49 protein-coding genes and 2 tRNA genes (1 of these 51 cut by a window edge) are annotated in these 56875 nt (G+C 70.9%); 18 read left to right on the plus strand and 33 right to left on the minus strand.

Features of this window, described 5'->3' with window-relative positions; translation table 11 throughout:
* Nucleotides 1–132: 132 nt before the first annotated feature.
* From AB0230_RS13495 to AB0230_RS13505, 3 genes are read right to left on the minus strand one after another with little or no spacing between them, the layout of a single operon-like run.
* The gene (locus AB0230_RS13495; RefSeq protein WP_366376249.1) at nt 133–1467 is read right to left on the minus strand and encodes a glycosyltransferase; all 1335 of its coding nucleotides are present in this window, start codon (nt 1465–1467) and stop codon (nt 133–135) included.
* Complete coding sequence (locus AB0230_RS13500; protein ID WP_366376251.1) at nt 1464–2453, minus strand: hypothetical protein; 990 nt, start codon at nt 2451–2453, stop codon at nt 1464–1466. The genes AB0230_RS13495 and AB0230_RS13500 overlap by 4 nt, the downstream gene beginning before the upstream one ends.
* Entirely contained in the window at nt 2450–3391 is a 942-nt protein-coding gene (locus AB0230_RS13505; RefSeq protein ID WP_366376253.1) for a WcbI family polysaccharide biosynthesis putative acetyltransferase, read from the minus strand. The genes AB0230_RS13500 and AB0230_RS13505 overlap by 4 nt, the downstream gene beginning before the upstream one ends.
* A 67-nt stretch (nt 3392–3458) precedes the next feature.
* On the opposite strand from AB0230_RS13505, the gene AB0230_RS13510 reads away from it, so the two are divergent.
* From AB0230_RS13510 to AB0230_RS13525, 4 genes are read left to right on the plus strand one after another with little or no spacing between them, the layout of a single operon-like run.
* Nucleotides 3459–4598 carry a glycosyltransferase gene (locus AB0230_RS13510; protein ID WP_366376255.1) on the plus strand — a complete coding sequence of 380 codons (1140 nt, stop codon included), beginning with the start codon at nt 3459–3461 and terminating at the stop codon, nt 4596–4598.
* Complete coding sequence (locus AB0230_RS13515; protein ID WP_363389437.1) at nt 4598–5731, plus strand: glycosyltransferase; 1134 nt, start codon at nt 4598–4600, stop codon at nt 5729–5731. Before AB0230_RS13510 ends, AB0230_RS13515 begins: the two co-directional genes overlap by 1 nt.
* On the plus strand, nt 5728–6732 hold the full coding sequence (locus tag AB0230_RS13520) for a hypothetical protein (protein ID WP_366376257.1): 1005 nt from the start codon (nt 5728–5730) through the stop codon (nt 6730–6732). Before AB0230_RS13515 ends, AB0230_RS13520 begins: the two co-directional genes overlap by 4 nt.
* Nucleotides 6729–7544, plus strand: a complete 816-nt coding sequence (locus AB0230_RS13525; protein WP_366376259.1) for a galactosyltransferase-related protein — start codon at nt 6729–6731, stop codon at nt 7542–7544. Before AB0230_RS13520 ends, AB0230_RS13525 begins: the two co-directional genes overlap by 4 nt.
* Before the next feature lie 67 nt (nt 7545–7611).
* On the opposite strand, the gene AB0230_RS13530 is transcribed toward AB0230_RS13525, so the two are convergent.
* The 5 genes from AB0230_RS13530 to AB0230_RS13550 are packed head-to-tail and all read right to left on the minus strand — an operon-like array spanning nt 7612 to nt 12899.
* Nucleotides 7612–8769 carry a serine hydrolase domain-containing protein gene (locus AB0230_RS13530; RefSeq protein ID WP_366376261.1) on the minus strand — a complete coding sequence of 386 codons (1158 nt, stop codon included), beginning with the start codon at nt 8767–8769 and terminating at the stop codon, nt 7612–7614.
* Nucleotides 8766–9725: a glycosyl hydrolase family 32 gene (locus tag AB0230_RS13535; protein ID WP_363389372.1), complete on the minus strand. Its 960-nt coding sequence runs from the start codon at nt 9723–9725 to the stop codon at nt 8766–8768. The genes AB0230_RS13530 and AB0230_RS13535 overlap by 4 nt, the downstream gene beginning before the upstream one ends.
* 29 nt (nt 9726–9754) lie before the next feature.
* Nucleotides 9755–10579: a carbohydrate ABC transporter permease gene (locus AB0230_RS13540; RefSeq protein WP_315994559.1), complete on the minus strand. Its 825-nt coding sequence runs from the start codon at nt 10577–10579 to the stop codon at nt 9755–9757.
* Nucleotides 10576–11547 carry a sugar ABC transporter permease gene (locus AB0230_RS13545; protein WP_315994558.1) on the minus strand — a complete coding sequence of 324 codons (972 nt, stop codon included), beginning with the start codon at nt 11545–11547 and terminating at the stop codon, nt 10576–10578. Before AB0230_RS13545 ends, AB0230_RS13540 begins: the two co-directional genes overlap by 4 nt.
* Nucleotides 11547–12899: an ABC transporter substrate-binding protein gene (locus tag AB0230_RS13550; protein WP_366376264.1), complete on the minus strand. Its 1353-nt coding sequence runs from the start codon at nt 12897–12899 to the stop codon at nt 11547–11549. The genes AB0230_RS13545 and AB0230_RS13550 overlap by 1 nt, the downstream gene beginning before the upstream one ends.
* Before the next feature lie 177 nt (nt 12900–13076).
* On the opposite strand from AB0230_RS13550, the gene AB0230_RS13555 reads away from it, so the two are divergent.
* Nucleotides 13077–14099, plus strand: coding sequence for a LacI family DNA-binding transcriptional regulator (locus tag AB0230_RS13555; RefSeq protein WP_315994556.1), 1023 nt, complete (start codon nt 13077–13079; stop codon nt 14097–14099).
* Between the two features lie 148 nt (nt 14100–14247).
* On the opposite strand, the gene AB0230_RS13560 is transcribed toward AB0230_RS13555, so the two are convergent.
* From AB0230_RS13560 to AB0230_RS13575, 4 genes are read right to left on the minus strand one after another with little or no spacing between them, the layout of a single operon-like run.
* Complete coding sequence (locus AB0230_RS13560) at nt 14248–15930, minus strand: glycoside hydrolase family 13 protein (protein ID WP_366376266.1); 1683 nt, start codon at nt 15928–15930, stop codon at nt 14248–14250.
* A gap of 31 nt (nt 15931–15961) precedes the next feature.
* Nucleotides 15962–16897, minus strand: coding sequence for a carbohydrate ABC transporter permease (locus AB0230_RS13565; RefSeq protein ID WP_366376268.1), 936 nt, complete (start codon nt 16895–16897; stop codon nt 15962–15964).
* Nucleotides 16894–17808 carry a sugar ABC transporter permease gene (locus AB0230_RS13570; RefSeq protein WP_315994553.1) on the minus strand — a complete coding sequence of 305 codons (915 nt, stop codon included), beginning with the start codon at nt 17806–17808 and terminating at the stop codon, nt 16894–16896. Before AB0230_RS13570 ends, AB0230_RS13565 begins: the two co-directional genes overlap by 4 nt.
* On the minus strand, nt 17805–19124 hold the full coding sequence (locus AB0230_RS13575) for an extracellular solute-binding protein (protein WP_366376271.1): 1320 nt from the start codon (nt 19122–19124) through the stop codon (nt 17805–17807). Before AB0230_RS13575 ends, AB0230_RS13570 begins: the two co-directional genes overlap by 4 nt.
* Nucleotides 19125–19229: 105 nt before the next feature.
* Here AB0230_RS13575 and AB0230_RS13580 point away from each other — a divergent pair, with 105 nt between their 5' ends.
* Entirely contained in the window at nt 19230–20459 is a 1230-nt protein-coding gene (locus AB0230_RS13580; protein ID WP_366376273.1) for an ROK family protein, read from the plus strand.
* Nucleotides 20460–20525: 66 nt separating this feature from the next.
* Nucleotides 20526–21809 (plus strand): alpha-amylase family glycosyl hydrolase, encoded by a 1284-nt coding sequence (locus tag AB0230_RS13585; protein ID WP_366376275.1) that lies wholly within the window; start codon nt 20526–20528, stop codon nt 21807–21809.
* 152 nt (nt 21810–21961) lie between these two features.
* Here the strand turns inward: AB0230_RS13585 and AB0230_RS13590 are convergent, their stop codons facing one another.
* Both AB0230_RS13590 and AB0230_RS13595 read right to left on the minus strand, forming a co-directional pair.
* Nucleotides 21962–22612 (minus strand): response regulator, encoded by a 651-nt coding sequence (locus AB0230_RS13590; RefSeq protein ID WP_315994549.1) that lies wholly within the window; start codon nt 22610–22612, stop codon nt 21962–21964.
* On the minus strand, nt 22609–24252 hold the full coding sequence (locus AB0230_RS13595) for a sensor histidine kinase (RefSeq protein ID WP_366376277.1): 1644 nt from the start codon (nt 24250–24252) through the stop codon (nt 22609–22611). The genes AB0230_RS13590 and AB0230_RS13595 overlap by 4 nt, the downstream gene beginning before the upstream one ends.
* A 166-nt stretch (nt 24253–24418) precedes the next feature.
* On the opposite strand from AB0230_RS13595, the gene AB0230_RS13600 reads away from it, so the two are divergent.
* The gene (locus tag AB0230_RS13600) at nt 24419–25945 is read left to right on the plus strand and encodes a CitMHS family transporter (RefSeq protein ID WP_315994547.1); all 1527 of its coding nucleotides are present in this window, start codon (nt 24419–24421) and stop codon (nt 25943–25945) included.
* A 354-nt stretch (nt 25946–26299) separates the two neighbouring features.
* On the opposite strand, the gene AB0230_RS13605 is transcribed toward AB0230_RS13600, so the two are convergent.
* From AB0230_RS13605 to AB0230_RS13635, 7 genes are all read right to left on the minus strand, one after another.
* Complete coding sequence (locus AB0230_RS13605; protein WP_366376280.1) at nt 26300–29554, minus strand: LamG-like jellyroll fold domain-containing protein; 3255 nt, start codon at nt 29552–29554, stop codon at nt 26300–26302.
* A gap of 158 nt (nt 29555–29712) precedes the next feature.
* A complete protein-coding gene (locus AB0230_RS13610) occupies nt 29713–30726 on the minus strand; it encodes a LacI family DNA-binding transcriptional regulator (protein ID WP_315994545.1) in 1014 nt (337 codons plus the stop codon).
* Nucleotides 30719–32251 (minus strand): sugar ABC transporter ATP-binding protein, encoded by a 1533-nt coding sequence (locus AB0230_RS13615; RefSeq protein ID WP_366376282.1) that lies wholly within the window; start codon nt 32249–32251, stop codon nt 30719–30721. Before AB0230_RS13615 ends, AB0230_RS13610 begins: the two co-directional genes overlap by 8 nt.
* A gap of 52 nt (nt 32252–32303) precedes the next feature.
* Nucleotides 32304–33323 (minus strand): sugar ABC transporter permease YjfF, encoded by a 1020-nt coding sequence (locus AB0230_RS13620; RefSeq protein WP_363389336.1) that lies wholly within the window; start codon nt 33321–33323, stop codon nt 32304–32306.
* Complete coding sequence (locus AB0230_RS13625; protein ID WP_315994542.1) at nt 33323–34366, minus strand: ABC transporter permease; 1044 nt, start codon at nt 34364–34366, stop codon at nt 33323–33325. Before AB0230_RS13625 ends, AB0230_RS13620 begins: the two co-directional genes overlap by 1 nt.
* The gene (locus AB0230_RS13630; RefSeq protein WP_366376285.1) at nt 34363–35937 is read right to left on the minus strand and encodes a sugar ABC transporter ATP-binding protein; all 1575 of its coding nucleotides are present in this window, start codon (nt 35935–35937) and stop codon (nt 34363–34365) included. Before AB0230_RS13630 ends, AB0230_RS13625 begins: the two co-directional genes overlap by 4 nt.
* Nucleotides 35938–36058: 121 nt before the next feature.
* Entirely contained in the window at nt 36059–37036 is a 978-nt protein-coding gene (locus AB0230_RS13635) for an ABC transporter substrate-binding protein (protein ID WP_363576818.1), read from the minus strand.
* 248 nt (nt 37037–37284) lie between these two features.
* Between AB0230_RS13635 and AB0230_RS13640 the strand changes: the two genes are divergently transcribed.
* Nucleotides 37285–37845 carry a flavin reductase family protein gene (locus AB0230_RS13640; RefSeq protein WP_315994539.1) on the plus strand — a complete coding sequence of 187 codons (561 nt, stop codon included), beginning with the start codon at nt 37285–37287 and terminating at the stop codon, nt 37843–37845.
* Between the two features lie 33 nt (nt 37846–37878).
* Here the strand turns inward: AB0230_RS13640 and AB0230_RS13645 are convergent, their stop codons facing one another.
* Nucleotides 37879–38769 (minus strand): DUF808 domain-containing protein, encoded by an 891-nt coding sequence (locus AB0230_RS13645; protein ID WP_366376287.1) that lies wholly within the window; start codon nt 38767–38769, stop codon nt 37879–37881.
* Nucleotides 38770–38932: 163 nt separating this feature from the next.
* On the opposite strand from AB0230_RS13645, the gene AB0230_RS13650 reads away from it, so the two are divergent.
* Genes AB0230_RS13650 through AB0230_RS13660 form a run of 3 tightly spaced genes read left to right on the plus strand, consistent with a single transcriptional unit; the run spans nt 38933 to nt 40517 of the window.
* Nucleotides 38933–39523 (plus strand): molybdopterin-dependent oxidoreductase, encoded by a 591-nt coding sequence (locus AB0230_RS13650; RefSeq protein WP_315994515.1) that lies wholly within the window; start codon nt 38933–38935, stop codon nt 39521–39523.
* Nucleotides 39520–40257: a ferredoxin reductase gene (locus AB0230_RS13655; RefSeq protein WP_366376289.1), complete on the plus strand. Its 738-nt coding sequence runs from the start codon at nt 39520–39522 to the stop codon at nt 40255–40257. The genes AB0230_RS13650 and AB0230_RS13655 overlap by 4 nt, the downstream gene beginning before the upstream one ends.
* Nucleotides 40257–40517: a DUF6510 family protein gene (locus AB0230_RS13660; RefSeq protein ID WP_315994513.1), complete on the plus strand. Its 261-nt coding sequence runs from the start codon at nt 40257–40259 to the stop codon at nt 40515–40517. The genes AB0230_RS13655 and AB0230_RS13660 overlap by 1 nt, the downstream gene beginning before the upstream one ends.
* A 68-nt stretch (nt 40518–40585) precedes the next feature.
* Here the strand turns inward: AB0230_RS13660 and AB0230_RS13665 are convergent.
* From AB0230_RS13665 to AB0230_RS13675, 3 genes are all read right to left on the minus strand, one after another.
* Nucleotides 40586–40674 (minus strand) — tRNA-Ser (locus AB0230_RS13665).
* Nucleotides 40675–40775: 101 nt separating this feature from the next.
* The gene (locus AB0230_RS13670; RefSeq protein ID WP_366376291.1) at nt 40776–42077 is read right to left on the minus strand and encodes an LCP family protein; all 1302 of its coding nucleotides are present in this window, start codon (nt 42075–42077) and stop codon (nt 40776–40778) included.
* A gap of 328 nt (nt 42078–42405) precedes the next feature.
* Nucleotides 42406–42490, minus strand: a tRNA-Ser gene (locus tag AB0230_RS13675).
* A gap of 84 nt (nt 42491–42574) precedes the next feature.
* Between AB0230_RS13675 and AB0230_RS13680 the strand changes: the two genes are divergently transcribed.
* Nucleotides 42575–43855 (plus strand): DUF2254 domain-containing protein, encoded by a 1281-nt coding sequence (locus AB0230_RS13680; protein WP_366376293.1) that lies wholly within the window; start codon nt 42575–42577, stop codon nt 43853–43855.
* 123 nt (nt 43856–43978) lie between these two features.
* Nucleotides 43979–44212, plus strand: a complete 234-nt coding sequence (locus tag AB0230_RS13685; protein WP_315994510.1) for a PLDc N-terminal domain-containing protein — start codon at nt 43979–43981, stop codon at nt 44210–44212.
* Between the two features lie 130 nt (nt 44213–44342).
* Here the strand turns inward: AB0230_RS13685 and AB0230_RS13690 are convergent, their stop codons facing one another.
* Nucleotides 44343–45236 carry an HAD family hydrolase gene (locus tag AB0230_RS13690; protein ID WP_366376295.1) on the minus strand — a complete coding sequence of 298 codons (894 nt, stop codon included), beginning with the start codon at nt 45234–45236 and terminating at the stop codon, nt 44343–44345.
* The gene (gene serS, locus AB0230_RS13695; protein ID WP_363389257.1) at nt 45233–46501 is read right to left on the minus strand and encodes a serine--tRNA ligase; all 1269 of its coding nucleotides are present in this window, start codon (nt 46499–46501) and stop codon (nt 45233–45235) included. The genes AB0230_RS13690 and serS overlap by 4 nt, the downstream gene beginning before the upstream one ends.
* Nucleotides 46502–46712: 211 nt before the next feature.
* Here serS and AB0230_RS13700 point away from each other — a divergent pair, with 211 nt between their 5' ends.
* Together AB0230_RS13700 and AB0230_RS13705 are read left to right on the plus strand one after the other, a co-directional pair.
* Nucleotides 46713–48002 (plus strand): diacylglycerol kinase family protein, encoded by a 1290-nt coding sequence (locus AB0230_RS13700; protein ID WP_366376297.1) that lies wholly within the window; start codon nt 46713–46715, stop codon nt 48000–48002.
* A 176-nt stretch (nt 48003–48178) separates the two neighbouring features.
* Nucleotides 48179–49549, plus strand: coding sequence for a deoxyribodipyrimidine photo-lyase (locus AB0230_RS13705; RefSeq protein WP_366376299.1), 1371 nt, complete (start codon nt 48179–48181; stop codon nt 49547–49549).
* A gap of 210 nt (nt 49550–49759) precedes the next feature.
* Here the strand turns inward: AB0230_RS13705 and AB0230_RS13710 are convergent, their stop codons facing one another.
* Together AB0230_RS13710 and AB0230_RS13715 are read right to left on the minus strand one after the other, a co-directional pair.
* Nucleotides 49760–50185: an Asp23/Gls24 family envelope stress response protein gene (locus AB0230_RS13710; RefSeq protein WP_315994505.1), complete on the minus strand. Its 426-nt coding sequence runs from the start codon at nt 50183–50185 to the stop codon at nt 49760–49762.
* Nucleotides 50186–50306: 121 nt separating this feature from the next.
* Nucleotides 50307–50576 (minus strand): hypothetical protein, encoded by a 270-nt coding sequence (locus AB0230_RS13715; RefSeq protein WP_363389248.1) that lies wholly within the window; start codon nt 50574–50576, stop codon nt 50307–50309.
* A gap of 77 nt (nt 50577–50653) precedes the next feature.
* Here AB0230_RS13715 and AB0230_RS13720 point away from each other — a divergent pair, with 77 nt between their 5' ends.
* Nucleotides 50654–51721: an LLM class flavin-dependent oxidoreductase gene (locus AB0230_RS13720; RefSeq protein WP_315994503.1), complete on the plus strand. Its 1068-nt coding sequence runs from the start codon at nt 50654–50656 to the stop codon at nt 51719–51721.
* A 145-nt stretch (nt 51722–51866) separates the two neighbouring features.
* Here AB0230_RS13720 and pheA read toward each other — a convergent pair whose 3' ends face one another.
* Nucleotides 51867–52829, minus strand: coding sequence for a prephenate dehydratase (pheA, locus tag AB0230_RS13725; RefSeq protein ID WP_315994502.1), 963 nt, complete (start codon nt 52827–52829; stop codon nt 51867–51869).
* A 128-nt stretch (nt 52830–52957) separates the two neighbouring features.
* Here pheA and pgm point away from each other — a divergent pair, with 128 nt between their 5' ends.
* Nucleotides 52958–54604, plus strand: coding sequence for a phosphoglucomutase (alpha-D-glucose-1,6-bisphosphate-dependent) (gene pgm / locus AB0230_RS13730; protein ID WP_363389241.1), 1647 nt, complete (start codon nt 52958–52960; stop codon nt 54602–54604).
* A 361-nt stretch (nt 54605–54965) separates the two neighbouring features.
* Here pgm and AB0230_RS13735 read toward each other — a convergent pair whose 3' ends face one another.
* The 3 genes from AB0230_RS13735 to AB0230_RS13745 form a co-directional block, all read right to left on the minus strand.
* On the minus strand, nt 54966–56012 hold the full coding sequence (locus AB0230_RS13735) for an NAD(P)-dependent alcohol dehydrogenase (protein WP_315994500.1): 1047 nt from the start codon (nt 56010–56012) through the stop codon (nt 54966–54968).
* Nucleotides 56013–56165: 153 nt separating this feature from the next.
* Complete coding sequence (locus tag AB0230_RS13740; RefSeq protein WP_363389238.1) at nt 56166–56786, minus strand: bifunctional 4-hydroxy-2-oxoglutarate aldolase/2-dehydro-3-deoxy-phosphogluconate aldolase; 621 nt, start codon at nt 56784–56786, stop codon at nt 56166–56168.
* Nucleotides 56783–56875, minus strand: the 3' portion of a protein-coding gene (locus tag AB0230_RS13745) for a sugar kinase (protein ID WP_366376303.1). Its footprint extends 849 nt past the window's final position; 93 of the gene's 942 nt are visible here — the last part of the coding sequence; its start codon lies beyond the right edge, outside the window — the gene reads right to left on this strand; it ends in the stop codon at nt 56783–56785. Before AB0230_RS13745 ends, AB0230_RS13740 begins: the two co-directional genes overlap by 4 nt.

Here is a 56875-nt window from a genome sequence, read left to right on the forward strand (position 1 = left end):
GGCCGCTCCGCTCTCCCCTGTGGGGCGAACAAGTAATAAGTTACGCCCGAACGACCACCCCGTCGAATCGAGCACACACCCCGGGCGTGTCGCGACCGCATCCCGGCCTCGAGAGTCGCCGTGCGGCGGGCCTCACACGAACCGTCCGACGCTCCCCCATCCCCCGACCCACGCCTCCACGTGGGGCTGCGGACGGAGGACGTGCACCCCGTCCACCGTGACGGTCCGTCGGGCGAGCCCTTCGTCGTGGGCCCACCGCGCGACACGGCGACGAGCGCGTCTGCTGCGCGCACGGCCCACCGTCGCACCGTCCGTCGTCCTCAGGATGACGGTGCCGACGTCGCTCCCGCTCAGTGACGCCAAGGCGATGACGAGTTCGGCGTCGTCCACGATGACGAGGGGGACATCGAGCTCGAGGACGACGCGGGCGTCGAGCGGAGTACGGTCGGCCCGCACGCGCGGGTCGTTCGAGAGCGCGCTCCCCGGGGGGACGGCATCCATCGTCACCGTCGCCCGCGGGAAGGCGGACAGGATCGAGTCGGCGCAGACGAAAGCGGCCGCCGCGGTCAGGTCGCCGCGGACACGCACCTCGAGGTCGGGTGTGCGGGGAAGAAGACCACGGCCGGCGGATCCGTCGATGGGGATCAGCTGGGCGAGCTGAAGGCTCTGTCTGTTGCCCTCCTCCGCGCGGTCGCGGTCGTCGCGTCCGGCCCAGTCGGGTCCGTCGTGCCAGGCGACGGCGCTCGGGACATGGGCGAGTACCGCGCCGGCCTGCCAGGCGCGATGCGCCCACTCCCAGTCCTCTCCCCCGTAGGCGGAGAAGGCTTCGTCGAACCCTCCGACGTCGTCGAAGAGCGCACGGGAGCAGGCGAGCACCGCGCTGATCACGTATCGGTACGAACGGTCGTCGGCACGGAGCAGATCACCGCTGTCCGCGTAGGCCTCGCGCAGCCAGGCGGGCTCGTCCAGTTCGACGGCGGGCGCGACCTCGGCGATCGGCGCATCGACCGCCACGCCGGAGAGATCGGCGTGACGGCGGCGTCCGACCGTCACCGCCTCGGGCAGCAGAGCCGGCAAGCGGGTGAGTGTGCGCACGTACGCGGGCTCGGGCGTCGTGTCGGCGTCGAGGAAGCAGAGCACGTCGCCGGTGGCGACCGAGGCCCCCAGATTCCGCGCCGCCGCCGCGCGGAAGCCGCGGTCGTCCTGACGGACGAGCCGGACGCCGTCGGGGACGACGGGCGATTCGGGGGACCCGTCGTCGGCGACGACGATCTCGAGGCGATCGGCCGGGTGGTCCTGACGGGCGAGCGCGGTGAGCGTGCGCGCGAGCTCCCGGGGCTGCGCGTAGTGGGTGACGACCACGGTGACCCGCGGGGGCTCCGGCTCGCGGTGGGACACCAGGTCCCATCGGTTGCCCGGGACCCATGGCATCCGGTCGTTCCATCCCTCGGGGATGTCGGCGGTCACGGCGCAAGCCCTCCCCACCACCGCAGGTAGGCGCGGGCGGCGTCGGCGCGGCCGAAGGGCAACGGGGCGACGCCGTGCCAGGTCGACGAGGCGTCGGCGCGGGCCGCGGCGATGGCCCCGGCGAGCGCCTCGGACTCGACGACGGCGAGGGTGCCGGGGCGCAGCTGCGCCATCTCGTCGACGTAGCGGTTGCGCACGGCGAGGGGACGACGACCCCATCCGATCCACGAGGTCAGCGAGCCCGACGCCGACACGTGGCGGTGGGCGATCACCGGCACCGCGACGCGGGCCACGCGTGCGGCCATGTCGGCGTCGTCGAGCCATCCGGTCACCTCGACGGAGACGCCGACGGCATCCGCGCGGCGGACGAACGCGTCGAGGTCGGCCGCGTGCCCCTCCGAGGCGCGACCGAGCACGGTGAGCCGGGGGACGCCCGCCGCGACGGCGGCCGCGAGCGCTTCGTCGTGACCCTTGCCGGGGTAGAAGTAGCCGAGCACGCCGACGCCGTCGTCGGAGGAGGCGACGGACGCGGGACGCTCGTCGACCGGGAGCGGCACGACGGCGATGTCGCCGTGCCACACGTCCTCCTCGCGGAGGAGCTCGCGTTCGTGTGCGCTGTTGACCGCGACGGCGCGTGCCGCCTCGGTGACCGCGCGGTAGAAAGCGCGGCGACGGGGACGATTGCGTTCGCCGTCGGACTCCTGCGGCACGTCGTGCAACGTGACGGTGAGCGGATGCCGAGCGGCCAGCGCCACGACGGTGCGCGTCGCCTCTTCGGGCGAGGCACCCCAGAGACGGTCGGTGACGTGGGCGTGCACGGGCGAACCCGGAGCGAGCACGGCGAGCGCGTCGGGCGTGGCGATGCGGGCCCCGGGCGTCAGGCGGACCACCTCGGCGGCGATCTCCCGGGCGTACACCGCGACCCCGTGCGGCCCGGGGTGGACCAGGAGCACCGGGGGCGCGGCATCCGGGGTCTGCAGGCTCATGCGGCGGCCGCCCAGGTGGCGAGCAACGGTGCCATGCGGTCGACGACGGCGGCCAGCAGGGCGGGACGCTCGCGGTAGAAGGCGAGGTGGGCCTCGCGGACGACGTCGGCCGGAAGCGTCTCTCCGGCGACGATCCAGTCGGGCCGGGGCGCGGCATCCAGGTTCCAGGCGTCGACCACCCAGTCCTCGAGCGGCGCGCGCACCGAAGCGAGGATCGGGCGCCCGGGATCGACGGCCCCTCCAGGCGCGCCGAGGGCGGCGACGATCCGCTCGCCGAGCGGGAGGAACAGGGCGTTGCCGGGATGATTCACCGTGCGCGCCAGATCCTCGACGACGGGGGCGAACAGATCGGATGCCACGACGTCGAGCCCCCGCGCCTCGCGGCGACGCAGTTCGGCACGGGAGCCCTCGGCGATCTCGCGCACCGCGGGGGGTTCGAGGGCGGCGGGGATGTCGATGCGCGCCGCCTCGGCGACGGTTCGCACGTCGTGGTAGGCCACGAGCGGTGGATCTTCGGGGAAGTCGGGGAGCCGCAGCACCGCCTGGAACGGGTGGAGGCCCGCGAACCGGACGGCCGGGACGGTGACGACACGGGCTGACGGCGCGAGGGACGCCCGGAGCTGCGCCGTTCCCAGCGCGAGCCCCCGGTAGTCGTCGCGGATCGGCTGGGTGACGAGGAACGACGCGCCGCGGAGGAGGTCGTGCACCCTCGCGGTGTCGTCGGCCGACAGCTCGTGGACCGCGGGCATGCGTACCGTCGGGAGGGCTTCGGAGGAGATCACCAGGCGTAGGGACTCGGCCTGACAGTTGCCCACGACGAGGCCGTAGCCGGAGGGCAGCGGAGCGTCTCCGTAGAACCCGGCGTAGTGGGCCCGGCGCGCTATCACCGCTTCGCCGTGGTCCGCAAGGCTTCCCAGCCGCGCCATGTCGCCACCCATGATGTGAACGTATCCGTCGGTGTCATCGTCGTCCCAACCGCCCCGTTGCATTGCGATGTGCCTGGCGATGCGGTACACGCACCGTCACGCATGCCTGCACGAGGAGGAAGAGAAGATCGTCACCAGCACCGTCCCCCCGGTCCGGGTCGCCGCCGTCCCCTCGGCGCACCCCTACGTCACCGCCGTCGCGGATCCCGCGCATGTGCTCCTGCTCGCCGATCCGCCTCCCCCGGGCGCCCCGGCCGGACAGTGGTGGCCGCCGCAGATCCTCCTGCCGGAGTGGCTTCGGGCGAATGCGGCGGACTTCGACCTGGTGCACGTGCATTTCGGCATCGAGTCGTACACGCCCGAGGAACTCTCCGAGACCGTCGCCACGCTGCGGGCCCTGGGGCGGCCCCTGGTCTACACGGTGCACGACCTCGAGAACCCCCAACTGCTGTCGCAGGAGGCCCACCGCGCCTCGCTCGCCGTGCTGGCCGAGGCGGCCGACGAGCTCATCACCCTGACCGGGACGGCCGCCGACGAGGTCTTCGCGCTCACCCGTCGTCGCCCGACGGTGATCGTCCACCCGACCCTGCTCGCCGAGACGGACCGCCCCTTCGGCGCGGCGCACGCCGCGACGCGCGTCGGCGTGCACCTGCGCGATCTGCGCCCGAACATCGACGGGGTGGGCACCACCGCGACGCTGGTGCGCGCCGTGGCCGATCTGCGGGCCCAGGGCGCGCGGGTCGAGGCGGTCGTGCGGATGAACGAGAACGTCCGCGACGCCGAGGCGGCGGCATCCATCGACCTGCTCGCCCGCGATGCCGAAGGCGTCACCGTCGAGCGCGGTGCCCGCCTCGATGACCAGGCGCTCTCGCATTGGCTCGCGGACCTCGACGCGTGCCTGCTGCCCTACCGGCACGGCACCCAGTCGGGGTGGGCGGAGCTCTGCTACGACCTCGCCGTGCCCGTCATCGGCACGCGCGTCGGGCACATCGCCGCCCAGCACCCCGGCGACTTCCACAGCTTCGACGTCGGAGAGCCCGTGTCGCTCGCACGGGCGATCGTGGATGCCACCAACGCTGCGTGGTCGACACCCGGCTCGCCGAAACGGGCGGCGGAGATCGGACGTCGGCGCACCGAGCGCCTCGGCGAACGGGATGCCGTGCGCGCCGCGCATCTCGCGCTGTACCGACGCGCGATGGCGACGGAGGAGGCGGCGTGATGCGGATCGGGAAGGCCCTGCGGGTCCTGGTGGTGGCACCCTCGCGCTACGCCCTGCGCCAGCCGCACGCCGGCGGCCTCGAAGCGTGCGTGTGGGATCGCGTGCGATGGCTGCGCGAACGGGGCCACGAGGTGACGCTGTGCGCCGCGGACGGTTCGGACTTCCTCGGCGACGTGCCCGAGTTCCGGCTGCCGACCCCGGAGTGGAACCGCCCCGAGGAGTCGTCCGACACCGAGTACCCCGCGGGGTACGTCGACGCGGTCGAGGCCGCCTACGACGCGGCGCGGGAGCGCCTCATCGCGGATCGCCACCTCTACGACGTGGTCGACAATCACAGCCTGCACCCGGCACCCATCCGCTGGAGCCGGGAAGCCGGCATCCCGGTCGTGACCACGCTGCACACCCCGCCCTTGGAGCCCATGCTCGAGGCGGCCGCGGACGTGCGCGACAGCCCTCACCGCTTCGTCGCGGTGAGCCAGGCGACGGCGCGCGCGTGGTCGGTCGAGGGCGTGGACGCGTTCGTCTTCCCGAACGGCGTCGACACCGACCAGTGGACCCGCGGAACCGGCGGCTCCTCGTGGGTCTGGTCGGGGCGCGTGGTACCGGAGAAGGCCCCGCATCTCGCGATCGAGGCGGCACGGGAGGCGGGAGCGCACATCGTGCTGGCCGGGCGCATCGGCGACGTCGATTACTTCGAACAGGAGATCGCCCCGCGCCTGGGCGCCCACGCCCGCTACGTCGGTCCCCTGCGTCAGCCCGACCTGTGCCGACTCGTGGGGTCGTCGGCCGTCGCCCTGGTGACACCCATGTGGGAGGAGCCCTTCGGCCTCGTCATCGCGGAGGCGCTGGCCACGGGTACGCCCGTCGCCGCGTTCGACATCGGCGGCGTGTCGGAGGTTCTCAGCGGGATGCCGGGGTCGGCGACGGTCATGCCGGGCGACGTCGTCGCCCTCGCGAAGGCCGCCTCCCGCCTGGCGGCGGAGGGAGCGCAGGAGCCGCTCACCCGCGTGTGGACCCGCCGCGCGGCGGTGCGGCAGCACTCGCTGGCCCAGCGCTATCGCGAGGTGGAGCGCGTGCTCGCCCACACCGCGCAGCCGGTCCCGGTGCGGCGCGCGCCGGCGGTGGCGTGGTGATCGGCTGGTACGTCCACCATCACGGCTACGGCCACGTCGCGCGCTTCCTGGCGGTGCAGCCGCACCTGCGCTCGCCCGTCGTGGCGTTCTCGTCGATGCCGCGGCCCACGACGCTGCCCGCCGAGGTGGAATGGGTGGAGCTGCCCCCCGACGCCGATGAGTTCGAGGGCGCGGACGGGTCTTTCCACGACCCGCGCGACGCCGAGCCGACCGTCCGCGGACACCTGCACTGGGCCCCGCACGGCCACCCCGGTCATCGCGCCCGCCTCGCGACGATCGCCGCCGCATCCGTCACCCGGGATCTGCAGGCCTTCGTCGTCGACGTGAGCGCCGAAGTGGTCGCTTTCGCGCGCCTGCTGGGCCTGCGCACCGTCGCGGTGACCCAGCCGGGTGCCCGCACCGACGCCCCGCACGCGCTCGCGTACGCCCTGGCCGACCGCATCGTGGCCCCGTGGGCGCACGGCGCCGTGCCCACCGCGGGCCTGTCGGCGCACGGTGACCGAGTCGTGTGGACGGGCGGGATCTCGCGGTACGACGGGCGCTCCCCGGAGGGCGCCCGCGCCGAGCGCGCGGTTCTCGTGCTCGGTCGCGTGCTCGACGACGCCGTACGGGCGGAGGCCACCGCCCGCCTGCGGGAGCGCGGGTGGGACGTCTCGGCCGTCGGCCACGACGCGACCTCGCGCGTGGACGATCCGTGGCCGCTGCTCTCGCGCAGCACCGTGGTGATCAGCGCCGCCGGGCAGAACAGCGTCGCCGACCTCGCGACCGCGGGTGCGCGCGCCGTGGTCATCGCGCAGGAGCGCCCCTTCGACGAACAGATCCACACCGCCGACGCCCTCGACCGCTGGGGACTGGCTCATCGGGCTGACGCCACCGTCACGGCGGCCGAACTCGTCGCCCTCGTCGAGGCCGCGGCCGACGGCGAACCGGACTGGTCGCGCTGGCAGGTCGCCGGAGGCGCAGAGCGCATGGCCGCCGCCGTCGAGGCGGTGCTGCCGTGAAGACCGCGGTGATCACGGTCGCATCGAGGGCGCGCGCCGAGCACCTCGAGCGACAGCGCCGCGTGCTGGCCGAGGTGGCGACCGACATCGTGCGCGTGGAGGCGTGGCTCGACGCGTCGCCGCCGGACGGCATTCCGGATGCCGACACCCTCACGCTGCACGTGCCCCCGGGGCCCCACGGCATGCGCGTGGGAGAGGGCCGTAATCGGGCCGCCGCCGCGGCCGTCTCGGCCGGCGCCGAGCTGCTCGTCTTCCTCGACGTCGACTGCCTCCCGGGCGCGGACCTGCTGCCCGCCTACCGGGACGCGGCCCGCGCGCACCCGGATGCGATCCTCGCCGGAGCGGTCACCTACCTCGCGAGCGTGCAGCGCCCCGGATCCGCCTCCGACCTGCCGTTCCTCGTGCGCCCGCACCGCGCGCGCCCTGCGCTCGAGCCGGGCGCGACGCGCACGGCATCCCGCGAGGAGTACGACCTGTTCTGGTCGCTGTCGTTCGCCGTCACCCCCGCGACGTGGGACAGGATCGGCGGTTTCCACCCCGGCTACGAGGGCTACGGCGCCGAGGACACCGATCTCGCGTGGACGGCGCGCGCCGCCGACGTCGAGATGCGCTGGGTGGGCGGGGCGGATGCCTTCCACCAGTGGCATCCGGTGTCGTCTCCCCCGTGGCAGCATCTCGACGACATCCTCCGCAACGGCGCGACCTTTCACGCGCGGTGGGGGTCATGGCCGATGGGCGGATGGCTCGAGGCTTTCGCCGCGGCCGGCGCGATCGAGCAGCGCGACGACGCCTGGGTCCGCTCCCGCGCGTGAGGTGCAGGGATTTGTCGCTCCGGGATGCCCGGAAGCGACCAATCTCGGCACCTCGCGCAGGGAGGGGTCAGACCAGCGCGCGGAGGGCGTCGACGATCCTCGTGGCGCGGGAGTCGTCGGCCTCCATCCAGTTCGTGACGAAGGCGAAGCCGACGCGGGCTGCGCGGTCGGCGAACGCCACCTGACCGCCTGCCCCGTCGTGGCCGAAGCTCGTCGGGCCGAGGTAGCGGCGCGCGTCGGAGTCCAGCTGGAAGCCCGCCGCCCAGCGCGGCCACGGGGCGGGCGCGGCGAACACGGGTGCGCCTGCCGTGCGCTCTCGCGTGACCTCGTCGAGCGTGTCGTCACGGAGCAGACGGATGCCGTCGGTCTCGACGACCGTGGCCGACCACATCGCCGCGACCGCCCGGGCGGTGGCGACGGCGCCCGCCCCCGGGATCACGGCGGCCCGCACGTCGTCGGCGTTGAATCCGTCGTCGTCGGTCACGAGCGTGGCCGGCAGTGCGCCGCCGAGCGTCATCGCCCGGTCCAGCCAGTCGACGACGCCGGGGTCCCGCTCGGCCGCCTGCCGCGCGACGAGGGCGTCGAGCGTCGGCCCGACGCGCAGGTGAGCAGCGGATGCCGCGACCTCGGCCGGCATCCCGAGCCACGCTCCGCCGCCCACCGCCTCCGCCATCGCCGCGAACGCCTCGCCGGGGGCGACGCCGCCGGCCCGGCGCACGATCTCGCCCGACAGCCAGCCGTGGGTGAGAGCGTGATACGCCCAGCCGGCACCGGGCTCCCACAGCGCTTCCTGCGCGGCGACGATCCGGGTCATCGCGTCGAAATCGAGCAGCTGCGCGCGCGTGACGTCGACCCGCGGGGCCGAGACGCCCGCCCGATGCGCGAGGGCGTCGCCCACGCTCACCCGGTCTTTGCCGTGCACCGCGAACTCGGGCCAGAGCTCGGCCAACGGACGGTCGAGGTCGAGCATCCCGTCTTCGACGAGCCGCGCGGCGAGGATCGACATCAGACCCTTCGTGCACGAGAACACCACGGAGGGCGTGTCGCTCTCCCACGGCCGACCGTCGCGGCTGTCGGCTGTGCCGCCCCAGACGTCGACGACCGTGCGTCCGTCGACGCGGATCGCGAGGGCCGCGCCCATCTCGGGCAGCCCCGCGAATGCGGCGGCGAAGGCCTCCCCCGCCGGCTCGAATCCCGGGGCCACGACGCCCTGCACCGCGGTCACCGGACGACCTCCGCGACGATGAGACGGTCGCCGTCCCAGCGCAGCGGGAGCGGGTCGGACAGGGTGCCGACGAACGCGCCGTCGGTCGTGACGTTCTCGAAGGCCAGCATCACGGCCTGGCCGTCGGCGTCGTCGGCGACGACGCGACCGCTGTAGAGCCGCTCGTCGGCGACCAGCGTCGCACGCTCGACGGGGTACGGACCCCGCGGGTCGTCGAGGGCCACGGCCCAGATGCCTCCCGCCTGACCGACGCGGTCACCGGCCAGATGAGTCGCGTCGCAGGAGAAGACCAGAGCCCACCGCCCCGCGATCCGCACCACCTGCGGCACCTCGAGGTGAGCGAAACCGGCGCCCGGCGTGCTGCGCGGGGGGCGCACCTCCCACTGGTGCAGGTCGCGCGACCAGGCGTGCCCGATGACCCCACGGTCGCGGCCGCGGCCGTCCCGGGCGCGGGCGGTGACGAGCATGTGCCATCCCTCGCCGTCGGGATCGGCGAACACCCACGGATCGCGCCAGGCCTCCTCGTGCCAGGTGCCCGCGTCGAGCGTCTCGTACCAGCGCGCGTCGGCGGCCACGACCACCTCGGGATCCTTCACCCACGTCGCCAGATCGGTCGAGGATGCCGCGAGCACCGTCTCGACGTTCGTGATCTCGCCCTCGCGCAGGAACCGCGAGCCGGTGTAGAACATGCGCCAGTCGGCATCCGCCCCGACGATGCTGCCGGTCCAGGTGGCCGTGGCATCCGGAGCATCTCCCCCGGAGGGCTCCAGCACCGTTCCGTGGACGGTCCACGAGCGCAGGTCGTCGCTCGTGGCGTAGCCGACGCTGGCGTTGCGGTGACGCAGGTCGGGGTCGCCCAGGCTCGTCGGCGCCTGGAGGAACATCATGTGGTGGGTGTCGCCGTCGCGGGCGAGCCAGAAATCCCAGACCCAGTGGTCGGGCAGCGTGAACGTCATGAGGTCCGTTTCGGGGAAGAAGGGCGTGATCAGCCCTTGACCGCGCCCTGCACGAGGGCGCGGATGAACTGGCGCTGGAACACGAGGAACAGCAGGACGGCGGGCGTGATGATGATCAGCGCTCCCGCGTTGAGCAGCGGGATGCTGAGCGAGTACTGGCCCTGGAAGAAGGTCAGGGCGCCCGCGACCGTGCGCTGCAGGGGGTCGGCGATGAGGACGACCGGGAGCAGGAACTGGTTCCACGTCCAGATGAACAGCAGGATCGCCAGGGCCGAGAGCGCGGGAGCGGCGAGCGGGAGCTGGATGCTGCGGAACTCCCGCCAGATCGAGGCACCGTCGACACGGGCCGCCTCGGACAGCTCGCGGGGCACGTTGATGAAGTGCGCGCGCATCCAGAAGACGCCGAACGGCATGTAGAGCCCGATCAGCGGGAAGATCACCGCCCAGGGGGTGTTCACGGTGCCCATCGACTGCGCCTGGTAGTAGAGCGGGATGATGAGCGCCTCGAACGGGATGGTCAGGCCCAGGACGAAGAACACCAGGATGCCGCGGCCGAAGCGCACCTGGAGCGAGCCCAGCGCGAAGCCCGCCAGGGTGGCGGCGACGAGGCTCAGGGGGACGACGCCGAGGACGATCACCAGGCTCGACCCCATGAGCTGCCACACGTGGCCGGTCTCGAAGGCGGTGGCGAAGTTGCCCCACTGCGGATCGGTCGGCCAGGTGAGACCGGTCGGATTCTGGTCGGCGGGCTGGAGTGCCGCGGAGAACATGCTGATCAGCGGCAGGAGCGTCACGATCGCGGCGACGCTGAGCAGGAGGATGCCGAGCACGCGCTCGGTACGGCTGGCGATCACGAGTCGCTCGCTCTCGAGAGGCGTTGGATGGGGAGCACCACGATCAGCACCAGCACCATGAGCACGATGCCGAAGGCCGAGGCCAGGCCCACATCGCTCTGGGTGAAGCCGATGCGGAAGATCGACAGGCCGGGCACGAGGGTCGCGCGGCCGGGACCGCCCTGGGTCGAGGTGTAGATGATGTCGAAGCTCGACAGGGCGGCGATGACGGTGACGGTGACGAGCACCGCGATCTCCTGACGCAGGCCGGGGAGGGTGATGGTGAAGAACTCGCGCCACCACCCGGCACCGTCGAGGCGGATCGCCTCGTACAGCGAGACGTCGATCTTGCCGAGACCGGTGAGCAGCAGCACGGTGCACAGACCGGTGAGCACCCACGATCCGATCAGGCCCACGGCCGGCAGCGCCGTGCCGTAATCGGCGAGCCACGGGCGGGTGATCCAGCCGAGCCCGACCCAGCCGAGGATCTGGTTCACCGCACCGGTCTGGGCGTACATCCACGACCAGGCGATACCGGCGGCGGCGAGCGGGATGATCTGCGGCAGGAACAGCACCGTCTGCGCCGTGGCGGCGAAGGCCTTGTACCGGATGCCGCGGATGAGGGTCGCGAGGACGAGCCCGAGCCCCACCGGGATGAACGTGAAGAACGCGATCAGGATGAACGCGTTGCGGATCGCGCCGAGCAGGTCGGGGTCGGTGAACACCGTGAGGTAGTTCTCGAAGCCGACCCAGCGGGCGAGACCGATGCCGTTCCAGTCGTAGAACGAGTACTGCACCCCCTGGAGCAGGGGCCAGATGACGAATCCGACGTAGAACGCGAGGGCGGGCACGAGGAGCACCCAGCCGACGAGGGTCGCCCGCCGGGCCACTGCGCGTGCAGCGGCCCGGCGAACGGGTGCGGTCGCCGTCGCCGAGGAGGCATCGCCGTGTCGAGGGGCCGCCGCGACGGCGACCGCACGGTCGGTCATTACTTCCCGACCTCGCTGTCGTAGAACTTCTGCACGCGGTCGACGAACTCCTGGCCGGTGATCTGGCTGGTCACCAGCAGCTGCGACTCGGGGATGATCGAGCCCGCGTAGATGCCCGCGGTGGTGTTGGCCATGAAGTCGACCTGGCCGTTCTCAGCGCCGATCTGCGCGGACATCTTCAGCGCGTTCTCGATCAGCGAGCCGGACTCGACGCTCGGCAGCTCCTGGGCGGGGTCGCCGCCGGGCGACGCACCGGTGACGTCGACGATGATCTGGCGCGCGGTCGGATCGGTGTGCACCCAGTTCAGGAAGTACGCGACCTCGTTGATGTGCGGCGACTTGGCTGCGACCGAGAACGAGTTCGCCGCTCCCATGGCCACGTGATCGGCTTCGGCCTCGGCCGGCGGCACGAGGAAGAACTCGACGTTGGAGCCGAGCGCCTTCTGGTAGTTCGCCGCCTCCCAGTTGCCGTTGAAGGTGAACAGACCCTCGCCCGCCGAGAAGCGGCTGGTGAAGGTGAAGTAGTCGATCGCGTTGATGTCGGACGGGAAGTACCCGGCATCCGCCCATTCACGCACGAGCTCGGCACCCTGGACGTTGCCGGACTCGTCGTAGCGCGCACCCGGCTCGTTGAACATCCACGACAGGAACTGGTCCTTGTCGACGTACTGGTTCATCGCGGCCTGGACCACGAAGTTGACGACGCCGTCCTTGTCGCCGGCCATGATCGGCAGGATGCCGGCGGCCTTCGCCTTCGCCATGTCGTCCTCGAGCTCGGACAGGGTCTGCGGCGGGGCGTCGATGCCGAGCTGGTCGGCGAGCGTGGTGTTCATGTAAATGCCGGTGATGCTGTAGCCCAGGCCCAGCTGGTAGAGCGACCCGGATCCGCGGACGCCCTCGTGGTTCATGCGCAGCGGCGCGAGCTGCGACGCCGGCCAGGCGTCCCACCCGTAGGCGTCGAAGTAGGGGTCGAGGTTGGCCACGAGCCCGTCGCGCACCGTGTCGCCGAGGGTGGGGAGGCGGATGAGGTCGGGCGGGGTGGAGCTGGCGAGAAGCTTGGGGGCGTTCGCGGTGAGGTTCTGGAACGTGTCGCGGTTGATCGTGAAGGTGACGTTCGGGTGCTGCTTGGTGAACTCCTCGGTCAGCTTGTCGGTGACCGGGAAGCCCGTCTCGTCGGCGATCGTGAGCTGGACGGGGTCGCTGGTGAGCTCGGTGCTCACCTCGACGTCGTTCTGCGCGGCCGGGGCCGCGCTTCCGGGCGCGCACCCGGTCAGGGCGGCGCCGGTGAGGCCGGCGATGGCGAGCAGGGCGAGGGATGCCCCTCGGCGCCGGCGCGGGATGCGGGTGTTCATGTCGACTCCTTCGTCTGTGCTGCTGCCGGCGCTCGGGCTGTTCCGGCGGCGGACTGCTGGTGCGCTAACCTGTGCTGAAAGGATTTAGCAGCATCATTTACGCAGACGCACGGAGCGCTGTCAAGATCACTGCGAAGATCGTGACCGCGGCGCCGATGCCGCAGAACGGGAGCACCGATGGGCAAGAGGGTCACACTGGCCGACGTCGCCCGGCGAGCCGGCCTGTCCCCCGCGGCGGCCTCCATGATCTTGAACGGTCGTCCCGACACCCGCCTCTCGAAGGACGCCCACGAGCGCGTGCACGCCGCTGCCGCGGAGCTCGGCTACCGCCCCAACATGTCGGCGCGGGCGCTGCGCACCGACACGTCGCACACCGTCGGTTTCGTGTCGGACCTCGTCGCGACCACCCGCTTCGCGAGCGGGCTCATCAAGGGCGCGCTCGGCGCGGCGGAGGCCGCCGGCCAGGTCGTGCTCGTCGCGGAGACCGGAGGTGAGCCCGAACGCGAGGCCGAGGCGGTCTCGGCCCTGCTCGACCGTCAGGTCGACGGCATCATCTTCGCGTCGATGCGCGCGCGGGAGACGTTCGTCCCCCGCCTGCCGACGGGACTGCGCACGGTCATGCTGAACGCCACCAACGAGCTGCACCGCTGCAGCGTGCTTCCCGACGAGGAGACCGGAGGTCGACGGGCGGTCGAGCTCCTCCTCGATGCGGGGATCCGCGACGGCATCCTGCTCCTCGGATACGACGCGGAGGCGGAACGCGATCTGTTCCGCTCGGCCACGGTGGCGGCGCGCGTGCGCGGGATCTCCGCGGCCATGGCCGACGCGGGGGCGAGATTCCTGCACGAGGAGTCGATCTGGCTGTGGGAGCCCGCCCCCGGCTACGAGTTCACCGCGCGGCTGCTCGCCCAGGGGATGCGCCCGCGGGCCATCGTCTGCCTCAACGACCGGCTGGCCTTCGGCGCCCTCCAGGCCCTGGGGGATGCCGGGCTGCGGGTGCCCGACGACGTGTCGCTGGTGTCGTTCGACAACGACGAGCTCGCCGCCTACCTGCGTCCGGGGCTGACGACGATCGGTCTTCCGCACGAGGACATGGGCCGCCGCGCCGTCGAGCTCCTGCTCACGCCGGACGGCCCACCCGAGGGGCAGCACCTCGTCGAGATGCCGGTGGTGATCCGCGACTCGATCCGCCGTCCCTGAGCGCACGCGGGAAGGACTCCTCCCGTCGAGTGTCCAGGACATGCCGCGCGCGGCCGGCGAGCCCGGCGTGTTCTGGACGCTCGACGGGGTCGAGGCCTCCCCGCACGGAAGCCCCGGCGCACGAGGCGCCGGGGCTTCCGTGCGGGGGTCAGGCGCGTCGCATCCAGACCGTCGCCTCACCCGGCAGGACGTCTCCCGCGAGCAGGCCGCTCGACAGCAGTACCTCACCCGCGGGAAGCGCGGCGGGCTCAGTGCCGAAGTTCGTCACGACGGTCCACCCGCCGGGGCGGGAGAACGAGACCACGTCGGCGCGGTCGGTGTCCATCCACTCCAGCCGCTCCTCGGTCTGCAATCCGTGCCGCAGGGCGAGGGCCCGGCGGTACAGCGACAGCGTCGATGCGGGATCGCCGTCCTGCACATCGGCGGCGTAGGTCTCGAACCACTCCGGCTGCGGCAGGTGCGCGCCGCCCCGGCCGAATCCGAACGCCGACCCCGACGAGGTCCAGGGCAGGGGCACGCGGCATCCGTCACGGCCCATGTCGACCCCGGGGCTGCGGAAGAACGTCGGGTCCTGGCGCTCGGCATCCGGGATGTCGGCCACCTCGTGCAGCCCGAGCTCCTCGCCCTGGTAGAGGTACGCGGACCCCGGCAGGCCCAGCACGAACAGCGCCGCCGCTCGTGCGCGACGCTCGCCGCGCTCGGCGTCGAGGGTCGGCGACTGCCCGCCCGACAGCAGCCACTCGTTGCCGTGCTTGAGCGTCGGGCGTCCGTCGGTGCCGCGCTCGGCGTCGGGCAGGCCGTACCGCGTGGCGTGGCGCACGACGTCGTGGTTGGACAGCACCCACGTGGTCGAGGACCCCGATCGAGCGGCGAGGGCGAGGTTGTCGGCCACGATCCGACGGAACTGCCCGGCGTCGAAGTCGGCCTCCAGCAGGCCGAAGTTGAACGCCTGTCCGAGGCTCTCGGCGCTGGCGTAGAGCGGGACCCGCGAGGGGTGGACCCAGGCCTCGGCCACCGCGGTACGCGGCGGGTCGTACGAGTTGAACACGGCACGCCACTCGGCGTAGACCTCGTGCACGTCGTCGCGGTCGAGCAGCGGGTGCGTACCGTCGATCGGCATCGCCTCGAGTTCCGCCCGCGAGGGCAGCGGCTCCGTGAGGTCCTTCGTGAGCATGTGGGCCACGTCGATGCGGAAGCCGTCGACGCCGCGATCGCTCCAGAAGCGCAGGGTCTTCACGAAGTCGGCGCGCACCTCGGGGTTCGACCAGTTCAGATCGGGCTGCGAGACGTCGAAGTTGTGGAAGTACCACTGGCCGTCGGCGACGCGCTCCCACCCGAGGCCGCCGAACACCGAGACCCAGTCGGTCGGCGGCTCGGAGCCGTCGGGACCGGTGCCCTCGCGGAAGATGTAGCGCTCCCGCGCGGCCGAGCCGCGACCGGCGGCCACCGCCTCCTGGAACCAGGCGTGCTTGTCAGAGGTGTGATTGGGGACGATGTCGACGACGACGCGGATGCCGTGGGCGTGCAGCTGCGCGATCAGCTCGTCCATGTCGGCCAGGGTCCCCAGCCGCGGGTCGACGTCGCGGTAATCGGCGACGTCGTAACCGCCGTCGGCGAGGTCGGACGGGTAGAAGGGGCTGAGCCAGATGGCATCCACCCCCAGCTCGGCCAAGTACGCAACGCGAGAGGTGACGCCGGGGATGTCTCCCAGGCCGTCGCCGTTCGTGTCGGCGAAGCTGCGGGGATAGACCTGGTACACCACGGCCTGACGCCACCAGTCGGGGGTGTCGGAGAGCGCGCGGGCGTGCACGGAAGGTGCGGCGGTTGTCACGAAGGGTCCTTTCGGGGAGGGGATGGTCTGCTCAGCCCTTGACGGCGCCCTGCGTGACGCCGGCCATCACCCATCGCTGGGTGAAGAGGTAGGCGACGATCGCGGGGGCCATGGCCATGAGGTAGGAGGCGAAGGCGACGTTGTAGTTGTTGCTGAACTGCGTCTGGAACAGGTTCTGGCGCACCGGCAGCGTCTGAAGGGCCGGGTCACTGATGATGAGCGACGGCATCATGAAGTCGTTCCACGCGTAGAGGAACGCGAAGATGCCGACCGTGGCGCTCATCGGTGCGAGCAGCGGGAAGATGAGACGCCAGAACGTCTGCCAGGTGGTGGCGCCGTCGATGCGCGCGCTCTCCTCGAGTTCGAGCGGGATGGAGCGCAGGAAGGCGGTGAACAACAGCACGCTGAAGCTCAGCTGGAACATCGTGGCGAGGATGATCACGCCGAGCGGGTTGTCGAGGCCGAGGCGCCCGGTCAGCTGGATCTGCGGGAGCGCGATGACCGGGAACGGGATGAACATCGCCGCGAGCAGGTAGAAGAACGAATAGCGGAAGAGCTTCCGGTCCCAGTTGCGCGCGATGGCGTACGACGCGAACGCGGCGAGGATGATGGTCGCCACGACCGTGCCCGCGGTGACCAGCAGCGAGATCGCGAGGCCCACCGGGAACTTCGTGAGCGTCCACGCCTGGACGAAACCGTCGAAGCTGATCGGCGAGGGGATCGAGAACGCGTTGCCGTCGACCACCTGCGTGCCGTTCTTGAGCGCCATCGAGACGGTGACGTACAGCGGGAGCAGCACCGTCAGCGAGCACAGCACGAGGATGGTCGTCGTCGACCAGCTGATGCGCTCGGCGCCGACGCGGCGGGAGCGCGAGCGCCGGGGGCCGGAGCCCGCGGGACCCTGGCGCTCGGGGACGGCGAGCTCGGCCTGCTCGAAGGCGAGGGCGGGCTGGTTGAGAGCGGTCATGACAGGGTGTTCCTTCCCCGCGTCAGCGAGAGCTGCAGGAGCGAGATGACGACGGCGACGACGAAGAAGAGCGCGGCGTTGGCCATCTGATAGGCGTAGTCGCCGCCGTTGAAGCCCAGGATGATCGACATCGCGACGCTGCGCGTCGCCGTCCCCGGGCCGCCGCCGGTGAGACCGACGATGATGTCGTACGCGTTCAAGAACCCCTTGAAGCCGAGGATCACGTTGATGACGACGTAGCCGGCCACGAGCGGGAGCGTGATGCGCAGCAGCTGCTGCGTCTTGCTGGCCCCGTCGAGTCCGGCCGCCTCGTACACGTCGCCCGGGACCGAGAGCAGTCCCGCGATGTAGATGAGCAGCGTCCCGGGGATCGCCTGCCACGCGGTGACGATGACGATCGCGACCCACGCCAGATCGGGGTTGGCGAGCAGGCTCGTCTGCAGCCACGGGATGCCGAGGGCTTCGCCCGCCGACGGCACGGAGTTGCTGAAGAGGAAGTTGAAGACGTAGGCGATGATGATGCCCGAGATCACCATCGGGATGACGAAGACCGTCCGCAACGCCTTCGTGAAGCGGATCCGCGCGGTAAGGCCCACCGCGAGCAGGAAGGCCGCGACGTTGACGACGATGACGGTGGCGATCGAGAACCCGAAGGTGAACAGGTATGCCTGCAGGATCGCGGGGTCGCTGAAGATCGCGACGTAGTTCGTCAGCCCCGTGAAGTTCCACTCCCCGAGACCGATCGAGTCGGTGAAGCTGAAGAAGATGCCGATCAGACCCGGGATCGTGATCGCGAGCGTGAACAGCACGAGGGTCGGCAGCAGGAACAGGTAGTAGATGGGCTCGATACGGCGCGAGCTACGGCGAGCCGTCGCCTTCCCACCCGTGACGATCGTGGTGGTGGTGGTCATCGCGCGGCCTCCTCGCCAGCGGCATCCGTCGTCGAGGCGGGCGGCTGGCGGAATGCGAGCCGCGACCAGTCCTCGTCCATCGTGCGCAGGGTGGCCTCGGGCGAGGCGCCGAAGATCATCGCCTGCGCGTAGTTGAAGGTGGGGATCGTCTTGGGCACGAGCACCGAGGCGCCCTGGTAGATGCGACCCTGCTCGTAGTACGGGACCATGCCGGCGACCCGCGGGTCGCTGGGGGAGGGCGCGTCCGTGGTCGGCGCGAACCCGAGCTGCGACTCGTTGTAGGCCTCGATGATCTCGGGCTGGTAGAGGTACTCGAGGAAGTCGCGGGCGGCATCCTGGTGGCGGGAGGCCTCGGGGATGATCGCGGCCAGGTCCATGTTCACCCGCACCTTGAGGTCGGCGGGATCGTCGGTCATCGGCAGCGGGAAGGTGCCCACGGAGAGGTCCGGCGCGGTCTTCGCGATCTCGCCGAGCGCCCAGGGACCCTGCAGGTACATCGCCGCCTGGCCCTGCGCGAACGCGAGGTTGCCGTCACCGTAAGCGCGGCTCTCGGCATCCTCGTTCGTGTAGTCCTGCGCGAGCTGGAGCATGCGGTCCATCGGCTCGGTGAAGTCCTTCGCGAACGAGACCGTCGAATCGGCCCCGACCTGATCGCCCTCGGCGGCGAGGCCGTCGAAGAAGTCGATCACGTCGAGCGAGCCACCGACGGAGTAGTCGTACCAGCCCTGCGCCACGGTCCAGTCGTCTTTGAAGGTGCCGTAGAAGGGGGTCACGCCGTTCTGCTTCAGAGTGTCGGACACCTGGATGAGCTCGTCCCACGTGGTGGGAACCTCGAGGCCCAGCTGCTCGAAGATCTGCCTGTTGTAGATGACCGAGGCGGCCATGACCGAGTAGGGCAGCGCACTGGTGCGCCCCTCGCACGAGCCGTACTGGTCCATGAGCGGCTGCAGATCCTCGCGGACCGCGCCCGCGGCGGTCGTGCCGGAGAGGTCGCTGAGCGCGCAGCGCTGCACGAAGCGGGCGACCTCGTAGTTGTAGTTGGCGAGCATGATGTCGGGCGGGTTGCCGCGGACGAAGCTCGCCGAGACGACGTCGACGCCCGAGCTGTCCATCTCGACGCGGACCTCGTCTTGCGAGGCGTTGTACTGCGCGACGACGTCGTTCATGAACGACAGCGCCTCGCGCTTGCTGAAGGTGAAGCGGATGGTCTCGCGCCCGTCGGCCGTGCAGCCGGCGAGCAGACTCGCCCCGAGCACCCCCACCGCGGCCGCGGCGAGCCACCGCCGCCCCGCTCTCGTCTTCGTCGACACCTGCATCCTCCTCGCTGCACTGCGAATTTGTTGTGTCGCCGAGTAAATTTACTCGCCAAATCAACTTGATGAGGGCAGTATTGCATCGGACGCGAAAGGGGTCAAGATCTGATGTCGGATGCCACATCGGCGGCGGCCTCGTTGCGCAGACGCAGCCTCGACGCCGTGCTCGCCCACGCCTGGGACGCCGAGGCCTTCACCGCCAGCGACGTCATGGCGGCGGTCGGCCTGACGCGGTCGACGACCATCGACGTGCTCGACGAGCTCGTCGAGCGGGGCCTGCTCGCCGAGATGCCGAACGCCCGCACCGTCGGGGAGTACTCGAAGGGGCGCCCGGCGCGCCGCTTCGCGTTCCGTCCCGACTCGGCCGTGGTGGTCGGCGTCGACGCCGGCCGCGGGCACGTCACCGCCACCGTCGCCGATCTGCGCGGACGGGCGCTCGCGACCTCGCGCCTCGCGGTCGACCCCGAGCGGGATTCTCCGGAACGCCGTCGACGAGCCGCCGAGGCGACGGTGGACGCGACCCTCACCCGGGCGCACCGCGACCGGTCCGACATCGCCGCCCTCTGCGTCGGCGTCCCCGCGCCCGTCGATCGATCGGGTCGCTCCCCCGTTCATCACGACCGATTCTGGGAGCGCATGAACCCGGGCTTCGTCGACACGTTCGCCGAGTGGGCTCCGGTGGTGCGCGTCGAGAACGATGCCTCCCTCGCGGCCGTCGCCGAGCGTGCGCACGGCGCCGCGGTCGGCGCCGACGACTTCATCGCCCTCCTCGCCGGCGAACGTTTCGGTGCGGGGATCTGGGTCGACGGGCGTCTGCTGCGCGGTGCTCACGGCGGCGCCGGCGAGACCGTCGCGTTCGATCGGGTCACCGGCGTGGGCGGCGCCGAGGGCCTCGCGCCGCGGTGCGTCGACGCGGCCCGCGACGCCCGTGCCACCGGGCGCCTTCCCGCCGGATCGGCTCTGGCGACGATCGACCCCGCCGCGCTCGACGCCAAGACCGTCCTCGACCTCGCCGGCGCGGGCGATGCCGGGGCGCTCGCCGTCGCGCAGGAGGTCGGCGGTGCGCTCTCGATCGTCGCCGCGACCCTGGGCAGCCTCTTCGACGTACGAAGGGTCGTGGTCTCGGGCGCGATCGCCGCGGGCGCCGAGCCGATCATCGCCGCGGCACGAGCCGCTCTCCCCCGCGCTCTGGACCTCCCGGCGCCCGAGATCGTGGCATCCCCCCTCGGCGCGGACATCGTCTCGATCGGCGCGGTCGCCGCGGCCGTCGACGCCGCGCGGTCCCATGCGCTCGACCTCCTCGCCTTCGCCGCGCCCGACGCTCGCGCGCGGGCCTGAACGCGCCCCTCGGCGACCGCCGCAACCCCGCCTCGCGATCCGCGCGACCTCGGTAGCGTCGGTCGCATGCCCGAATGGCCCGAACACGTCCTCTGGTGGCACCTCTACCCGCTGGGGTTCGTCGGTGCGCCGATCCGCGACGGCGTGGACCCGGATGCCGAGCCCGTGCATCGCCTGGACCGTCTCGAACCGTGGCTCGACCATGTCATCGAGCTCGGGCTGAACGGTCTGCTGCTGGGGCCGGTCTTCGCGTCCGAGACCCACGGCTACGACACCGTCGATCACTTCCGCATCGACCCGCGGCTCGGAGACGACGCCGATGTCGACCGTCTCGTGGGTGCGGCGCGGGAGCGGGGCATCCGGATCCTGCTCGACGGCGTCTTCAACCACGTGGGGCGCGGGCACCCTGCTTTCCGCGAGCAGACGGAGGACGCACCGCAGTTGTTCCGCGGGCGGTGGATCGACGACCGGTTCGAGGCGGACGTCTTCGAGGGGCACGACGCGCTCGTCGCCCTCGATCATTCCTCCCCCGCCGTGGCCGACCTGGTGGTCGAGGTGATGTGCCACTGGCTCGAACGGGGCGTCGACGGATGGCGATTGGACGCGGCGTACGCGGTGCCCTCGACCTTCTGGGCCGAGGTGCTGCCGCGCGTGCGGGAGCGCTTCCCCGACGCGTGGTTCCTCGGCGAGGTGATCCACGGCGACGCGGCGCGGATCGTGCAGGAATCGAGCATGGACTCCCTGACGCAGTACGAGCTGTGGCAGGGCATCTGGCACGGCATCGCCGACGGGAACCTCTTCGAGCTCGGTCACGCGATCGAACGGCACGACGAGCTGTTGCGCGTGTTCGTCCCTCAGACGTTCGTGGGAAACCACGACGTCACGCGCATCGCCTCGTCGGTGGGCGCCGACCTCGTGCCGCACGCCCTCGCGGTGCTGTTCACCGTCGCCGGGACCCCATCGGTCTACGCGGGCGACGAATTCGGCTGGACCGCGGTGAAGGAGGAGCGCCTCGGCGGCGACGACGCGGTGCGGCCGGAGTTCCCCGCCTCACCCGACGCGGTGGACGGCGACGCGCGGGTCCTCGAGGCGCACCGGGCGCTCATCGCCCTGCGGCGCCGCAAGCCGTGGCTCTGGCGTGCGCACACCGACGTGGTCGAGCTCACCAACACCAGCATCGTGCTGCGGACGGCGACCGCCGACGACGCGGTCGTGGTGACGCTGAACATCGGCGACGAACCGGTGTCGCTTCCGTCCGCCGACGCCCGCACGGTCGTCACCGGCGACGGGACGCTCGTCGGCGACCGGGTCGAGCTGGGCCCGCGGGGCTGGGCGGTGCTGGAGGCCTGAGCGCCAGGCCACTCCCGCACCCAGGTCCCTGCGTCGCACCCAGGTCCCCGAGCCGCACCCAGGTCCCCGAACCGCACCCAGGTCCCCGAACCGCACCCAGGTCCCTGAGCCTGTCGAAGGGACCGAGCCCACCGCAGACCGGGTGCCGCGCCTCACCCGCCCGCGCGGAACCGGTGCTCGGGGCGACCCGTCGACCCGTAGCGCAGGCTCACCTGCACGAGCCCCCGCTCCGCGAGCGCGGTGAGGTGTCGCTGCGCCGTGGCGCGCGAGACCCCGATGCGCTCGGCCACCTCCGACGCCGAGGCCTCGTCTCCGGCGAGCGCCCCCAGCACCGTCTGCTCGGTCGCCGACCGTGCGAGCGAGGCCCCCTCGCGCTCGCCGCGCATGAGGGATGCCGCGCGGTCGATGTCGTCCTGCGAGAGCGGTCGGACGCTCGTCAGCAGATTGCGATACCGGGCGTAGCGCTCGAGGCGCTCGGCCAGCACACGGGTGTCGAACGGCTTCACGAGGTACGCGAGGGCACCGGCCGAGAATGCGCGGCGCACCGTCGCGGCATCCGTCGCCGCCGACAGCACGAACGCATCGACGTCGAGGGTGCGCACCAGGTCGATCCCGTCGCCGTCGGGCAGGTAGACGTCGGCCAGCACGAGATCGGGGGCGTGCGCCGCGATCGCGATGCGCGCCTCGCCGATCGTGCGCGCCGGCTCCAGCGCGACGAACCCCGGCCGCGCGGCGACCGCCTCGCGATGGAGCCCCGCCACGCGGAAGTCGTCGTCGACCACCAGAACCCGGATGCCGCTCACGCGTCGCCTCTCTCTCGTTCCACGTCGTCGCGGCTCCGGCGTACGCCGGGCAGGCGCGCCGCCACAATGGCGCCGTTCTCCTCGTCACCCGCGTCGACGACCCACACGTCCCCGCCCCGGCGCCGGGCGAACTCGCGCGACAGGGGCAGCCCGATCCCGAGACCGTGCACCCTGTCGGTGTCGACGTCGGTTCCCCGCTCGCGCTGCGCGAAGATCTCGTCGACGTCGGCGATCCCGCCCCCGCTGTCGGACACCGTCATCACCACCGCGTCGCGATCGTCGAGCACGCTCACCTCGACCTCGCGGGGTGCGGGGGCAGCCGCAGCGGCCGTCACGGCGTTGTCGATGAGGTTGCCGAGCACCGCCACCACGTCTTCGACGTCGTCGATCGTCTCCCTCGAGAAGGTGTCGTCGGCGACGCGCAACGCCACACCGCGTTCCCGGGCGGCGAGGGCCTTCGCGCCGAGGAAGGACTGCAGCATGGCGTCCCCCACGAGCTCGATCCCCGGCACGGCCCAATCGACCGAGCCCCGATCGACGAGGTCGGCGAGGAACCCCCGCGCCTCCTCGACCCGGCCTGCGTCGAGGAGCCCCACGGCGGCGTGCAGCCGGTTGGCATTCTCGTGCCGCTGCACGCGCAGAGCGTCGCCCATGGCGCGCACGCTGTCGAGGCGGCCCGAGAGGGCCATCACGTCGGTCCGGTCGCGCAGAACGGCCACCCGGCCGAGGGCGCGCGCCCCGCGTCGCACGGGCCGCACGTCGACGAAGACGACGCGGTCGCCCAGCGGCAGCCCGGTCGCGGCCCCGGCGCCCGACAGCGCTGCCGAGACGGCCGGCGCGAGACCGAGATCGGCGATCGGTCGCCCCACGGCGCCGGTCACACCCAGCAGGCGTTCGGCGGTGGCCGTGCACACCCGCACCACACCGGCTTCGTCGAGGGCGACGACGCCCTCATCGGCTCCCTCGAGCACGGCGGTCTGGGTCTGCACGAGCGCGACGAGCTCCTCCGGCTGCACGCCCAGGGTCAGCCGCTCGAGCCGGCGTCGCATCAGCAGGGCCACGAGCGCGCCGATGGCCACGGCGAGGGCGACCGCCACGGCGATACCGACGATCAGCGCGGGGAGGTCGTCGAAGACGCTGGCCCGTTCGAAGCCCACGCTCACCTCGCCGACCGGCGCCCCTCCGCCGGGCGGATAGATCGGCACCTTCGCCCGCGCCGATTCGCCGAGCGTGCCGGTCTCCCAGGTCACCACCTCGCGACCGGCGAGCGCGTCGGCGAAGCTCGTGCTCACGACCTCCCCCAGCCGGTCGGGGTCGGGGTGCGCCAGACGGATGCCGTGATCGTCGGTGATGACGACGAACAGCCCCTGCGTGCGCCCGGTGACGTCGGCGGCGTAATGCTGCAGCGTCCCGTCGCGCAGCTGGGCGGCATCGGGGGTTCCGGGGTCGGCGGAGAACGCGGTCACGAGCGAGCGCACGTCGGGCGCCTCGGCGACCGAGCGGGCGATGTTGAGGGCCGACGAATCGGCCTCCGCCTTGAGCTGCTGCACCCCGAGCCACGCGAACACGGCCGTGCACACCGCCACGACGACGAGTTGGGTGGCGACCTGCACCACGAGCATCCGGGTGGCGAATCGCATGCGCACCTCCCGGTCGGCGACGTCGTCATGCGCGAAATGCGCAGAAGACACGGTACGCGCATAACGACGCTCAATGCGAGCAAACGCGCGCCCGAGGACCCGGTATCCGTACGGTCGGCAGATCGATGGCGCACCGGGCGCCCACATCCACGACGAAGGAGTCGCGATGACCCCCCTGATCCTTGCGGCCGAGGCCGAAGAGTACGCGGTGGCCTACACGCCCGCCGACGGCGTGCTCGTCGCCCTCGGTTTCCTCATGGTGCTGTCGTTCATGGCGTTGATCATGACGCGGCGCATGACCCCCATGGTCGCCCTCATCATCGTGCCGACCGTGTTCGGCCTCATCGCCGGCGCCGGTTTCGGCCTCGGCGACATGGTGATCGACGCGATCGGCAAGATGGCACCGACCGCCGCCCTGCTGCTGTTCGCCATCATGTACTTCGGCATCATGATCGACGTCGGCCTGTTCGATCCCCTGATCCGCGTGATCACGCGCTTCCTGGGCGACGACCCGGCCAAGATCGTGCTCGGCACGGCGATCCTCGCCGGCGCGGTGTCGCTCGACGGCGACGGCTCGACCACCTTCATCATCACCACCTCGGCGATGCTGCCGCTGTACCTGCGCCTGGGCATGAGCCCCGTGGTGCTGACCTGCGTCGCGGGTCTGATGAACGGCACCCTGAACATCGTGCCGTGGGGCGGCCCCACCGTGCGCGCCGCGACGGCGCTGGGCCTGCAGCCCACCGACGTCTTCGTGCCGATGATCCCCTCGCTCCTCGCGGGCCTGGTCGTCGCCCTCGCCTTCGCCTGGTTCCTCGGCCTGTCCGAGCGCAAGCGCCTCGCGGGTTCGGTCGACACCTCGAAGATCGACGGCCCCGGCGGCTTCGGTCGTCTGGGCGCCCCGAAGATGTTCCGCGGCGCGGAGCACAAGCCCGGCGCGCTCGCCTCGCTGCGCACGGGCAACATCGTGACCGTCCGCGGGGGTCGCGACGCGATCGCCGCCCCGCAGCTGGTCGAGGCCGCCGACACCGCGATGGCCGACACCATGCTCGACCCGAACCGCGCGACGCTCCGGCCGAAGCTCATCTGGTTCAACCTCGTGCTCACCGTCGCCGTCATGGTGCTGTTGGTGATGGACATCTTCCCGCTCGCCTTCGTGTTCATGGTCGGTGCCGCGATCGCCCTCATCGTCAACTTCCCCAAGCTGCGCGGGCAGGCCGACGAGATCGTCGCCCACGCGCCCAGCATCGTCGGCGTCGTGTCGATGGTGCTGGCCGCGGGTGTCCTGGTCGGCGTGCTGAACGGCACCGGAATGGTCACCGCCATGGCCGACTGGATCACCCAGGTGATCCCCGCGTCGATGGGTCCGTTCCTCGCCGTCATCACGGGCGTGCTGTCGATCCCGTTCACGTTCTTCATGTCGAACGACGCGTTCTACTTCGGCATCCTCCCGGTGCTCGCCGAGAGCGCCGCGAACTACGGCATCGCGCCCGTCGAGATGGCCCGCGCCTCGATCACGGGTCAGCCCGTGCACCTGCAGAGCCCGCTCGTGCCGGCCATCCTGCTGCTCGTCTCGCTCGCCGGCGTCAACCTCGGCGACCACCACAAGAAGGTGCTGTGGCGCGCGACGATCGTCTCGTTGGTGATGCTCGCCGTCGGCGTTCTCGTCGGTGCGGTTCCGCTGCTCGGCTGATCCTCTCGCTCGATGAGGGCCCCGGATGCCACGGCATCCGGGGCCCTTCCTCCGTCCCGCGCGCCGCGCCGTGCGGGGCCGCGCCGTGCCGGGCCGCGCCGTGTTCCACCCCACGCATAAACGCGATCCGCGCGCAGAAACGCGTGCTCACCGCGTTCATGGTCGTGGATCGCGTTCATGCGTGAAGCAGGCCGCGCCGGCGGCCGTCTCGGCACCGCGCTCACGCATTCGTCCCGGCAGCGCGCCCTCCCCCGCGCGGACGGCCCGGGGCGGGCACGGCGGGCGGCCCGCGCACCGTGCACGAGGAAGACCCCGGATGCCAGGGCATCCGGGGTCTTCCTTCCGTTCAGCGGATCAGGCGTCGGTGCGGCGCGGGCGACGCATCGTCCACACCACGCCACCGGCGACCACCAGGAACGCGGCGACCAGACCCGCGCCCAGGGGCGCCTGCGCGCCGGTCGCGGCGAGCTGCCCCGCGGCCACCACGGTGATCGGAACGCTCCGGATCACCGAGCCGTCGGCCCCGTAGACGACGATGGTGTGGCTGCCCGCGGCGAGGCCGCCGGGGATCTGCACATCGAATGCCACGCGGCCGCTCGCATCGGCGGCGGGGATGCCGGCGATGCGGATCGGGTCGCTGCGCAGCTCCGCGGTGACCTGCTCACCCGCGGCGAGACCCGTCACCGTCACGCGCACGATCCCTCCGCGCTCGACCGTGGTGGTCGAGACGGACACCGAGGGGGTGGCATCCGGGGTGCTCGTGGGCGACGCGGTCGGGGTTGCCGTGGGGTCGCTCGTCGGCTCCGGCGTGGCCGTCGGCTCCGGCGTCGCGGTCGGAGCCGGCGTCGAGGTCGGCTCCGGCGTCGAGGTCGGCTCCGGCGTCACCGCAGGTGTCGGCGTCGACGTGGGCGTTGGGGTCGGGGTCGGGGTCACCGTAGGTGTCGGCGTAGCGGTCGGCGTCGACGTGGGCGTCGGCGTCGGGGTCGGCGTCGGCGTCGGCGTCGGATTCAGCCCGGCGATCTCGGATGCCGACAGCGCGCGGTTGTACAGCGCGAACTCGCGCACCTGCCCCTTCAACAGGTTGTCATTCGTGTAGACCGACTTGCCGATGTAGTTGGCCAGCGTGCTGCCACCTCCGATGTCACCGGGGCGAACCGTGACGTTGGTGTTCACTGCGACCTGCTGCCCGTCGAGGTACAGCCGGGCCGTCGACCCGCTCAGCGTGTACGTCAGTGTGACCCAGCGGTCACGCGGCAGCGCCGCGGACGACTTGGCCTCCTGCTCGCCGCTCCAATTGCCGGTGGACACAGCGGCGCGGTAGACGCTGTTACCCGTGGCGAACAGGTAGCCGTTGCCGGCGCCGTCGCCACCGGTGTTGCCGAACCCGTACAGGAAGTAGGGGTTGCGCTGCGCCGAGTCCACCCGCGCCTGCATAGTGACGGAGAAGTCGCCGACACCCGCAAGCACGTTGTCGGGCAGGTCGACGTAGTCGTCCACGCCGTCGAGCGTCAGCGCGCCGTTGCTCCACGCGGCTCCGCCCGCGATCTGCGCGTCACGACCCGCACCCGAGCGATCGTGCAGGGTGCTGCCCGAACCGTCGGTGAAGTCGTAGCTGAGCAGCTGGCCCTGGGCGTTGGCCTCGAGGGGCTGGGGCAGGTTCGCTCGGAGGGCGGCCAATTCGCTGGCCGTCACGGGCATGACCGTGCCGTGGCGCGGGCTGGCAGGCAGGCGGTAGCTGGCCGGCACCTTCCAGTCGGGCTGGGCGATGTCGGCCGTGGCCAGCGGGATGTAGCCGCGCCCGCCGTACTCGTCGACGAAGAGGTAGTACGTGTCGCCGTTGACGTCGCCCGGGTTGGACCTGAAGATGCTCGGCCCCTCGACGGCACCCGTGCCGGCGTTCTTGCCGATGCAGGTGGTGACGGGCGACCACTGGTCCAGCGGAGCGGTCAGCACCGTCGAGCTCTCCTGGATGATGTCGGTGCAGCCCGTGGCGCCGCCCTCGTCCTTGGTGAAGCGCTGATAGACGCCGTCGGCCTTGATCACGGTCGAGTCGATCCGCGACGTGCCGCCCTGCCAGACCTTCGTGTCGCTGAAGGTGACGAAGTCGCGCGTGGTGGCGTACATCATGCTGTTCGCGACGTTCGAGGTGTGGTTCGGGTCGTCGGCCGGGTAGATCTTCGACGCCCAGAAGACGACGTACTCACCCAGCGCGTCGTCCCAGTACGCCTCCGGTGCCCACGTGTTGCCCGCGGTGTCGGGAGAGACCTTCACGTGACGCTGCGCGCTCCAGGTGATCAGGTCGTGCGACTCCCACACCTCGATGTACTTCGAGCCCTGACGCTGCGAACGATCCCAGTCGCCGTTCCGGCCGATCGACAGATCAGTGGCGATGAGGTAGAACGTGTCCCCCTCGGGAGAGCGGATGAGGAACGGGTCGCGCAGCCCCTTCTCCCCGAACGCGGAGGTCAGCGTGGCCCGACCGTTGTTCAGCTCGGTCCATGACAGGGCGTTGTTGCCGTTGCTGGCCGCGAAGAAGATGTTCTCGCCCGCGACGGAGTTGCCCGTGAAGTACGCGAACGTGTACCCCGCGAACGGTCCGATGTTCGCGGCCTTGCGGACGGCGGCCGAGAACGTGCGAGTGAGGGTGACGGCGCCCTTCGTGACGGATGCCGTGAGCGCGACAGTCGTGTCGGCATCCGGCCGCGTCACGACGCCTCCGTCGGTGATGACGTCGGCGTCGGCCGACGACCACGTGACGTCGAGCCCCCGCGAGGAGGAAGGCAGCGTCAGATTGCCGCGCACGTCATCGATGTTGGTCACCATGAGCGCGTCGAGCGCCGCCTGCGCGGCCGCGGTGTCTTCCGGCGTTCTCACGAGTCCCTTGACCTCGTCGGCGGACAGCGCGCGGTCGTACATGCGGAAGTCGCGGAGGCTGCCGGCGAGGCGCTTGTCGGGGGTGTAGTTCGAGCGCCCCAGGTAGTTGGCCGTCGTCGTGCCGCCGCCGATCGAGCCGGGGGTGGTGGTCGTGTTCGTGTTCTCGGCGATCTGGGCGCCGTCGAGGTACAGGCGGGAGGTTTTGCTGCCGGCGTCGAGGGTGTAGGTCAGGGTCTTCCAGACGCCGCGCTCGAGGTTGCTCGACCCGCGGGTCTCCTGCTCGGTCGACCAGTTGCCGCTCGCGATACCGGTACGCGCGGGGTTGCCCGTGGCGAACAGGTAGCCGTTGCCGTACCAGGAGGTGGTGTTGCCGAGGCCCCAGATGAAGTAATTGCCCGACTGCTCCGGTCGCACGATCACGTCGGTGCTGATCGTGACGGAGGTGAGTCCCTTGAGAACGTCGTTGGGAAGGCTCACGTAGTCGTCGTCGCCGTCGAGGCGGACGCCGTCGGCGCCGCCCAGCGTCGGCCCCCCGACGTATGCGGCGTCACGACCGTTGCCGGACGTATCGTGCGCGACCGTGCCCGACGTCTCGTCGAGGGGATAGGAGACGATCAGCCCCGCGGACGGAACCTCCGCATGGGCGATCAGTGGTGCGGTGATCGGCGCCGTGACGAGGGCGGCGACGATCGGGACGGCCAGCGTCCAGGACGGGAGACGACGCGGGAGCGCCATCCGAGGGAGAGTGGGCACGGGGGTGGGGGTCCTCTCGTGAATGCGACATTGCATGCACCGTCGTCGACGACGGATGCCAGAATGTTAGCGCTCACACCCCTGTTGACGTCAACATCCGATGCCGGATTTCATCCGCCGGACGACGACTGCACCGGGCGTCAGGAACGCGTCGGGGCGGAGTCCCGCACGACGAGCCGCGTGGGCAGAGGCGTGGTCTCGCTGACGGTGTCGGGCTCCTCGACCATGAGCAGGACCTTCTGCATGAGGATCTCCCCGAGAGCGGCGAAGTCCTGTCGAACCGTCGTCAGCGAGGGGTAGACGAACGACGCTTCGGGGATGTCGTCGAACCCGACGACGCCGACGTCGTCGGGAACGCGCAGCCCCCTCTCGCGCAACGCCGACAGCACGCCGATCGACATCTGGTCGTTCGCGACGAAGATGCCCTCGCCGGGGGCGAGGTCGGTCTCGGAGGCGATGCGATAGCCGCTCGCAGCGGTCCAATCCCCGTGGAGGGGCGGCGTCGATTGCGCGCGCGCCGAGGCGATCTCCTCGCGCCAGCCCCGCAGCCGTTCGATCGCATCGGGGTTCCGCGCCGGCCCGGCGATGTGCCGCACCGTCGTGTAGCCCGACTCCAGGAGATGCCGGACGGCGGCTCGCGCACCGCGGTACTGATCGATGGCGACGAGCCGCGGGTGCGGTCGCGGGGTCGCGGCCGCCGCGACGACGGGCACGTCGAGCTCGAGCGCCTGGATCGCGGCGAGCACCTCGGCGTCGATGACGATGAGGACGATGGCATCCACCCGCTGCTTCAACAGGCCGTCGATGGCGACCCGCACTTCGGCGGCGTCGGTCTGGGCGGAGCTGATGGCATCCACGTTGTACCGGGCGGCACGGGCGGCGAAGTTGAAGTTCATCGCGATGGACGAGGGACCGTAGTCGACCGTGCCCGGGGTGACGAGACCGATCGTGCGCGTGCGGCGCGTCACGAGGGCGCGCGCGGCGGGCGAGGGGCTGTACCGCAACTGCGCGATGGCCTGCTCGACGCGCGCCCGGGTCGCGGGGCGCACGTTCGGCATGTCGTTGAGCACACGCGACACCGTCTGGTGCGAGACGCCGGCGAGTCGGGCGACGTCGAAGATGTTGGCGGTGCGCGAGGCCTTGTCGTCAGCCACCGGCGCCGCCTTCCGAGGTCGTGTGACCTGCGACGAGGGCGAGGAGCGCGTCGGAGGTCAGTCCCGTGGCGGGGACGATCTGCGCGAGCACGCCGTCGCGCATGACGGCGACGAGATGCGCCACGCGCAGCACCTCGTCGAGCTCGGCCGAGATGTACACGATCGACAGGCCGTTGTCGCTGAGCTCACCGACCAACCGCTGGATCTCGGCCTTCGCTCCGACGTCGATACCGCGGGTCGGTTCGTCAAGGACGATCAGCCGCGGGGACAGCGCGAGCAGCCGCGCCAGGAGGACCTTCTGCTGGTTGCCACCCGACAGCGTCGAGACGGGCCGGTCGATGTCGGCGGGTCGGATGTGCAACGCCTCGACCCAGCTCACCGCGAGCTCACGACGACGCGCCGTGCTCAGACGGTGGAAGATCCCCCGCTGCGCCTGCAGGGCGAGCGTGATGTTGTCGAGCACGCTGAGGTCGCCGATGATGCCCTCGGTGCGCCTGTTCTCCGACGAGTACGCCACCCGGCGGCGGATCGCCTCGCGAGGGGTGTCGAGGCGCGCGACCTCGCCGTCGATCGCGACCTCTCCGGTGTCGGGGCGATCGACGCCCGTGATCGACCGCGCCAGCTCGGTGCGCCCCGAACCGAGGAGCCCCGCGACGCCGATGACCTCCCCCTCGCCGATGTCGAGGTCGGCCTCGCGCAGGCGCGTTCCGGATGCCAGTCCCCGCGCGCTCAGCACGCTCGGCCCCTCCGCGGGCTCGACGGGCCGCTGCCCGAGCGGGGCGAGGGCGTCGGCGGCGGCGCCGAGCATCTTCTCGACGAGGTCGATGCGCAGCAGTTCTCGCGTCGCGTACTCGCCGACCAGGCGCCCCCCGCGAAGGACGGTCACCCGGTCGCAGATCTCGTAGACCTGGTCGAGGAAGTGCGAGACGAAGACGATCGCGATCCCCTGCGTCTTGAGGTCGCGGATGACGCGGAACAACTCGGCGACCTCGTCGGCATCCAAGCTCGAGGTGGGCTCGTCGAGCACGAGCACCTTCACCTCGGTCGAGACGGCGCGGGCGATGGCGACGAGCTGCTGCACCGCCAGCGGGTGCGACGACAGCACCGATGCGGGATCGACATCGACGCCGAGGGCACGGAGCGCCCTCTCGGCGCGCGCGCGCATCTCGCGGTGGTCGATGACGCCGAAACGGCGCGGCTCCCGCCCGAGCGAGATGTTCTCGGCGACGGTGAGGTTGGGCAGCAGGTCGATCTCCTGGTAGACGGTCGAGATGCCCCGCGACTGCGCGTCGGCGGGCGAGGAGAATCGCATCCGCTGCCCGTCGAGCAGGATGTCGCCCTCGTCGAGTCGCAGGGCTCCGGTGATCGCCTTGATCAGCGTCGACTTGCCCGCGCCGTTCTCGCCCATGAGCGAGTGCACCTCGCCCGGCCGCAGCCGGAAGTCCACGTCGGCGAGGGCGCTCTCGACGCCGAAACGCACCGTCGCTCCGCGCACCTCGAGGAGGGGCGGAGCGACGGTGGACATGGGCTCCATCATGCCCGCGCCCGAGCGGGAGTGCGAACGCGTCGCGAGCGTGTCACCGCCGCAGTGCCGAGCGCGAGACGATCACGCGCTGGACGACCACGAACAGCAGCAGCAGCGCGCCCACGGTGATGCGCGTCCACGACTGCTCGGCGCCGGAGAACGAGATGATCGTGCGGATGAGACCGTAGACGAACACCCCGATCATGGAGCCGATCACGAACCCGCTGCCGCCCGTGAGCAGCGTGCCGCCGATGACGACCGCGGCGATCGTGTCGAGCTCGGTCCCCACGCCGTTGAGGGGGTAGCCCGCGCCGGAATAGGCCGTCAGCACGATGCCGGCGAGACCGGCGCACACCCCGCTGATGACGTAGACCGACAGCTTGGCGCGCACGACCGGGAGTCCCATCAGTCGCGCCGACTGCTCGTTGCCGCCGACGGCGTACACCGTCCGCCCGAAGCGGGTGTAGCGCAGCACGAAGGCGGCGAGCGCCACGGTGAGCAGCGCGATGACGCCCGTCGGCGTGATGTACCAGCCCGCGAACGAGAAGCGGGTGGACTGCAGCCACAGCAGTCCCTCGTTGTCGACTTTGATCGACTCCAGGCTCACCACGAACGCCAGACCGCGGGCGAGGAACATGCCGATCAACGAGGCGATGAACGGCTGGACGTCGAAGAACTGCACGAGGACGCCGATGAGCAGTCCGATCGCCGCGCCGATGAGGATCATCGCGGGCAGGGCCACCGCCACCGGGACGCCGTCGGACAGCATCTTCGCGCACAGGATGCCGGTGAACGCCATGACGGCGCCGACCGAGAGGTCGATTCCGCCGGTCAGGATGACGAAGGTCATCCCCACCGCGAGCACGAGCAGATAGGCGTTGTCGAGGAGGATCGACGACAGGATGCGCGGCAGCTGGAAGTTGGGGAACCACCACATTGCACCGGCGATCATGACGACGAGGATGACGACGGCCGCGAACACCGGGACCCACGAGACGTGGCGGCTGAGGAAGCGGCGGTAGGGGCTCGCGGGCACGGTGGCCACGCGGCGCTCTTCGGTGAGAGTGGCCATCAGGACAGCACCTTCGCATCGGGACGACGGGACAGGGGGCGGACGGCACCGCGGCCGGCCGTGTGGAAGAACGCGCGGAAGCGCCGCGACTGCAGCAGGACGACGACCAGCACGGCCGCCGCCATGAACACCGGACTGACCGCGGGCGGGACGCCGAGGAAGGTGATGGTGCTCTTGAGCGTCTGGATGGTGAAGACGCCGACCACCGTGCCCGCGATGCTGAACGTGCCGCCCGCGAGCGAGGTACCACCCAGGACGACGGCGAGGATGGCATCCAGTTCGATGTACAGCCCGGCCGCGTTCGCATCGGCCGCCATGATGTTGGAGCTGTACAGGATGCCGGCCATCCCGGCGAGCGCGCCGCTGGCGATGTAGGCGCCCCAGATGATGCCGCGCGAGCGCACACCCGCCAGGCGACTGGCCTCGGGGTTGATGCCCACCGCCTCGGTCAGCATGCCCAGCGCCGTGCGCCGCTCGAGGACGCCCACCACGACGACCGCGGCGAGTGCCACGAAGAACGCGAACGGGAGGCCGAGGACGTAGCCGCCCGCGATGAACTTGTAGGGGTCGCTGTTGATGGTGGTGATGAACCCGCCCGTGATGAGCAGGGCGACGCCACGACCCGCGAGCATGAGCACGAGGGTGGCGATGATCGGTTGGATGCCGAGCACCGACACGAGGAAGCCGTTCCAGACCCCGAGCAGCAGGGCGACGCCGACGGCGGCGGCGATCGCGGTGAAGACGACGCCGAGGTTGCCCGAGTCGGGGGCGGCCTCGATGATCGTCAGCGCCACCGCTCCGGACACGGCCATGATGGCGCCCACCGAGAGGTCGATGCCCCGGGTGGCGATGACGAGCGTCATGCCGAGGGCCACGAGCATCAGCGGTGCGCTGTTGCGCAGGATGTCGATGAGCGAGCCGTAGAACTGCCCGTTCTGCACGGTGACGCTGAGGAAGGACGGCCGCGAGATCGTGTTGATCGCGATGAGGGCGACCAACGCCGCGATCGGCCAGACGAGGCGGTGAGTGAGGAATCTCTTCATGCGATCTTCTCCCGATCGGACGACGGTGTCTCGGGGACGGTGACGGGAAGCCCCTCGGGCTGCCCGTCGGCGATGTAGGCCACCAGGCCGTCGAGGTCGACGTCGCGGGTGGTGAGCTCGCCGATCTTACGACGGTCGCGCAGCACGGCCACGCGCTGCGAGATGCGCAGCACCTCCTCGAGTTCCGAGGAGATGAAGACGACGGCGAGCCCCTTCTCGGCCAATTCGGCGACCTTGCGCTGGATGTCGGCCTTGGCGCCGACATCGATGCCACGGGTCGGCTCGTCGAGCACCAGCAGCTTGGGGGCCGTGGCCAGCCAGCGGGCGAGCAGCACCTTCTGCTGATTGCCGCCGGAGAGGTTGCGGATGAGGGCGTCGGGGTTCGCCGGGCGCACCCCGAGGGCGGTGATGTACTCGTCGACGATGGCCTGCTTCTCGGCCGCCCCCATCCGGCGCAGCGGCCCGCGCCGGGCTTGGACGCCGAGGATGATGTTCTCCGCCACGGTGAGATCGCCCACGATCCCCTCGGCGCGGCGGTCCTCCGACGAGAACGCGATGCCCCTGTCGAGGGCATGACGGGGCGAGCCGGTCCGCGCGGGCGTCCCGTCGACCTCGATCGTGCCCTCGTCGGCGCGGTCGGCGCCCGACAGGAGGCGCGCCAGCTCCGTCCGGCCGGAGCCCAGCAGTCCCGCGAGTCCGACGATCTCGCCCCCGAACACGTCGAGGTCGACGGGCTCGAGCGCATTCTTGCGTCCGAGTCCGCTCGCGCGGAGCACGGGGACGCCCGCTCGGTCGATCGGGCGTTCGGCGCTGGCCGAGATGGCATCCAACTCGCCGAGCTCGCGGCCGATCATCTTGGCCACCAGCTGCTCGCGCCCGAGCTCGCCCACGGGGTACTCCCCCACCAACGTGCCGTTGCGCAGCACCGTGAGCCGGTCGGAGATCTCGTAGATCTGGTCGAGGAAGTGGGACACGAACAGGATCGCGACCCCTCGGCCGCGCAGGTCTCGGATGACGCCGAACAGCTGCTCGACCTCACCCCTGTCGAGGCTGGAGGTGGGCTCGTCGAGCACGAGCACCTTGGTGTCGACCACCATGGCGCGACTGATCGCGACGAGCTGTTGGACGGCGATGGAGTGGCTGGCCAGGATCGAGCGGGTGTCGATGTGCACCCCGAGCTCGGCCAGGTGCGTCGCGGCGGCCGCGTGGGTGGCCCGCCAGTCGACGACCCCGGCCCGGCGCACCTCCTCGCCGAGCATCACGTTCTCGCCGACGGTGAGGTTCTGGCAGAGGTTGACCTCCTGGTAGACGGTCGCGATCCCCGCGGCCTGCGCGTCGGCGGTCGAACGGAACAGCCGCTCGTCGCCGTCGACGCGGATGGATCCCTCGTCGATGTTGTAGACCCCCGTCAGGGCCTTGATGAGGGTGGACTTCCCGGCACCGTTCTCTCCCATGAGGGAGTGCACCTCCCCCGGATAGAGGGTGAAGTCGACGCCGTCGAGCGCCTTCACCCCGGGGAATCGGATGCTGATGCCGCGCATGGCCACGACGGCGGCACGTTCGCTTGTCATGCTCGATCGCTTTCTGAAGAGCCGTGGGGCGTGCGAGGCCGGTTGCCGGCCCCGCACGCGGGGAGGGGACTGCGACGGAGGACCCGGGCCGCCGAGGGGAGTCGACGACCCGGAGCCGCGATCAGTAGGGACGGCTGTCGAGCACCTTCTTGGCCTGCTCCTGGTCGAAGGCCTGGTCCTCGACGATGTAGCTCTTGTCGACGGACTCGCCCGCGACGACCTTCTTGACGACCTCGGCGGTCTTCTCGCCCAGGAGCGGGTTGCACTCGACGATGTAGTTGAACTCCCCGTTGGAGAGGGCGGTCATCCCGTCTTTCACCGCGTCGATCGTGACGATCTTGATGTCGGTGCCGGGGGTCATGCCCGCGGCCTTGATGGCCTCGAGCGCACCCAGACCCATGTCGTCGTTGTGCGCGAACAGCAGGTTGATCTGGGAGCCGTACTTCTGCAGGAAGCCCTCCATGACGGTCTTGCCGTCGGCGCGCGTGAAGTTGCCCGTCTGCGAGTCGAGGACCTTGATGTCGGTCCCCTCGATGGCCGCGTCGAACCCGGCGGCGCGGTCGGTGGCCGCCGACGAACCGGTCGTCCCCTCGAGCACGACCATGTTGGTGGGCGTCGAGCCGAAGTTGTCGGCGACCCACTTGCCGGCGGTCTCGCCCTCCTTCTTGAAGTCGAGGCCGATCCAGCTCGCGTAGAGATCTTCGGATGCCGAGACCGTACGGTCTTCGAGGATGACGGGGATGTTGGCATCCTTCGCCTCCTTCAGCACGTCGTCCCAGCCGTCGGTGACGATGGGGGCGAGCACGATGGCGTCGACGCCCTGGTTGATGAAGCTGCGGACCGCGGCGATCTGCGCCTCGGGCTTGTTGTCGGCGGCGTTGAAGATGAGGTTGAAGCCGTTGGCCTCGCTGAACGCCTCCTTCATCGACTCGGTGTTGGCGCTGCGCCAGCCGCTCTCGGAGCCGGTCTGCGCGAAACCGACCGTGATGACGCCGTCCCCACCGCCGCCGCCCGCCCCGCCGCCGCCGGCGCAACCGGTCGCCGTGAATGCGATCGCCCCGACCAGCGCGATACCCGTGATGATCTTCTTCGCCTTCATGATGAAACCTCCTCGTTTCGCCGGCTCCGATGCCGGTTCATGTGATGCAGCCCCTCGGGTGAGCCGTGAGGGAATGTTAGCGCTCACACAACGGCCCCTGTCAAGCGATGCGGGGCGCGGACAGGTCACGGATCGGTAAATGTGAAGCCTCACAAAGGCGGCATCGACCCGTTCGACGCCGCCGGACGCGTTTCCCCGTGTTGCGCGCGATGGCGCCGGTCCCCGCGCGAGCGCCTACCGTCGTAGGTATGACTTCGCTTCCGCACAGCACCCCGGAGAGCACGCCCGCCATCGGCACGTCGGTCTCGGCGGACGACTTCAAGCGCGCGTTCCGCGGCCACCCGGGCGGCATCGCGGTCATCACCGCCTACGGCGAGAACGGCCCGGTCGCCCTCACCGCTTCGAGCGTGTCGTCGGTCAGTGCCGACCCGCCGCTGCTCATCTTCTCGGTCTCGGCCCTGTCGTCGGCGACGCCGACCATCATCGCCGCCGACACGATCGTGGTGCACCTGCTCGACGCGGAGGACATCGGCCTCGCCCGCACCGCCGCCACCAGCGGGCTCGACCGTTTCGCCGACACGTCGACCTGGTCGCGCCTCGCGACGGGCGAGCCGGTGTACCACGGCGTGCGTGCGTGGCTGCGCTGCAAGATCGTCAGCCGCATGGATGCCGGGGGCTCCACCGTGATCGCCGCCCAGGCCCTGCAGGTCGACGTGGAGCGCGACCTCGAGCCGGGCGAGCCGGGAGCCGCGCTGGTCTACCACAACCGCACGTGGCACCGCCTGGGCGAGCACTCGCGGTTGGACTGAGCCTGGTCGCGGTCCCCGTGCCGCCGATCCGGATCAGTGCGCGATCGGCTGCCCGCGGCGCACGACCCGCTGCACCCCCGTCACCACCCCGACGATCATCAACCCGAGCGCCAGCCCGAAGACCGCGGACATCGCCGTCTCCACGATCCACACGACGACCGGACCCGCCGCCTCGATCGCGTGCGTCACGAGGTGGACGAGCTCGTAGGGGCCCGCCCAGAACGTCTCCTCGAGGTTCTGCAGCACGAGGTGCCCGCCGACCCACAGCATCGCGACGGTGCCGATGACGCTGATGACGCGGAAGACGGCGGGCATGGATGCCACGACCCGCACCCCGAAGCGTCGGACCGCGCGCGAGGGGCTCTTCATGAACCGCAGCCCGATATCATCCACCTTCACGAGGAGCGCGACGGCGCCGTAGACGACGAGCGTCATGGCGAGGCCGATGACGAGGAGTGCAGCGAGCGTCATCCAGATGCTGAGCCCGGGGTCGAGGCTGGACAACGCGATCAGCATGATCTCGGTGCTGAGGATCAGATCGGTGCGCACGGCGCCCAGCACGAGCTTCTTCTCGTCGCGGGGCTCGTCGGAGTCGTGCTCACCGTGGCTCACGCCGAACCACTCGAGCACCTTCTCCGCGCCCTCGAAGCACAGGAAGCAGCCTCCGATGATGAGCAGGTACGGCAGAACCCACGGTGCGAAGGCGGTCAGCAGCAGCGCGATCGGGATGATGATCACGTACTTGTTGATGATGCTGCCCAGCGCGATCTTCCACACCACGGGCAGTTCCCGCGCCGGGGACAATCCCTGCACGTACTGAGGGGTCACGGCCGCGTCGTCGATGACGACGCCCGCGGTCTTGGCGCTCGCGCGCATCGCGGCGCTGAGGATGTCATCGACGACGGCGAGCAGACCGACCGACATGTGCGTATCTCCCGGGGGGTGAGGATGCCGGCGTGTGCACGCCGCGGGACGACACTAGCGGGTGCGCGGTGGATGCCGCGGTGGCTGGCGTCGCCGCCCGTCCCCTGTCGAGAGCCCGTCGGCGTGGCTAGGGTGATCCTCACGGGATCGGCAGGGGGAGCACATGTCATTCATCACCCGCGGCTTCGGCGGTCGTCGTCGGGAACGCGATCCCCGCCTGCCCCCGGGCCAGACCCTCGTGTCGGACTGGCCGGTGCTGTCGGCGGGGCCGACCCCCGCGGTCGACGCCGCGGCGTGGGAGTTCGCGATCGGCACCGAGAAGGGCGTCCATCGCTGGAACCTCGAGGAGTTCCAGGCGCTCGGCATGGAGGACGTCACGGTCGACATCCACTGCGTCACGCACTGGACGAAGCTCGACATGCCCTGGCGCGGCGTCTCGCTCGACCGCGTCTTCGCCGAGGTCGACACGAGCCACCGCTACGTGATGGTGCACTCCTTCGGCGGGTACACGACCAACCTCGCCCTCGACGATCTGCTCGGGGGGAAGAGCTGGATCGCCTTCGAGGCCGACGGCGCGCCCCTCACCCCGGAGCACGGCGGCCCCGCCCGCCTGCTCGTGCCGCACCTGTACTTCTGGAAGAGTGCGAAGTGGGTGCAGGGACTCATCACCATGGCATCCGACAAGCCGGGATTCTGGGAGCAGAACGGGTACCATCTGCACGGCGACCCCTGGCGCGAGGAACGGTACGGGTGACGCGTCGACCGGCATCCTGGCACGCGGCCACCGTCGTCGCGACGCGCCCCGAGACGTCGACCGCGCGGCGCATCGAGCTCGACGTGCCCACCTGGCCGGGCAACGACGCCGGTTCGCACCTCGACGTCAGACTGACCGCCCCCGACGGCTATCAGGCGAGCCGCTCGTACTCGATCGCCTCCTCGGGCGAGGGGACGCGGATCACGCTCGCGGTCGACGAGGTGCCCGACGGAGAGGTATCTCCCTTCCTCGTGCACGAGCTGCGCGAGGGGGACCGCATCGAGGTGCACGGCCCGCTCGGCGCCTTCTTCGTGTGGACGCCGTCGGCCGACCCCGCACCGGTGCAGCTGATCGCGGGAGGGTCGGGGGTCGTCCCCCTGTTCGCGATGGCGTCTGAGCACGCCGAGGGCGCCGACGCCTCCCCCTTCCGCCTGCTGTATTCGGTGAGATCGGCTGACGACATGTTCTTCCGCGACGAACTGACGGCGCTCACGGCGCGCGACGACCGCCTCGACCTCGAGGTCGTCTACACCCGCAGCGCCCCGGCGGCATCGGCGATCCCGCCCGGGCGGTTGACCGCCGATCGGGTGCGCGCCGCGGTGATCCCCGCGGCAGAGGATCCACGCGTGTTCGTCTGCGGTCCGACGCCGTTCGTCGAGGCCGTGGCGGGGTGGCTGATCGAGCAGGGTCACGCACCGTCGCGCGTGCGCACCGAGCGGTTCGGAGGTTCGTGATGACCGTGCTCGACGGCAACGCCCTGGCCGGGCGCCTCGACGATCTCCTGGGGTGGGATGCCAGCGGCTCCGAGGTGCGCTGCACGCACTGCGGCATCCGAGGCCTGCTCGCCACCGCCTGGGTCTACGCGTCCGCGATGGGCGCGGTCGTGCGATGCCGCTCCTGCGACGCGGTGCTGCTCACCGTCGTCGACGCCCCCGACGGTCGCTCTTGGCTCGGGATGCCGGGGCTCAGCGCCCTGGAGCTGCGGCGCGGGTGAGACCGGCGGTCGCCGACGACATCGGCACCCGGAACGAGAAAAGCCCCGGCGAACCGGGGCTTTTTCTGCGGAGACGGAGGGATTTGAACCCTCGGTCCCCTTACGGGGACTCCACCTTAGCAGGGTGGTGCACTAGGCCTGACTATGCGACGTCTCCAGGTGATCGAACCTTGCGGCGCGAGCACACCGGTCAATACTAACCGGATGCCGCCCGGCATCCGAAACCGAAGTCCGGATGCCGGGCAGCGGGGCCGGGCGTCACTGACGCACGTTGCCGTTCGAGCACGTCGCCTGGGCGGCGGTCTGACCCGCGATGCCCTCGGGGAGCACGACCGTGCCCGGGGTCGATCCCGGGGTCGCGGTCGCGTCGGCACCCGCCGACGGGGCGTCGGTCGCGGCGTCGGTCGGCGCGGGAGCCGCGGTGTCGGACGGGGCCGGCGTGGCGTTCGCGTCGGCGATCACGCCGTCGCCGTCGCTGAGGTTGCCCGACAACTGCAGGGGCTGGTTCGCGGCCAGCGCGGCCCACAGGGTGTCGGCATCTCCGCGGTCGGGGACGACGCGGTTCGGGTCGGACGGGTCGGTGTAGGTCGGGTACTGGATGAACACGATCTCGCTGAAGGGCACGTCCTTCACCGCCGAGGCGATCTGGACGAGGGTCAGCGGGTTGGTCAGCGACGTCGAGGGATCGACGTTGCGCAGCGCAGTGGAGGCCAGCTTGTACAGCGTGGCGGGGTTCGAGAGCACTTCCTGGCTCTTCAGCTTGTTCGCCAGTCGCGACATGTACTGCTGCTGGTTCGAGATGCGGCCGAGGTCGCCGCCGTCGCCGACGCCGTGACGGGTCCGCAGGAACTGCAGGGCGTCGAGACCGACCACGGTGCGCATACCGGCGGGCCAGTCGATGCCCGTGTACGGGTCTTTGATGCCGTTCGCGATGCACACGTCGACGCCGCCGATGGCATCCGTGATGTTGATGACGCCGCCGAAGCTGACCTTCGCGGCGAACGGGATCTCGAGACCACTGAGGTCGGAGATCGTCTCCACGACGCATGACAGGCCGCCGTAGGAGAAGGCGCTGTTGATCTGCTGCTTGCTCATCGCGGAGTGCTCGACGCCGTCTTTGTCTGTGCACGAGGGGATCGGCACCATGAGGTCGCGCGGGAACGAGATGACGGTCACGCGGCGCGGCGCGTCGGAGATGTGCACGAGCATGTTGACGTCGTTGAGGCTGCCCTCGGAGTCGGCGCCGGTGCACCGGTCGCCGAACAGCTCCGCGAACTCGGGCTCGCACTCGTCGGTGCCGATGAGCAGCATGTTGACGCCGCCCTTGAGCTCACCGAGGTCCGGCGGTACCGCGGGCTGGTTCTTCAGTTCGACGGCGTCGGCGGTGAAGCTGCGAGTCAGGTCGACCGCGGCGTATGCCAGCACCGTTCCGCCCGAGACGAGCAGCACGGCGAGAACGATGGCGAGACCGCGGAACAGCTGGCCGAGCGGACCGGGCGAGGTGAGCCGCCCGTGGCGGGCGACGGTCCTCGGACCGCGCGGGGTGGTGGTCTTGCTCACTCGGGTCCTTTCACGACGGATGCCACCGGCCCGGCAGCACGTCGACCCCGGCGCGGCAGCCGAAGGTCGCAGCAATACTAGGGATCCACGGCTGTGAATGCCGTGAGGACCGGGCGTTTCACCCGCTCCGGCGGCGTGGGCCCACCCCCGTTCGACTCCCGCTCAGCCGGTTATAACGCGAAGGGTGTGGGATTCTCCCCACCGCCCCTCCACACGCCGCGCAGCGGCGTGCGGAGCCTCCGGCGGCGTGGGCCCACCCCCGTTCGACTCCCGCTCAGCCGGTCATAACGCGAAACGCGGACCCCTGCGGGGCCCGCGTTTCGCGTTGCGGAGGGTGTGGGATTCGAACCCACGGGACATTGCTGCCCACTGGTTTTCAAGACCAGGTCCATCGGCCGCTCGGACAACCCTCCTGGACGAGCCGAGTCTACCGACCGCCCGCGATGACGGCGTCCAGCCCCCGTGGTGTGACGCCGGGGCTCGGTAGCCTCGGACGCATGGCGACGAGAACGCGCGGAGCGCTGGCATCCTTCTTCCTCCGGCTCGGAAGCCGAGTGTGGGTGCGCGCGGCCATCTTCACGGTCATCGCGATCGTCGTCGCCCTCGCCGCCCGTTTCATCGGCCCGCTCCTGCCGTTCTCGTTCAGCTTCTCGCTGGGCGACGGCGCCGTCGACTCCCTCCTGCAGATCATCGCGACGGCGATGCTGACCGTCAGCACCTTCTCGGTGACCGCCATGGTGACGGCCTTCTCGTCGGCGACCACGACCGCGACGCCACGGTCGACGCAGTTGCTCATCGCCGATCCGACCTCGCAGAACGCCGTCTCGACTTTCGTGGGGGCGTTCGCCTTCTCGCTCGTCGGCATCGTCGCGCTCTCCACCGGTTACTACGAGCAGCAGGGGCGGTCCATCCTCTTCGTCGCGACGCTCGTGATCATCGCCATCGTCGTCGTGACGCTGCTGCGGTGGATCTCGCACTTGTCGACATTCGGGCGGATGGCCGACGTCATCGACCGCGTCGAGAAGGCGGCGGCTCTGTCGCTCGAACTCCACGCCGAGTATCCGACCCTCGGGGCCCGCGCCGCCGTGCCGGTTCCCGTCGACGCCGTCGCCGTCCACGCCGACGAGGTCGGCTACGTCACCCACATCGACGTCGCGGGGCTCGACCGACTGGCGCGGCAGGCGGACGTCGAGATCCACGTGCGCGCCACCCCCGGGCGGACCGCCGACTCGCGCGTGCCCCTCGCCTTCGTCACCGGCGACCCCGGGGACGACGTGATCGCCGGGGTCGTCCGCGCCTTCCGCGTGGAGCACCACCGGACGTATGAGCAGGATCCGCGGTTCGGCGTGATCGCGCTCGCGGAGATCGGAACGCGCGCCCTCTCCCCCGCGACGAACGATCCCGGGACGGCCATCGACGTGATCGCCGCGCTTCAGCGCGTGTTCTCGCGCGCCCTCACCACCGAGCGCGCCGAAGACATCGATCACGATCATGTGTTCGTCCCGGCCCCGCAGCTTCCCGACCTCGTCGCCGACGCTTTCCGTCCCCTGGCGCGCGACGGAGCGGGGCTCCTCGAGGTGCAGGTGCGCCTGCAGAAATGCCTCGCCTCGCTCGCGGCATCCTCTCCGCGCGACGCGGCGGTGTTCGCCGACGGTGCGCGCGCGGCGCTCGTGCGCGCGCACCGTGAGCTCGCCCGCGCCGACCGGGCCGTGCTGGATGCGGCGGTCGCCACGGCGTGGGCGGCCACGCCCATTCGACGAGGCGCCTTCCGCCGCTGAACGCCGTCTATGTCCGGGGTATCCATTCGCCTCGGGCGGACGCCTGTCACCTCGGGCAGGAGTAGACCGGACCTCATCAGCCCACCACGACCCGCCGGGCCGTCTGAGATGAGGAGGCATCCCATGATCGTCACCACCCTGTCTTCGCAGATCGTTCTGGCGGTGTTCGCGCTCGTGTACGCGGCATCCCTGCTCGCCGCCGTCGTCGCGGTGCGCGATCCGCACAACGGCGTCGGACTCAAAGCCACGTGGGCCGTCGCCCTGCTGCTCCTACCGCCGGTGGGGCTGGTCGCGTGGGAGGCGTCGCGGATCGCGGATCACCGCGCGGTGCGCGCCGGACACGCGGCGCACGTCTGAGGAGTGGGGCCGGTCCCTTCGATGAATCCAGGGACCTCACCGTGCGGCTGGGGTCGGACGTGGGGCCGGCCCCTTCGCCAGGCTCAGGGACCTCGCGTGGCGCGTCAGGGCGAACGCGTGGCGGGCGCGATCACAACGCGCGCAGGATCGCGGCGACGCCGCCCTCGGTGACCGAGAGGCCGACCTCACCCGCGGCGGCGTGCACCTCGGGCGGACCCTGGTGCATCGCGATCGCGCGACCGCCGTTGCGGACCGCCCACTGCATCATCTCGATGTCGTTACGGCCGTCGCCCATGACGAGCACGCGCTCCGGCGCGATGCCCAGCCACCCGCGAACCAGTTCGAGGGCCGTGGACTTGTCGACCCCCTTCGGGGCGATGTCGAGCCACGCGGTCCAGCCGATCGCGTACGAGACCTGCGTGAGGCCGATGCGCTCGACGAGCTCGAGGAAGTCCTGGTCGGTCTGCTCGGGGGCCACCACGACCACACGGCACACGGGCTGCGCCGACAGCTCGGCGAACGCGACCCTGTCGGCCTTCTCGAGGTTCCAGTCGTCGAGGTAGTCGGTGAACAGGCGCTTGCCGTCGGGGAGCTCGACGAGGAAGTGCGCGCCCGCGAGGTGCTCGCCCAGCAGGGTCAGCACCTCGGAGGGATCGAAGGTCTCGACGTGGGCGCGGACGTAGTCGCCGTCATCGCCGTCGCGTCGCATGACGATCGCGCCGTTGGAGCACACGGCGTACTCGGGACGGATGCCGAGGCGATCCATGATCGTGTGGGTGCTGTCCCAGCTGCGACCGGTGGCGAGCATGACCTCGTGACCCGCCGCCTGCGCGTGGGCGACGGCCTCGACGACTCCGGGGCTGAGCGTGTCGTCTTCGAGCAGCACGGTGCCGTCGATGTCGAGCGCGATGAGCATGCGTCCGGCGCGGGCGTCGTCGGCCAGGTCGGCGACGACGTCGACCGCCTCCTGCTTCGGCGCGCTCTCGACGGCACCGGTGGCGGGCAGGGCGGCCTCGTCGGTCATGCGATCGGCTCCATGACCTCGAGGCCGCCGAGATAGGGGCGCAGCACCTCGGGTACGAGGACCGACCCGTCTTCACGCTGGTGGGTCTCGAGCAGGGCGACGATCCACCGCGTGGTGGCGAGCGTGCCGTTGAGGGTCGCGACCGGCTGCGTCTTCCCGCCGTCGGCGGGACGGAACCGGGTCTCGAGGCGCCGGGCCTGGTACGTCGTGCAGTTGGAGGTGCTCGTGAGCTCGCGGTAGGCGCCCTGCGTGGGGACCCAGGCCTCGATGTCGAACTTGCGCGCCGCGCTGGATCCGAGGTCGCCGGCGGCCACGTCGATCACGCGGTAAGCGAGCCCCAGGTCCTGCAGCATGCCCTCCTGCATGGCGACGAGACGGTCGTGCTCGGCCTCGGCATCCGCCGGGTCGGTGTAGACGAACATCTCGAGCTTGTTGAACTGGTGCACGCGGATGATGCCGCGGGTGTCCTTGCCGTAGGAGCCCGCCTCGCTGCGGTAGCAGGTGGACCACCCGGCGTAGCGCTTCGCGCCGCGCTCCAGGTCGAGGATCTCGTCCATGTGGTACCCGGCGAGGGGCACCTCGCTCGTACCGACGAGGTAGAGGTCTTCCTTGGGCAGGTGGTACACCTCGTCGGCGTGCTGGCCGAGGAAGCCGGTGCCGCGCATGACCTCGGGGCGCACGAGCGTCGGCGGGATCATGGGGGTGAAGCCCGCCTGCAGAGCCCGATCGAGTGCGAGGGTCATGAGCGCGAGCTCGAGCCGCGCACCGATGCCGGTGAGGAAGTAGAAGCGGCTGCCCGACACCTTCGTGCCGCGCTCCATGTCGATCGCGCCGAGCAGCTCGCCGATCTCGAGGTGGTCGCGCGGTTCGAAGTCGTAGGAGGGGACCTCGCCGTGCGTGCGCAGAGTGATGAAGTCGTCTTCTCCGCCGGCCGGGACGCCCTCGAGCACGATGTTCTCGATCTTCGACAGCGCTGCCTCGGCGGCCTCCTCGGCGGCGGTCACGGCGTGCTGTGCAGCCTTGACCTGCTCGCTGAGCTGCTTGGCCTCGGCGACGAGCGCGGCCTTCTCGTCCTTCGGCGCGTGGGCGACGCGCTTGCCATGGGCGTTCTGCGACGCGCGCAGCTCCTCGAAGGCGGTGATGGCGGCGCGGCGGTCGCGGTCGGCGGCGAGGGCCTCGTCCACCGAATCCGGCGACTCCCCGCGGGCGATCTGGGAGCGCTTCACGAGCTCGGGATCTTCACGCAGCAGAGTCAGGTCGATCACGCGTCCATCCTACGGTCGCGCTCGACCGCTCCTTCCGCGTCGAGCGGGGCGCATCGATCGACGACCGGCGGGTACGACCGAGCGTGCCGGCATCGCCTCACGCCGTTCGACGCTCCGCCGAACGAAGGGAGACATGCGCGTGCGGCATCCCGCCGTCAACCCCGTCTCCTCGGCGGGTTCCGACCGCCCGCGCGGTCCTATGGTGGATGCCATGGCCGCCCCTGACGAGCCGCGTGACGACGCGGAGTCCCCTGAGAACGTCCCCGACGACGCCCCCGCCGACGTGCAGGCCGACGCGGCCGCGGCCGACGGCTCGCACGAGCACTTCGACGCCGCCCGCCTGGGCGACGACGTGGCCGATCATCCGCGCAAGGACGTCCCGCACCCCAAGGACGCCGCGGAGCCCGACGACACCATCCATCAGCCGGAGGACGTCGACCCCGACTCCTCGGCCGAGCTCCCCGGCAAGACCCAGCGCGTGGACGCCGAGGGCGAGGACGCCCCGATGGACGCCGAGACCACGCAGAAGAAGCGTGCCGCCCTCGTCTACAACCCCACGAAGGTCGAGCCCGAGGTGCTGCGCGCCCGGGTGTCCGAACTCGCCGGCGAAGCCGGGTGGGCTGAGCCGCTGTTCTACGAGACGACCGTCGACGACCTGGGCGACGATGCGACCCGCGCGGCGCTCGACGAGAAGGTGGATGCCGTGCTCGTGGCCGGCGGCGACGGCACCGTGCGCGCGGTCGCCGAGGCGCTCACCTCCACCGGCGTCCCCCTTACGATCGTCCCCAGCGGCACGGGCAATCTCCTCGCCCGCAACCTCAACCTCCCGCTGACCGACACCGACGCGATGATCCGCGCGACGTTCGAGGGCGACGTCCACTCGATCGACACGGGGCTCGCCCGCATCCGCCGCGCCGACGGCGAGATCGAGGAGCACGGGTTCTCGGTCATGGCCGGCATGGGCCTCGATGCCGCGATGATCCAGAACACGCGAGACGACCTGAAGAAGCAGGTCGGGTGGGTCGCCTACGTCGACGGCGCCGCCCGGTCCCTGGTCAACGCGAAGCCGTTCCGCGTGATGTACCAGCTGAACGGTCACCGTCTGCACTCGGCGAAGGTGCACAGCGTGCTCTTCGCGAACTGCGGCGCCCTGCAGGGCGGAGTGGCGCTGATCCCCGACGCCTCGATCGCCGACGGTCGCCTCGACGTCGCCGTGCTGCAGCCGACCGGAGTAGTGGGTTGGCTCGGCGTGTGGCGGAGCATCGTGTGGGACAACTCGGTGCTGCGCAGGTTCCGCGCCGGCCGGCGCGTGCTCGAACGCCGCAAGGACTCCTCGGTGCGGTACCTGCGGGGCACGGGCATCGAGCTCGCGACCGCGCCCGCGCAACCGATCGAGCTCGACGGCGACGAATTCGGCGAGGCGACGCGCATCTACACGCGCATCGTGGCGGGCGGTCTCATCGTGGCGCTGCCGAAGGGGCACGACGTCTCCTCGATCTGACGCGCGGCGTTCCGGCGCGCTGCGGCTCCGGCATCCGGCGAGAGCACACGGCCCGCGCGACATCACACGCTCCGGCGGTCCCGGCCCGAGTGATCTCGTCACGATCGAGTGGTTTCGGGAGCGTGGGCGGGTGTCAAGCCCGGAGGGGCGGATGCCGGGGTGGATAGCGTCGGGGAATGGCAACGCCTTCGATCGTGTGGTTCCGTGACGACCTCCGCCTGACCGACAATCCGGCTCTGCGTGCGGCACTCGACCGCGACGAGCCGATCGTGGCGCTGTACGTGCTCGACGAGGAATCGGACGGCGTGCGCGAGATCGGCGGGGCGGCGCGGTGGTGGCTGGACGGGTCGTTGGCATCCCTCGCCGAACGGCTCGAGGACCGCGGCGCGACGCTCGTGCTGCGCCGGGGGGCGGCGGCGACGGTGCTCCCGGCGGTGGTCGACGAGGTCGGCGCCGGCGCCGTCTTCTGGAACCGCCGTTACGGCGGGGTCGAGCGCGAGATCGACGCAGGTATCAAGGAGAAGCTGCGCGACGACGGCGTCACCGTGGCCTCATTCGCGGCGAACCTCCTCTACGAACCGTGGACCGTTCGCACGCAGAGCGACAAGCCCTACGGCGTGTACAGCCCGTTCTCGCGCGCCGTTCAGAAGCTGCCCGCGCCGAGGCCGCCGATGCCGGAGGCGCGAAAGATACCCGGGGTGTCGGCATCCGTCGACTCCGACGACCTGTCCTCATGGGGCCTGCTGCCGACGAAGCCCGACTGGGCCCAGGGCCTGCGCGAGACATGGGAGCCGGGCGAACCGGCGGCCAAGGCGCGGCTGAGGGAGTTCCTCGACGACGACCTCGGCGACTACTCGAAGTACCGCGACGAATTCGCCGGCGGAGCCACCTCGAACCTGTCTCCGCGGCTCCGGTGGGGCGAGTTGAGCCCGTATCAGGTGTGGCACGACACCGTCGAACACCGGGGTTCGGGCGAGCACGCGAAGAGCGCGAGCGGCTTCCTGTCCGAGCTCGTCTGGCGCGAGTTCGCGTGGCACGTCACGTACCACTCCCCCGACATCGCCACCGTGAACTGGCGCCGGAACTTCGACGACTTCCCGTGGCCGAAGCTGAACCGCTCGCACCTCGAGACGTGGCAGAAGGGACGCACCGGTGTGGCCGTCGTGGACGCCGGGATGCGTCAGCTGTGGAAGACCGGCGTCATGCACAACCGCGTGCGCATGGTCACGGCATCCTTCCTCATCAAGAACCTGCTGATCGACTGGCGTCACGGCGAGCAGTGGTTCTGGGACTGCCTGGTCGACGCGGATGCCGCGAGCAATCCCTTCAACTGGCAGTGGGTCGCGGGATCGGGCGCGGATGCCGCCCCCTACTTCCGCGTCTTCAACCCCGAGACGCAGCGCAAGAAGTTCGACCCGCACGACGCCTACGTGCGGGAGTGGGCGCCGGAGTACCTCGGTGAGGACCCGCCGGAGCCGATGGTCGACCTCGGCGAGACCCGCAAGCGCGCGCTCGACGCCTACGCGCACGTGCGGCACGGGGGCTGAGCCGGCGGGTCACGTCTGCGCGGGCGCCGTTCCGCGCGAGTCGCCACCGCCGGCTTCGTCCTGCTCGTCGCCGGATCGCCCCGCCCGTGTAGCCCGGAGGCGACGGTGACGCCGAACACCGCGGTGAGGATGATCCACACCGACCGGGTTCGGCATCCTGGCACGCGAAAGGGGCGCCACCTCGCGGTGACGCCCCTTTCGAAACCGATGTCAGTTGACGCGCTGCTCGTCGGCGTCGTCCTCGTCGTCGTCTCCCGGGATGAAGACGTCGACCACGGTCACGTTGATCTCGGCGACCTTCATGCCCACGAGCTCGGTGATGGCCTGGTGCACGGCCGAACGCACGTTCGCGGCCACGCGCTGCAGCTGCTCGGGGTAGTCGACCTGGATCGCGATGTCGGCGGCGACCTCGGTCTCGCCGACCTCGACGCTCACGCCCTGCGCGTGGTCCTTCGCGCCGACGGCCTGGCGGATGTTGCCGATCACGCGGGCGGCGCCGCCACCGAGGGCGTGGACGCCGGGGACCTCGGCCGCGGCGATACCGGCGACCTTGGCGACGACGGCGTCGACGATGACGGTCGAGCCGCCGTCCTTCGTGGCGGGGGTGGGGGTGGCGGTGGTGGTGCTCTCAGCCATGTTCGCTTCCTTCCGTCGTTCCGGGACCGTGTGTCCCGCGATGTCATAGGTGAGACGCGCGGCGGAGACGATTCGTCACGGAATTCTTCCTGGGAGAAAGCTGGGGATGGATGCCGGCTCCTCAGCCCTCTTCCCATTCGACCGACACGGGCTCGATCGTCGCCGTCTCTCCCGGAGTCTCCTCACCCCAGAGCACGACGCGCGTGTGAGCGGTGAACAACACGCGGACGTCCCGGTCGCCCGCCACGGTGAAGCGCTCGAACCGCCCCCCGTCATGCACGGCGGATTCGATCCGTCGCTCGAGGTCGGCCACATCCTGTCCGGGCGCGAGCGAGAACGTCGCGTCGTCGACGGCCATCACCGTGCGCATCACTGGGACTTCATCGCTCATGCGCGGCACCCTAGGAACGCCCCGGCCCGTCGGTCACGGGGGTTGCGCGCCCGCGGAAGCGGAATACGCTCCACCCGATGCGCGTTGAGCTTAGGGTGAACGACGCGATCCCCTCCCTCTCCGTTCTCGACCTCGTGCCCGTGCGTCACGGGCAGACCAGCGCGCAGGCGGTGAGCGCGGCCCTCGATCTCGTCGAGCGCGCCGACCGCCTCGGCTACCGCCGCTACTGGTTCGCCGAGCACCACAACATGCCCTCCGTGGCATCCACCACTCCCCCGGTCCTCATCGCCGCTGCCGCCGCGCGCACGAGCCGCATCCGCGTGGGGTCGGGCGGCGTCATGCTGCCGAATCACTCGCCGCTCATCGTCGCCGAGCAGTTCGCGGCGCTCGAGGCGCTCGCCCCCGGCCGCATCGACCTCGGTATCGGCCGCGCGCCGGGCAGCGACCCGGTCATCACGCAGCTGCTGAACCGCTCGGGAACCACGAGCGACGTCTCGCGCTTCCCCGACCACGTCACCGACATCATGGCGCTCACGTCCCCCGACGGAGCGACCGTGCGCTTCACCTCCGGCAGCGAGTACCAGGTGAAGGCCACGCCCTCGGCATCCGGGGTGCCGCAGGTGTGGCTGCTGGGGTCGAGCGACTACTCCGCTCAGCTCGCGGCGTCGTTCGGTCTGCCGTATGTGTTCGCGAACCACTTCGCCGGCGAGGGGCTGGACCGGGCGCTGCACCTGTACCGCGACCAGTTCGTGCCCAACGAGTCCGGAGAGGGTCCCCGCACGTTCGTCACCGCGAACGTCGTGGCGGCGCCCACGGCCGACGAGGCGGAAGAGCGGGCCGTGCCGCAGCTGCGCATGATGGCGCGCCTGCGCACGAACAAGCCGCTCGTGCCGCTCGAGACGGTCGAGCAGGCGAAAGCCGATCCGTTCGACGCGATGGCGGAGTCGATCATGGCCTCGACGCGGCAGAAGTGGTTCGTCGGAACCGGAGCCGAGGTGCAGGGTCAGCTCGCCGCGTTCGCCGCGCAGCACGGCGTCGACGAGATCATGGTCTCGCCGGTCGCGGGTGCGTACGACGGCGAGGGGTCGGAGGGCCGGGCGCAGACGCTCGAGCTGATCGCGGCGCCGGCGGCGATCGCAGCATGACGCTGAGGTGGCTGAGCCAGTCGAAGCCACCGGAGTCACCGCGGGTCCCGGGCCCTCCAATAGGCTCAGGGACCTTCGCTCCTGCGAGGAGGCTCGGGCTCAGCGAGACCGCGAGATGCGAGCGGGGTGAGCCCGCCTACGGTGCTCAGGTCTCGGGCTCGCCGCTCAGCAGGCCGCGCAGCCAATCGCGCGCCTCGACGAACACGTCGTCGCCGTAACGGGGCGGGTAGCGGACGATCGCGCGGTCGGCCCGCGCGTACGAGCCCAGGAAGATGACCTTCGGGCTGAAGCGCCGCAACCCCAGCAGCGCGTCGGCCATGCGCTCGTCGTGCACGTGGCCGTCGGCGTCGATGACGAAGCGGTAGCGGCCGAGGGCGTCGCCGATGGGCCGGGATGCCAGCAGGCTGAGGTTGATGCCCCGGGTGGCGAACTGCTCGAGCAGCTCGAGCAGGGCACCGGGGTGGTCTTCGGGGAGCTCGACGATGAGCGAGGTCTTGTCGGCGCCGGTCGGGGGCGCGGGAGCCACGGTGCGGCTGACGAGCACGAAGCGCGTGACGGCGTTGGGGTTGTCGCCGATGCCCTCGGCGAGGACCGTCAGGTCGTGGTGCGCGACGATGCCGGGTGCGGCGATCGCGGCGTCTGCGGCGCTCGTGCCGTCGAGCACACCGAGGGCGCTGGCGACATTGCTCTCGGCGGGAAGGTGGGCGTGCGCGGGGACGTTCCGGCTCAGCCAGCCGAGGCACTGCCCGTAGGCGACGGGGTGCGCGGCGATGAGCGACACATCGGCGAGGGTCGCTCCGGGCCGTCCCACGAGCACGAAGTTCACGGGCACGAGGTACTCGCCCACGATGCGCAGACCCGGGACCGTCGCCAGGGCGTCCTGCGCGGTCGACACTCCGCCGTCGACGGAGTTCTCGATCGCGATCATCGCGGCATCCGAGCGCCCCTCGACGACGTCGGCCAGCGCCTCGCCGACGTTGCGCACGGGCCGCCAGACCTGGTCGCGGGCCTCGGGGACCTGCGCGAGCGCGGCTTCGGTGAACGTGCCGGCGGGTCCCAGGTAGCTGTAGGTACGGCGGGCGGGCACGGTCTCTGTGTCGGGCAGCACGGCGTACAGCCTAGACCGGCGACGCACGGCCTCTCTTCGTGGCCGGCGGGGGCGCCGCACGACGACGGATTCGCCGTGAATGCGCAACGGCGTGTGCGCATGTCGGAGGGAGCGGGCAGACTGGGCGCATGAGCAGTCGCGCAGGACAGCCCGCCGAGGCATCCGATCTCATCGACATCGACGAACTGATCGCCGCCTACTACGACCGCAAGCCGGATGCCGCGGTGCCAGAGCAGCGCGTCGCCTTCGGCACGAGCGGTCACCGGGGCTCGTCACTGAGCACGAGCTTCAACGAGGACCACATCCTCGCCACCACCCAGGCGATCGTCGACTACCGCGCGGCGCAAGGCATCACCGGCCCCCTGTTCCTCGGTCGCGACACGCACGGCCTGTCGCTGCCGGCGGAACGCAGCGCCATCGAGGTGCTGGTCGCGAACGGCGTCGACGTGCGCGTCGACTCCCGCGACGCGTGGGTGCCCACCCCGGCGCTCAGCCACGCGATCCTCACGTACAACCGCGACCGTGCGACCGACGATCCGGGCCGGGCGGACGGCATCGTCGTGACCCCCTCGCACAACCCGCCCCGCGACGGCGGCTTCAAGTACAACCCGCCGCACGGCGGCCCCGCCGACACCGACGCCACCGGCTGGATCGCCGACCGCGCGAACGAGCTCATCGCCGCGGGCCTCGACGGCGTGCAGCGCACCCGTCACGCCGACATCGACCTCGACGGCCTCGGTCAGTACGACTTCCGTGACGCGTACGTTCGGGATCTGGCATCCATCATCGACGTCGACGCCATCAAGAGCGCCGGCGTGCGCATCGGCGCCGACCCGCTGGGCGGGGCGTCGGTCGAGTACTGGGCGCTCATCGCCGAGGTCTACGGCCTCGACCTCACCGTCGTGAACCCCGAGGTCGACCCGACGTGGAAGTTCATGACGCTCGACTGGGACGAGAAGATCCGCATGGATCCCTCGTCGCCCTCGGCGATGGCCTCGCTCGTCGCCGCGCGCGACGAGTACGACATCCTCACGGGCAACGACGCCGACGCCGACCGGCACGGCATCGTCACCCCCGACGCGGGGCTGATGAACCCCAACCACTACCTCGCCGTCGCGATCGACTACCTCTTCTCGCACCGCGAGGGCTGGCCGACGGATGCCGCGGTGGGCAAGACGCTCGTGTCGTCGATGATCATCGACCGCGTCGCCACCTCGCTCGGCAAGACGCTGCTCGAGGTGCCGGTGGGCTTCAAGTGGTTCGTCCCGGGTCTGCTCGACGGCTCCGTCGCCTTCGGCGGTGAGGAGTCGGCCGGTGCGTCGTTCCTGCGCAAAGACGGCACCGTGTGGACCACCGACAAAGACGGCATCCTGCTCTGCCTTCTCGCTGCCGAGATCCTCGCCGTCACCGGCAAGACGCCCTCGCAGCGCTATGCCGAGCTCGAGGCCGAGTTCGGCGCCTCGGCCTACCAGCGCGTCGACGCTCCCGCGTCGCCCGCGCAGAAGTCGGCCCTGTCGAAGCTGTCTCCGGATGCCGTGACCGCCACCGAGCTCGCCGGTGAACCCATCACCGCGAAGCTCTCGCACGCGCCCGGCAACGGCGCCGCGATCGGCGGCCTGAAGGTGCAGACGGAGTCGGCGTGGTTCGCCGCGCGTCCCTCCGGCACCGAAGACGTCTACAAGCTGTATGCCGAGTCGCTGCGCGGCGAAGAGCACCTGCGCGAGGTGCAGGAAGAGGCCCGCGCGGTCGTGTCGGCCGCTCTCGGCCAGGCCTGACCCACACGGTTCGTCAGCGGCGTCGCCCCTCGGGGCGGCGCCGCTTTCGTGTGTCCGGGGGTCGCGCAGCGCACGGGCCCGGCAGAGCGGGGCGCCGCGGCAGAGCGGAGGCGGACGGCCACGGCCCCACCCCCGCCGATAAACGCGGTTCCTCACGAGACACGGTGCGACACCGCGTTTACGCGAAGGAATGGCGTTTATCGGAGCGGGGGGGAAGGGGGAAGGCGGAGGATGCCGCGGCCCCGAGCGCTCAGCAGAACGTCGGGGCAAGGGAAAGCCCGGGAACGCCGCGGCCCCGGCACTCCGAAGAGCGTCGGGGCCGTGGCATCCGGGGCCGGAGCCGGGATTCAGGACGCGAGGGTCACGCGGGGGCGAAGGTCTTCGCGTCGATGACGAAGCGGTAGCGCACGTCGCTCTTGAGCACGCGCTCGTAGGCCTCGTTGATCTGGTCGGCCGAGATGAGCTCGGTCTCGGGCGCGATGCCGTTCTCGGCGCAGAAGTCGAGCATCTCCTGGGTCTCGCGGATGCCGCCGATCGACGAACCGGCGAAGGAACGACGGTTCGTGAACAGCGTGAAGACCTGGATCGGCAGCGGCTCCGGCGGGGCACCGACGTTGACCATCGTGCCGTTCAGGGCGAGCAGGCCCAGGTACTGCTTGAGGTCGAGCGGGGCGCTGACGGTGTTGATGATGAGGTCGAAGTGCTTCTTGAGCGTCGAGAAGGTCTCTTCGTCCTTCGTCGCGTAGTAGTGGTCGGCGCCCATCTTCAGGCCGTCGTCCTTCTTGCTGAGCGTCTGCGAGAGAACGGTGACCTCGGCGCCCATGGCGTGGGCGATCTTGACGGCCATGTGGCCGAGACCGCCGAGGCCGACAACGGCGACCTTCTTGCCGGGGCCGGCGTTCCAGTGGTTCAGCGGCGAGTAGGTGGTGATGCCGGCGCACAGCAGCGGCGCGGCCTTCTCGTAGGGGATCGACTCGGGAACGCGCAGCACGAAGTGCTCGTCGACGACGATCTTCTCGCTGTAGCCGCCCTGGGTGATCGTGCCGTCGACGTCCTTCGCGCCGTACGTGCCGATGTTGCCCTTCTCGCAGTACTGCTCCTCACCGGCGAGGCAGTTCTCGCACTCGCGGCAGGAGTTGACCATGCAGCCGACGCCGACGCGGTCGCCGACCTTGTGGCTGGTCACCTCGGAGCCGACCTCGGCGACCGTGCCGACGATCTCGTGGCCGACGGTCAGGGGGTAGGGCACGTCGCCCCACTCGCCGCGGATGGTGTGGATGTCGGAGTGGCAGATGCCGGCGTAGGCGATGTCGATCAGGACGTCCTTCGGGCCGACGTCGCGGCGCTCGATGGTCGTGGGCTCAAGGGGCGAGGTCGCGGACGACGCCGCGTAGGCGTTGACGTGCATGGGTCTCCTCGGTGGGATCGTTGCGGACGGTCAATCTTCTCCCGCCGACGCCCTCGCGGGTCGGGCTTGCACGGATGTGCGCGAAGTGCCAGGAACCGTCGCTCGCCGGGCCCGGTGAGCGACGATTCCTGGCACCTCACGCGACGGGGAGGGTCAGGCGTGCGAGAGCAGAGCGGCCAGGCGCGGCAGCTGCGTGGGGTCCTCGAGAGCCGAGCCGACCGCGGCGACGCGCACCCCGGCATCCAGGAAGTCCGACACGTTGCCCGCGTCGAGGCCGCCGGTCGCGACGAACCGCACGTCGGGGAACGGGCCGCGGATCACGCGGAACCACGCCGGCCCGAGCCACGTCGCCGGGAACGCCTTGAGCCAGCGCAACCCGAGCGAGACGGCGAGCTGCACCTCGCTCGGCGTCGCCACGCCGGGGAGGATCGGGATGCCGTGCGAGCGGGCCGCGGCGACCACGGCGGGATCGAGTCCGGGCGAGACGAGATAACGCGCACCGGCCGCCACGGCGATCGGCACCTGGGCGGGGTCGACGATCGTTCCGGCGCAGACGATCCGGTCGCGCTCGGCCCCCGCGGCGCACACCGCGCGGAGGGCTTCCTCGTCGGCCGGGGTCTGCAGGGGAACCTCGACGTTGTCGATGCCGAGGTCCCACGCCGTCGCGGCGAGCGCGAGCGAGCGCTCCCGCCCCATGCCGCGCAGGATCGCCATCAGCGGAGCGGAGGCGAGAGTGTCGTCGAACCACGCGGCGGTGGCATCGGGAGGCGTCATGCGGAGGTCCTGTCGAGGTGCGGGGTCGGGAGTGCGGCCGTGTCGTGGATCGAGTCGCCGTAGGTGCGGAGGGTGAGGGCGGCGCGTTC

It is taken from the genome of Microbacterium sp. NPDC089190 (genome assembly GCF_040701795.1).
GTDB lineage: Bacteria > Actinomycetota > Actinomycetes > Actinomycetales > Microbacteriaceae > Microbacterium > Microbacterium galbum.

Excerpts from the sequence above, each read along its gene's own strand:
- AB0230_RS13735 (WP_315994500.1), bottom strand. The coding sequence starts at position 56,012 with ATGCACGTCAACGCCTACGCGGCGTCGTCCGCGACCTCGCCCCTTGAG.
- AB0230_RS13740 (WP_363389238.1), bottom strand. The coding sequence starts at position 56,786 with ATGACGCCTCCCGATGCCACCGCCGCGTGGTTCGACGACACTCTCGCC.
- AB0230_RS13555 (WP_315994556.1), top strand. The coding sequence starts at position 13,077 with ATGGGCAAGAGGGTCACACTGGCCGACGTCGCCCGGCGAGCCGGCCTG.
- AB0230_RS13640 (WP_315994539.1), top strand. The coding sequence starts at position 37,285 with ATGACTTCGCTTCCGCACAGCACCCCGGAGAGCACGCCCGCCATCGGC.
- AB0230_RS13620 (WP_363389336.1), bottom strand. The coding sequence starts at position 33,323 with ATGGCCACTCTCACCGAAGAGCGCCGCGTGGCCACCGTGCCCGCGAGC.
- AB0230_RS13720 (WP_315994503.1), top strand. The coding sequence starts at position 50,654 with ATGCGCGTTGAGCTTAGGGTGAACGACGCGATCCCCTCCCTCTCCGTT.
- AB0230_RS13535 (WP_363389372.1), bottom strand. The coding sequence starts at position 9,725 with ATGACGTTCACGCTGCCCGACCACTGGGTCTGGGATTTCTGGCTCGCC.
- AB0230_RS13625 (WP_315994542.1), bottom strand. The coding sequence starts at position 34,366 with ATGAAGAGATTCCTCACTCACCGCCTCGTCTGGCCGATCGCGGCGTTG.
- AB0230_RS13595 (WP_366376277.1), bottom strand. The coding sequence starts at position 24,252 with ATGCGATTCGCCACCCGGATGCTCGTGGTGCAGGTCGCCACCCAACTC.
- AB0230_RS13600 (WP_315994547.1), top strand. The coding sequence starts at position 24,419 with ATGACCCCCCTGATCCTTGCGGCCGAGGCCGAAGAGTACGCGGTGGCC.
- AB0230_RS13570 (WP_315994553.1), bottom strand. The coding sequence starts at position 17,808 with ATGACCACCACCACCACGATCGTCACGGGTGGGAAGGCGACGGCTCGC.
- AB0230_RS13505 (WP_366376253.1), bottom strand. The coding sequence starts at position 3,391 with ATGGGTGGCGACATGGCGCGGCTGGGAAGCCTTGCGGACCACGGCGAA.
- AB0230_RS13605 (WP_366376280.1), bottom strand. The coding sequence starts at position 29,554 with ATGGCGCTCCCGCGTCGTCTCCCGTCCTGGACGCTGGCCGTCCCGATC.
- AB0230_RS13615 (WP_366376282.1), bottom strand. The coding sequence starts at position 32,251 with ATGTCCACCGTCGCTCCGCCCCTCCTCGAGGTGCGCGGAGCGACGGTG.
- AB0230_RS13715 (WP_363389248.1), bottom strand. The coding sequence starts at position 50,576 with ATGAGCGATGAAGTCCCAGTGATGCGCACGGTGATGGCCGTCGACGAC.
- AB0230_RS13630 (WP_366376285.1), bottom strand. The coding sequence starts at position 35,937 with ATGACAAGCGAACGTGCCGCCGTCGTGGCCATGCGCGGCATCAGCATC.
- AB0230_RS13690 (WP_366376295.1), bottom strand. The coding sequence starts at position 45,236 with ATGACCGACGAGGCCGCCCTGCCCGCCACCGGTGCCGTCGAGAGCGCG.
- AB0230_RS13500 (WP_366376251.1), bottom strand. The coding sequence starts at position 2,453 with ATGAGCCTGCAGACCCCGGATGCCGCGCCCCCGGTGCTCCTGGTCCAC.
- AB0230_RS13635 (WP_363576818.1), bottom strand. The coding sequence starts at position 37,036 with ATGAAGGCGAAGAAGATCATCACGGGTATCGCGCTGGTCGGGGCGATC.
- AB0230_RS13585 (WP_366376275.1), top strand. The coding sequence starts at position 20,526 with ATGCCCGAATGGCCCGAACACGTCCTCTGGTGGCACCTCTACCCGCTG.
- AB0230_RS13705 (WP_366376299.1), top strand. The coding sequence starts at position 48,179 with ATGGCAACGCCTTCGATCGTGTGGTTCCGTGACGACCTCCGCCTGACC.
- AB0230_RS13680 (WP_366376293.1), top strand. The coding sequence starts at position 42,575 with ATGGCGACGAGAACGCGCGGAGCGCTGGCATCCTTCTTCCTCCGGCTC.
- AB0230_RS13660 (WP_315994513.1), top strand. The coding sequence starts at position 40,257 with ATGACCGTGCTCGACGGCAACGCCCTGGCCGGGCGCCTCGACGATCTC.
- AB0230_RS13545 (WP_315994558.1), bottom strand. The coding sequence starts at position 11,547 with ATGACCGACCGTGCGGTCGCCGTCGCGGCGGCCCCTCGACACGGCGAT.
- AB0230_RS13565 (WP_366376268.1), bottom strand. The coding sequence starts at position 16,897 with ATGACCGCTCTCAACCAGCCCGCCCTCGCCTTCGAGCAGGCCGAGCTC.
- AB0230_RS13645 (WP_366376287.1), bottom strand. The coding sequence starts at position 38,769 with ATGTCGGTCGGTCTGCTCGCCGTCGTCGATGACATCCTCAGCGCCGCG.
- AB0230_RS13510 (WP_366376255.1), top strand. The coding sequence starts at position 3,459 with ATGCGGTACACGCACCGTCACGCATGCCTGCACGAGGAGGAAGAGAAG.
- AB0230_RS13580 (WP_366376273.1), top strand. The coding sequence starts at position 19,230 with ATGTCGGATGCCACATCGGCGGCGGCCTCGTTGCGCAGACGCAGCCTC.
- AB0230_RS13550 (WP_366376264.1), bottom strand. The coding sequence starts at position 12,899 with ATGAACACCCGCATCCCGCGCCGGCGCCGAGGGGCATCCCTCGCCCTG.
- AB0230_RS13575 (WP_366376271.1), bottom strand. The coding sequence starts at position 19,124 with ATGCAGGTGTCGACGAAGACGAGAGCGGGGCGGCGGTGGCTCGCCGCG.
- AB0230_RS13515 (WP_363389437.1), top strand. The coding sequence starts at position 4,598 with ATGCGGATCGGGAAGGCCCTGCGGGTCCTGGTGGTGGCACCCTCGCGC.
- AB0230_RS13685 (WP_315994510.1), top strand. The coding sequence starts at position 43,979 with ATGATCGTCACCACCCTGTCTTCGCAGATCGTTCTGGCGGTGTTCGCG.
- AB0230_RS13710 (WP_315994505.1), bottom strand. The coding sequence starts at position 50,185 with ATGGCTGAGAGCACCACCACCGCCACCCCCACCCCCGCCACGAAGGAC.
- AB0230_RS13700 (WP_366376297.1), top strand. The coding sequence starts at position 46,713 with ATGGCCGCCCCTGACGAGCCGCGTGACGACGCGGAGTCCCCTGAGAAC.
- AB0230_RS13650 (WP_315994515.1), top strand. The coding sequence starts at position 38,933 with ATGTCATTCATCACCCGCGGCTTCGGCGGTCGTCGTCGGGAACGCGAT.
- pgm (WP_363389241.1), top strand. The coding sequence starts at position 52,958 with ATGAGCAGTCGCGCAGGACAGCCCGCCGAGGCATCCGATCTCATCGAC.